This window comes from Campylobacter sp. 107, from assembly GCF_002383835.1.
Lineage (GTDB): Bacteria > Campylobacterota > Campylobacteria > Campylobacterales > Campylobacteraceae > Campylobacter_D > Campylobacter_D jejuni.
Genome location: NZ_NXBA01000016.1, coordinates 1 through 57,671 on the forward strand (window position 1 = coordinate 1; position 57,671 = coordinate 57,671).

General features: G+C 30.5%; 56 protein-coding genes, 1 tRNA gene and 1 pseudogene (1 of these 58 running past the window's edge). 22 read left to right on the top strand and 36 right to left on the bottom strand.

Annotated elements, in window-relative coordinates; genetic code table 11:
• The 14 genes and pseudogenes from BGS40_RS00910 to cetC form a co-directional block, all read right to left on the bottom strand.
• Positions 1 to 636 (bottom strand): annotated as a pseudogene (locus tag BGS40_RS00910) (hypothetical protein); the annotation flags it as partial.
• A gap of 56 nt (positions 637 to 692) precedes the next feature.
• Positions 693 to 1,460: a flagellar biosynthetic protein FliR gene (gene fliR, locus BGS40_RS00915; RefSeq protein WP_002859266.1), complete on the bottom strand. Its 768-nt coding sequence runs from the start codon at positions 1,458 to 1,460 to the stop codon at positions 693 to 695.
• Complete coding sequence (locus tag BGS40_RS00920) at positions 1,447 to 2,082, bottom strand: ABC transporter ATP-binding protein (RefSeq protein WP_002867385.1); 636 nt, start codon at positions 2,080 to 2,082, stop codon at positions 1,447 to 1,449. The genes fliR and BGS40_RS00920 overlap by 14 nt, the downstream gene beginning before the upstream one ends.
• 12 nt (positions 2,083 to 2,094) lie before the next feature.
• Entirely contained in the window at positions 2,095 to 3,168 is a 1,074-nt protein-coding gene (gene tsf / locus BGS40_RS00925; protein ID WP_002859268.1) for a translation elongation factor Ts, read from the bottom strand.
• Positions 3,168 to 3,959 carry a 30S ribosomal protein S2 gene (rpsB, locus tag BGS40_RS00930; protein ID WP_052803566.1) on the bottom strand — a complete coding sequence of 264 codons (792 nt, stop codon included), beginning with the start codon at positions 3,957 to 3,959 and terminating at the stop codon, positions 3,168 to 3,170. Before rpsB ends, tsf begins: the two co-directional genes overlap by 1 nt.
• A gap of 115 nt (positions 3,960 to 4,074) precedes the next feature.
• Positions 4,075 to 5,238 carry an SAM-dependent methyltransferase gene (locus BGS40_RS00935; protein WP_002852655.1) on the bottom strand — a complete coding sequence of 388 codons (1,164 nt, stop codon included), beginning with the start codon at positions 5,236 to 5,238 and terminating at the stop codon, positions 4,075 to 4,077.
• 127 nt (positions 5,239 to 5,365) lie between these two features.
• Positions 5,366 to 6,490, bottom strand: coding sequence for a cytochrome c1 (locus BGS40_RS00940; protein ID WP_052803567.1), 1,125 nt, complete (start codon positions 6,488 to 6,490; stop codon positions 5,366 to 5,368).
• Positions 6,487 to 7,737 (bottom strand): cytochrome b, encoded by a 1,251-nt coding sequence (locus BGS40_RS00945; protein WP_096738237.1) that lies wholly within the window; start codon positions 7,735 to 7,737, stop codon positions 6,487 to 6,489. Before BGS40_RS00945 ends, BGS40_RS00940 begins: the two co-directional genes overlap by 4 nt.
• 1 nt (position 7,738) lies before the next feature.
• Positions 7,739 to 8,242 carry a ubiquinol-cytochrome c reductase iron-sulfur subunit gene (gene petA, locus BGS40_RS00950; protein WP_096738238.1) on the bottom strand — a complete coding sequence of 168 codons (504 nt, stop codon included), beginning with the start codon at positions 8,240 to 8,242 and terminating at the stop codon, positions 7,739 to 7,741.
• A 90-nt stretch (positions 8,243 to 8,332) separates the two neighbouring features.
• A complete protein-coding gene (locus BGS40_RS00955) occupies positions 8,333 to 9,619 on the bottom strand; it encodes an arsenic transporter (RefSeq protein WP_052781696.1) in 1,287 nt (428 codons plus the stop codon).
• Positions 9,620 to 11,479: a tRNA uridine-5-carboxymethylaminomethyl(34) synthesis enzyme MnmG gene (gene mnmG, locus BGS40_RS00960; protein ID WP_096738239.1), complete on the bottom strand. Its 1,860-nt coding sequence runs from the start codon at positions 11,477 to 11,479 to the stop codon at positions 9,620 to 9,622.
• An 86-nt stretch (positions 11,480 to 11,565) separates the two neighbouring features.
• Complete coding sequence (gene cetB, locus BGS40_RS00965; protein ID WP_096738240.1) at positions 11,566 to 12,063, bottom strand: bipartate energy taxis response protein CetB; 498 nt, start codon at positions 12,061 to 12,063, stop codon at positions 11,566 to 11,568.
• A 17-nt stretch (positions 12,064 to 12,080) separates the two neighbouring features.
• A complete protein-coding gene (gene cetA / locus BGS40_RS00970; protein WP_070300015.1) occupies positions 12,081 to 13,460 on the bottom strand; it encodes a bipartate energy taxis response protein CetA in 1,380 nt (459 codons plus the stop codon).
• 120 nt (positions 13,461 to 13,580) lie between these two features.
• Positions 13,581 to 14,075 (bottom strand): energy taxis response protein CetC, encoded by a 495-nt coding sequence (gene cetC, locus BGS40_RS00975; RefSeq protein WP_096738241.1) that lies wholly within the window; start codon positions 14,073 to 14,075, stop codon positions 13,581 to 13,583.
• A 273-nt stretch (positions 14,076 to 14,348) separates the two neighbouring features.
• Here cetC and BGS40_RS00980 point away from each other — a divergent pair, with 273 nt between their 5' ends.
• Positions 14,349 to 15,725 (top strand): cation:dicarboxylate symporter family transporter, encoded by a 1,377-nt coding sequence (locus BGS40_RS00980; RefSeq protein ID WP_002852850.1) that lies wholly within the window; start codon positions 14,349 to 14,351, stop codon positions 15,723 to 15,725.
• On the opposite strand, the gene BGS40_RS00985 is transcribed toward BGS40_RS00980, so the two are convergent.
• Positions 15,722 to 16,528: an inverse autotransporter beta domain-containing protein gene (locus BGS40_RS00985; RefSeq protein WP_002887816.1), complete on the bottom strand. Its 807-nt coding sequence runs from the start codon at positions 16,526 to 16,528 to the stop codon at positions 15,722 to 15,724. The two genes, BGS40_RS00980 and BGS40_RS00985, sit on opposite strands and share 4 nt — an antisense overlap.
• A 141-nt stretch (positions 16,529 to 16,669) precedes the next feature.
• On the opposite strand from BGS40_RS00985, the gene BGS40_RS00990 reads away from it, so the two are divergent.
• The gene (locus BGS40_RS00990; protein ID WP_002867379.1) at positions 16,670 to 18,196 is read left to right on the top strand and encodes an inorganic phosphate transporter; all 1,527 of its coding nucleotides are present in this window, start codon (positions 16,670 to 16,672) and stop codon (positions 18,194 to 18,196) included.
• Between the two features lie 7 nt (positions 18,197 to 18,203).
• Here BGS40_RS00990 and BGS40_RS00995 read toward each other — a convergent pair whose 3' ends face one another.
• The 3 genes from BGS40_RS00995 to gatB are packed head-to-tail and all read right to left on the bottom strand — an operon-like array spanning position 18,204 to position 21,703.
• Positions 18,204 to 19,382 (bottom strand): metal-dependent hydrolase, encoded by a 1,179-nt coding sequence (locus BGS40_RS00995; protein WP_087704747.1) that lies wholly within the window; start codon positions 19,380 to 19,382, stop codon positions 18,204 to 18,206.
• Between the two features lie 9 nt (positions 19,383 to 19,391).
• Positions 19,392 to 20,288 carry an NAD(P)H-dependent glycerol-3-phosphate dehydrogenase gene (locus tag BGS40_RS01000; RefSeq protein WP_079745795.1) on the bottom strand — a complete coding sequence of 299 codons (897 nt, stop codon included), beginning with the start codon at positions 20,286 to 20,288 and terminating at the stop codon, positions 19,392 to 19,394.
• On the bottom strand, positions 20,285 to 21,703 hold the full coding sequence (gene gatB, locus BGS40_RS01005; RefSeq protein ID WP_087691887.1) for an Asp-tRNA(Asn)/Glu-tRNA(Gln) amidotransferase subunit GatB: 1,419 nt from the start codon (positions 21,701 to 21,703) through the stop codon (positions 20,285 to 20,287). The genes BGS40_RS01000 and gatB overlap by 4 nt, the downstream gene beginning before the upstream one ends.
• Positions 21,704 to 21,817: 114 nt before the next feature.
• On the opposite strand from gatB, the gene luxS reads away from it, so the two are divergent.
• From luxS to metF, 5 genes are all read left to right on the top strand, one after another.
• Positions 21,818 to 22,312, top strand: coding sequence for an S-ribosylhomocysteine lyase (gene luxS / locus BGS40_RS01010; RefSeq protein ID WP_002857890.1), 495 nt, complete (start codon positions 21,818 to 21,820; stop codon positions 22,310 to 22,312).
• 310 nt (positions 22,313 to 22,622) lie between these two features.
• A complete protein-coding gene (locus tag BGS40_RS01015) occupies positions 22,623 to 23,615 on the top strand; it encodes an isopenicillin N synthase family dioxygenase (protein WP_002868574.1) in 993 nt (330 codons plus the stop codon).
• A gap of 10 nt (positions 23,616 to 23,625) precedes the next feature.
• Positions 23,626 to 24,396 (top strand): MetQ/NlpA family ABC transporter substrate-binding protein, encoded by a 771-nt coding sequence (locus BGS40_RS01020; RefSeq protein WP_052793737.1) that lies wholly within the window; start codon positions 23,626 to 23,628, stop codon positions 24,394 to 24,396.
• An 11-nt stretch (positions 24,397 to 24,407) separates the two neighbouring features.
• Complete coding sequence (gene metE / locus BGS40_RS01025; RefSeq protein WP_096738242.1) at positions 24,408 to 26,672, top strand: 5-methyltetrahydropteroyltriglutamate--homocysteine S-methyltransferase; 2,265 nt, start codon at positions 24,408 to 24,410, stop codon at positions 26,670 to 26,672.
• A 9-nt stretch (positions 26,673 to 26,681) separates the two neighbouring features.
• Positions 26,682 to 27,530, top strand: a complete 849-nt coding sequence (gene metF, locus BGS40_RS01030; RefSeq protein ID WP_052793735.1) for a methylenetetrahydrofolate reductase [NAD(P)H] — start codon at positions 26,682 to 26,684, stop codon at positions 27,528 to 27,530.
• A gap of 21 nt (positions 27,531 to 27,551) precedes the next feature.
• Here the strand turns inward: metF and BGS40_RS01035 are convergent, their stop codons facing one another.
• From BGS40_RS01035 to BGS40_RS01055, 5 genes are all read right to left on the bottom strand, one after another.
• Positions 27,552 to 27,743, bottom strand: coding sequence for a membrane protein (locus tag BGS40_RS01035; RefSeq protein WP_002914249.1), 192 nt, complete (start codon positions 27,741 to 27,743; stop codon positions 27,552 to 27,554).
• Positions 27,740 to 28,420, bottom strand: a complete 681-nt coding sequence (locus BGS40_RS01040; RefSeq protein WP_002852750.1) for a F0F1 ATP synthase subunit A — start codon at positions 28,418 to 28,420, stop codon at positions 27,740 to 27,742. Before BGS40_RS01040 ends, BGS40_RS01035 begins: the two co-directional genes overlap by 4 nt.
• Positions 28,421 to 28,488: 68 nt before the next feature.
• Positions 28,489 to 29,829 (bottom strand): DNA repair protein RadA, encoded by a 1,341-nt coding sequence (gene radA, locus BGS40_RS01045; RefSeq protein WP_096738243.1) that lies wholly within the window; start codon positions 29,827 to 29,829, stop codon positions 28,489 to 28,491.
• On the bottom strand, positions 29,829 to 30,695 hold the full coding sequence (gene ftsY / locus BGS40_RS01050) for a signal recognition particle-docking protein FtsY (RefSeq protein WP_002852840.1): 867 nt from the start codon (positions 30,693 to 30,695) through the stop codon (positions 29,829 to 29,831). The genes radA and ftsY overlap by 1 nt, the downstream gene beginning before the upstream one ends.
• Positions 30,695 to 31,252 (bottom strand): TlpA family protein disulfide reductase, encoded by a 558-nt coding sequence (locus tag BGS40_RS01055; protein ID WP_087704744.1) that lies wholly within the window; start codon positions 31,250 to 31,252, stop codon positions 30,695 to 30,697. The genes ftsY and BGS40_RS01055 overlap by 1 nt, the downstream gene beginning before the upstream one ends.
• An 82-nt stretch (positions 31,253 to 31,334) precedes the next feature.
• On the opposite strand from BGS40_RS01055, the gene BGS40_RS01060 reads away from it, so the two are divergent.
• From BGS40_RS01060 to BGS40_RS01075, 4 genes are read left to right on the top strand one after another with little or no spacing between them, the layout of a single operon-like run.
• The gene (locus tag BGS40_RS01060) at positions 31,335 to 31,961 is read left to right on the top strand and encodes a 5-formyltetrahydrofolate cyclo-ligase (protein ID WP_002860439.1); all 627 of its coding nucleotides are present in this window, start codon (positions 31,335 to 31,337) and stop codon (positions 31,959 to 31,961) included.
• Positions 31,882 to 33,435: a ribonuclease Y gene (gene rny, locus BGS40_RS01065; RefSeq protein WP_002853829.1), complete on the top strand. Its 1,554-nt coding sequence runs from the start codon at positions 31,882 to 31,884 to the stop codon at positions 33,433 to 33,435. Before BGS40_RS01060 ends, rny begins: the two co-directional genes overlap by 80 nt.
• An 8-nt stretch (positions 33,436 to 33,443) precedes the next feature.
• Entirely contained in the window at positions 33,444 to 34,001 is a 558-nt protein-coding gene (locus tag BGS40_RS01070) for a DedA family protein (protein ID WP_052781688.1), read from the top strand.
• Complete coding sequence (locus BGS40_RS01075; RefSeq protein ID WP_002873165.1) at positions 34,001 to 35,260, top strand: ComEC/Rec2 family competence protein; 1,260 nt, start codon at positions 34,001 to 34,003, stop codon at positions 35,258 to 35,260. Before BGS40_RS01070 ends, BGS40_RS01075 begins: the two co-directional genes overlap by 1 nt.
• Here BGS40_RS01075 and BGS40_RS01080 read toward each other — a convergent pair.
• From BGS40_RS01080 to BGS40_RS01090, 3 genes are read right to left on the bottom strand one after another with little or no spacing between them, the layout of a single operon-like run.
• Positions 35,204 to 36,010, bottom strand: coding sequence for a YihY/virulence factor BrkB family protein (locus tag BGS40_RS01080; protein ID WP_057095918.1), 807 nt, complete (start codon positions 36,008 to 36,010; stop codon positions 35,204 to 35,206). The genes BGS40_RS01075 and BGS40_RS01080 overlap by 57 nt on opposite strands.
• 3 nt (positions 36,011 to 36,013) lie before the next feature.
• Positions 36,014 to 37,396, bottom strand: coding sequence for an FAD-linked oxidase C-terminal domain-containing protein (locus BGS40_RS01085; RefSeq protein ID WP_096738244.1), 1,383 nt, complete (start codon positions 37,394 to 37,396; stop codon positions 36,014 to 36,016).
• Between the two features lie 2 nt (positions 37,397 to 37,398).
• On the bottom strand, positions 37,399 to 38,124 hold the full coding sequence (locus BGS40_RS01090; RefSeq protein WP_052781687.1) for a plasminogen-binding N-terminal domain-containing protein: 726 nt from the start codon (positions 38,122 to 38,124) through the stop codon (positions 37,399 to 37,401).
• A gap of 121 nt (positions 38,125 to 38,245) precedes the next feature.
• Between BGS40_RS01090 and BGS40_RS01095 the strand changes: the two genes are divergently transcribed.
• A complete protein-coding gene (locus BGS40_RS01095) occupies positions 38,246 to 39,406 on the top strand; it encodes a M23 family metallopeptidase (protein ID WP_002852845.1) in 1,161 nt (386 codons plus the stop codon).
• Here the strand turns inward: BGS40_RS01095 and BGS40_RS01100 are convergent.
• Genes BGS40_RS01100 through BGS40_RS01115 form a run of 4 tightly spaced genes read right to left on the bottom strand, consistent with a single transcriptional unit; the run spans position 39,403 to position 43,412 of the window.
• Positions 39,403 to 39,606, bottom strand: coding sequence for a hypothetical protein (locus BGS40_RS01100; RefSeq protein ID WP_087704741.1), 204 nt, complete (start codon positions 39,604 to 39,606; stop codon positions 39,403 to 39,405). The two genes, BGS40_RS01095 and BGS40_RS01100, sit on opposite strands and share 4 nt — an antisense overlap.
• Position 39,607: 1 nt before the next feature.
• Positions 39,608 to 40,288, bottom strand: coding sequence for a polyphenol oxidase family protein (locus BGS40_RS01105; protein ID WP_087704740.1), 681 nt, complete (start codon positions 40,286 to 40,288; stop codon positions 39,608 to 39,610).
• Positions 40,252 to 40,863, bottom strand: coding sequence for a riboflavin synthase (locus tag BGS40_RS01110; RefSeq protein WP_087704739.1), 612 nt, complete (start codon positions 40,861 to 40,863; stop codon positions 40,252 to 40,254). The genes BGS40_RS01105 and BGS40_RS01110 overlap by 37 nt, the downstream gene beginning before the upstream one ends.
• An 8-nt stretch (positions 40,864 to 40,871) precedes the next feature.
• Positions 40,872 to 43,412 carry a hypothetical protein gene (locus BGS40_RS01115; RefSeq protein ID WP_038401506.1) on the bottom strand — a complete coding sequence of 847 codons (2,541 nt, stop codon included), beginning with the start codon at positions 43,410 to 43,412 and terminating at the stop codon, positions 40,872 to 40,874.
• 161 nt (positions 43,413 to 43,573) lie between these two features.
• Between BGS40_RS01115 and groES the strand changes: the two genes are divergently transcribed.
• Both groES and groL read left to right on the top strand, forming a co-directional pair.
• Positions 43,574 to 43,834 carry a co-chaperone GroES gene (gene groES, locus BGS40_RS01120; protein WP_002825273.1) on the top strand — a complete coding sequence of 87 codons (261 nt, stop codon included), beginning with the start codon at positions 43,574 to 43,576 and terminating at the stop codon, positions 43,832 to 43,834.
• A gap of 20 nt (positions 43,835 to 43,854) precedes the next feature.
• The gene (groL, locus tag BGS40_RS01125; protein WP_002859291.1) at positions 43,855 to 45,492 is read left to right on the top strand and encodes a chaperonin GroEL; all 1,638 of its coding nucleotides are present in this window, start codon (positions 43,855 to 43,857) and stop codon (positions 45,490 to 45,492) included.
• A 43-nt stretch (positions 45,493 to 45,535) separates the two neighbouring features.
• On the opposite strand, the gene dccS is transcribed toward groL, so the two are convergent.
• Positions 45,536 to 46,726, bottom strand: a complete 1,191-nt coding sequence (dccS, locus tag BGS40_RS01130) for a two-component system sensor histidine kinase DccS (RefSeq protein WP_096738245.1) — start codon at positions 46,724 to 46,726, stop codon at positions 45,536 to 45,538.
• Entirely contained in the window at positions 46,719 to 47,384 is a 666-nt protein-coding gene (dccR, locus tag BGS40_RS01135; protein ID WP_052781683.1) for a two-component system response regulator DccR, read from the bottom strand. Before dccR ends, dccS begins: the two co-directional genes overlap by 8 nt.
• 148 nt (positions 47,385 to 47,532) lie before the next feature.
• Here dccR and BGS40_RS01140 point away from each other — a divergent pair, with 148 nt between their 5' ends.
• Positions 47,533 to 48,132, top strand: a complete 600-nt coding sequence (locus BGS40_RS01140; RefSeq protein WP_002898488.1) for a bacteriohemerythrin — start codon at positions 47,533 to 47,535, stop codon at positions 48,130 to 48,132.
• A 10-nt stretch (positions 48,133 to 48,142) separates the two neighbouring features.
• Positions 48,143 to 48,391: a ribbon-helix-helix domain-containing protein gene (locus tag BGS40_RS01145; protein WP_002898486.1), complete on the top strand. Its 249-nt coding sequence runs from the start codon at positions 48,143 to 48,145 to the stop codon at positions 48,389 to 48,391.
• An 88-nt stretch (positions 48,392 to 48,479) separates the two neighbouring features.
• Here the strand turns inward: BGS40_RS01145 and BGS40_RS01150 are convergent.
• The 4 genes from BGS40_RS01150 to htrA form a co-directional block, all read right to left on the bottom strand.
• A tRNA-Asn gene (locus BGS40_RS01150) sits at positions 48,480 to 48,554 on the bottom strand.
• 92 nt (positions 48,555 to 48,646) lie between these two features.
• Complete coding sequence (locus tag BGS40_RS01155) at positions 48,647 to 49,894, bottom strand: ArsS family sensor histidine kinase (protein ID WP_002853241.1); 1,248 nt, start codon at positions 49,892 to 49,894, stop codon at positions 48,647 to 48,649.
• Entirely contained in the window at positions 49,891 to 50,565 is a 675-nt protein-coding gene (locus tag BGS40_RS01160) for a response regulator transcription factor (RefSeq protein ID WP_002853196.1), read from the bottom strand. Before BGS40_RS01160 ends, BGS40_RS01155 begins: the two co-directional genes overlap by 4 nt.
• 75 nt (positions 50,566 to 50,640) lie before the next feature.
• Complete coding sequence (gene htrA, locus BGS40_RS01165) at positions 50,641 to 52,059, bottom strand: serine protease HtrA (protein ID WP_052797637.1); 1,419 nt, start codon at positions 52,057 to 52,059, stop codon at positions 50,641 to 50,643.
• Positions 52,060 to 52,258: 199 nt separating this feature from the next.
• On the opposite strand from htrA, the gene BGS40_RS01170 reads away from it, so the two are divergent.
• The 6 genes in view from BGS40_RS01170 to glyS are tightly spaced (at most 55 nt apart) and all read left to right on the top strand, a layout consistent with a single transcriptional unit that may run on beyond the window.
• A complete protein-coding gene (locus tag BGS40_RS01170) occupies positions 52,259 to 53,152 on the top strand; it encodes a DnaJ C-terminal domain-containing protein (RefSeq protein ID WP_087704736.1) in 894 nt (297 codons plus the stop codon).
• Positions 53,153 to 53,167: 15 nt separating this feature from the next.
• Entirely contained in the window at positions 53,168 to 53,542 is a 375-nt protein-coding gene (locus BGS40_RS01175; RefSeq protein WP_044780097.1) for a heat shock protein transcriptional repressor HspR, read from the top strand.
• A gap of 6 nt (positions 53,543 to 53,548) precedes the next feature.
• On the top strand, positions 53,549 to 55,174 hold the full coding sequence (locus BGS40_RS01180) for a cation:proton antiporter (protein WP_087704735.1): 1,626 nt from the start codon (positions 53,549 to 53,551) through the stop codon (positions 55,172 to 55,174).
• Positions 55,175 to 55,183: 9 nt separating this feature from the next.
• Positions 55,184 to 55,516, top strand: coding sequence for a hypothetical protein (locus tag BGS40_RS01185; RefSeq protein ID WP_002867367.1), 333 nt, complete (start codon positions 55,184 to 55,186; stop codon positions 55,514 to 55,516).
• On the top strand, positions 55,513 to 56,133 hold the full coding sequence (locus BGS40_RS01190; protein ID WP_052793725.1) for an HAD family hydrolase: 621 nt from the start codon (positions 55,513 to 55,515) through the stop codon (positions 56,131 to 56,133). Before BGS40_RS01185 ends, BGS40_RS01190 begins: the two co-directional genes overlap by 4 nt.
• 55 nt (positions 56,134 to 56,188) lie before the next feature.
• Positions 56,189 to 57,671 carry the 5' portion of a glycine--tRNA ligase subunit beta gene (gene glyS / locus BGS40_RS01195; protein WP_087704734.1) on the top strand. The gene runs 512 nt beyond the window's last position, so only the first 1,483 of its 1,995 coding nucleotides appear in the window; the start codon lies at positions 56,189 to 56,191; the stop codon falls past the right edge of the window.

Below are 57,671 nucleotides of genomic sequence, written 5' to 3' on the forward strand. Positions count from 1 at the left end.
ATCCAAAGCTGTATGTTCTTGGCTTAAGTCTTCTTTTTCGCTTTCACCATCTTCTAAAGTTAAATCTAAATCAGTTTGAGTGTCTTCTTGAGTCTGTTCTTTAATTGTTTCTTGTTCTAAATTGTCATGTTCTAAATTTTGAGTTTCTAAAGTTTTGTTTGAATTATCATCTTGAGCATCATCATCAAAACTCAAATCTTCCATTCCCTCTGAATTTATATCTAAAGAATTTTCATCAGGCAAATCATCTAAATTTAAATTATCTAAATCCAAGCTTATATCAGCATAAGGATTTTCATCATTGCTTAACATTGGCAAATCAATAGATGTATGCTTGTTCGCATCTTTATTATTAAGTAAATTTAAAAAATCTGTAGGTAAAAAAGGTTTTTGTAAAATTTGCGCATCTATATCTTCTACATTTTGATTTCGCGGGGCTAAAAAAATCAATCTATCGCATTTTTCTTTAAGAATTTTTAAAGGTGCTGGAGTATCACTATCTACAACAATCACATCATAATTACCCAAATTTTCACTATAAGCATTAAGTTCTTCAAAATCATAAGACATTTTTTTAGCACTAAGGCTTACAAGTCTTGAAACTACAGGGTTTTCATTTAAAAGTAAAATTTTCATCACTTTAATCCTTAAAAAATAATCGCTATTTTACGATAATTTCATTTATCCTTTCCTTAGGAGAAAAAAAGAGTTTGCATATGAGTAAAAAGTTCTAAAATTAAATTTTTAAAATATTGCATCATAACTAGTAAAATAGCAATCAAAACTACAAAACCTAGAGCTATCTTTATAGGATAGCCAATAACTAAAAGATTAAATTGTGGCATTGTTTTCATCAAAAGTCCAAAAATAACATCGGCTAAAAGTGAAATTCCAAGTATAGGAAAGCTCATAGTAAAACCTATGATGAAAATATTAAACATACCCATATTTAAATAATGCATTAAATTTTCATGCGGATAAAATCCACCTAAACTAATATAACCCAAAGAATGACTTAAAAACAAAAGCATTAAATGATGGCCATCAAAAGCAAGAAAAAACATCAAAGCAAGCAAATTTAAAATTTGTGCCGTAATAGGCATACTCGTTCCAGAACTTGGATCTAATATACTTGCCATAGTAAATCCCATAGTAAAAGCAATCTGCTCACCTGCCATCATAATAATAGCAAAAATAATTTGAAGCATTAATCCTGCTATCATTCCAAAAATCACTTCACTAATAAGCTGTAAAACAAAAAAACTATCTAAATGCAAAGATTCTAATCTAGCCAAAGGATATAAATACATAGTCAAAAATAAAACTATAGTACTTTTTATTACCATAGGAATAGAATTATGTGAAAAAAAAGGAAAAAAAACTATAAGACCACTCATTCTAGCAAGAAGCAACATAAAAGTTACAACATTTTTATCGCCTAAATAATTAACAAATTCCATTGACGTTTATAGTATAAATTTTATCACAAAAACTTGCGAGCTTACTATCGTGAGTTACAAAAAATAAAGCCGCATCATTTTCTTTAACATAAGAAATTAAAAGTTCGATAACATTTTTAGCATTATCAAAATCCAAATTTCCAGTTGCTTCATCAGCAAAAATAATCTTTGGTTTTTTACAAAGCACACGTGCGATACTCACACGCTGTTGTTGTCCGCCGCTAAGCTTTCCTATTTTTTGATGCAAAAGTGTATCAATACCTAACCTTTTTAAAATTTTCTCATCTAAATCTTGACCCGATAAAACACTAGCAAGTTCGATATTTTCTAAAGCTGAAAAACCTTTAAAAAGATAATGTGTCTGAAAAATAATACCAAAATCATAACGGCGAATTTTTAATCTTTCGTTTTCATCCATCTGATAAAGATTAGAACCTTTAAAAAAAACTTCACCTTTTTTTGGAATTAATAAAGAAGAAAGTATATGCAAAAGAGTAGATTTACCACAACCGCTACTCCCTTGAATAGCAATACAATCTTTAGTATTTAAAGTAAGATTTAAACCCTCAAAAAGCGGATAATCAAAACTATGGCTTAAATTTTCCGCTCTTAAGAGTTCCATGTTTAACCGTTTTTAAAGTTGTGCAGCAACTTCAGCCGCAAAATCTTCAGTTTTCTTTTCTAAACCTTCACCAACTTCAAAGCAAATAAATTCTACAATTTTAATTTTTCCACCAAATTCTTTTTCTTTTTCGGCAATTACTTGTTCTACAGTTTTTTTGTCATCCAGTACATAAAACTGACCCATTAAAGTAAGTTTGCTATCGAGTTGAGAATTATCAGCTATAAAGCTATTCATTTTACCTGGAATGATATTATCCCAAATTTTTTCAGGTTTACCTTGAGCTTTAAGTTCTTCTTTGATTTTTTCTTCAGCTTCTTTTAAAATTGCATCGCTTAATTGTTTGCGACTTGCAAATTGAGGAATTTTATGTTCAGGTTTATTTGGATCTTTCAGTCTGCGTCTTTCTTCATTTTCTTTTTCAAGTTCAGCAACCAAAGCTTTGTATTCATTTTCAACAAAAGTCATATCCAAATCTTCATAACTTAAATAACTTGGTCTCATTGCTGCAATATGCATACAAATTTGTCTTAACAAATCTCTTGATTTTGAAGCCACTTCAGTGCTATCACAAGCTGCAGCGATCACAACGCCCACACGGCCATTTGTATGGATATAACCATTTACAACGCCGTTAGCACCTGCTTTTAAAGTTGCAAATCTTCTTACAACTAGGTTTTCTCCTATAGTTGCAATTTGACTTTTTAAATATTCTTCAAATTTTACACCATTAATCGTACTTGAGTGAAGTTCTTCTACACTTTGCAAGCTATTGCTTTGAATATGAGCTGTAGTGTCTTTTGTTAAAGCAATAAACTGATCATTTTTTGCCACAAAATCTGTTTCGGAATTAATCTCACTTACAGTTGCACTTGTAAAATCATCACTTACTTTTACACTTACTAAACCTTCTGCAGCAAGTCTATCTGCTTTTTTAGCAGCCTTACCTAAACCTTTTTCTCTTAAAAGTTGTACTGCTTTATCAAAATCTCCATTAGTTTCACTCAAAGCATTTTTACAATCCATCATCCCCGCGCCTGTACTTTCGCGGAGTTCTTTTACCATTGCAGCAGTAATTTCAGCCATTATTCTTGCTCCTCACCGAAGTCTTCTTCGCTCATCGCTTCATCTAAAACTTCTTTTTTCTCTTCATCGGTAATTTCTTTTTCTTCATTTGCCAAAACTTCACCATCTTGTTCTCTTAAAGCTTTTCCTTCATTAATCGCTTCAGCCATTTCTTGGCAGAAAAGTTGCACTGAACGAATTGCATCATCATTTCCTGGAATAGGATAAGTTACCAAATCAGGATCACAGTTTGTATCTAGTGGAGCTACAACAGGAATTCTTAATCTATTTGCTTCTTGAACAGCTATTTTTTCTTTTACTGTGTCAATAACAAAGATCATATCAGGTTGAGTTTTCATATAACGAATTCCACCTAAATAAGCTAATAATTTTTCTTTTTTCCTTATAAGCATTAAAGCCTCTTTTTTAGTTAAAAGCTTAATACTTCCATCTTCTTCCATTTTTTCAATTACTTCTAATTTTCTAATTGATTGGCGAATAGTACCAAAATTTGTCATCATACCGCCAAGCCATCTATGATTTACATAAGGCATACCGCATTTTTCAGCGTATTCTTTAATCGCTCCACCTGCTTGTTTTTTTGTTCCAACAAAAAGTATAGTTTTTCCTTCAGCGGCAGCATCACGAACGATATTATAGGTATATCTAAAATATCTTAAAGTTTTTTGCAAATCAATTACATAAATACCTTTTCTCTCGCCAAAAATGAATTTTTTCATCTTTGGATTCCAGCGTCTTGTTTGGTGTCCAAAATGCACACCGCATTCTAATAAATCTCTCATACTAACCATGAGTTTCTCCTTATAAATTTAGCTTTATTCCTCCACATCCCTTAATTTACACAAGCTAAAAAGGATTGATGTGTGTGAAATGAAGCTAATATTCTATCAAATTTAAGTTTAGTTTTTACTTATATATGTAGTCCTTGGTAAGGCTTAGATTATTATTGATTTCTTTTGTGATTAAAAATTGGAACAAATCCACGCTTCCAACACGAAAAGCAGAGGCACAAGAACGAAGGTATAAATCCCACATTCTTATAAATTCTTCATCATATTTTTCCCTTACCTTGTCCAATACTTTGTTAAAATTTTCATCCCATAAATCTAAAGTTTTTGCATAGTGCATTCTTAAACTTTCTGCTAAAAGAAGATGAAAATCCCACTCACTCATAGCACTTACAACCTCTCTTAAAGAAGGTAAATATCCTCCTGGAAAAATATATTTATCTATCCAAGCATTTGTTTTTCCTTCAAACATGGCTAAAATAGAATGTAAAAGCATAGAACCTCCAGGTTTTAGCACTTGTTTTACTTTCATGAAATAAAGTCCTAAATTCTCTTTGCCTACATGTTCAAACATACCCACAGAAACAACTTTATCAAAATAATTTTCAAATTCTAAATCTTGATAATTTTGAAGTCTTATTTCTATTTTATCTTCAAGACCAAGTTCTTTTACTCTTTCCTTAGCTTTTTTACACTGCTCCTCTGAAATAGTAATTCCAACAACCTTAACTCCATACTTTTGAGCCGCCATAATAGAAAGCCAACCCCAGCCACAACCTATATCTAAAAGCTTTTCTCCTTCTTTTAAATCAAGTTTTTTAAGAGTATGTTCTATTTTGTTAATTTGAGCTTCATAAAGAGTATTATTAGGCTCTTTAAAATAAGCGCAAGAATAGCTCATAGTATCATCAAGCCAAAGCTTATAAAAATCATTACCTATATCATAATGACTTTTGATATTTTTACTTTCCTGTTTTTGGGCTATTTTACTCAAGATATCCTCTGTATTTTTTAAAAAACGCTTATTTGAAAAATAATACAAAACTTTAGCTATTTCATCATAATCACCTTCTATTTCTAGTTTAGACTCCATATAATGTTTTGCAAAAACTAAACTCGTATCACTAAATAATTTTAAAAAAGGTATTTTTTCTTTGAAAATTAAAGAAAATTTAGCAGGCTGATTACCCACATGAAATTCTTCTTGATCCCAAAATACAATTCTAAAATTTCCATAATTCCATTTTGAAAGAATAAATTTAATCATTTGTTTTTCAAGCATGACATACTCCAACTAATAAAAATTATTATTTGATAGTATCTCTTAATTAAGTTTAAAATTTGATAAAATTGAAGAAAAGATAGAATTTTTGCCACAGATATAAAATAGTGGCAAAAATTTTATAATACTAATGTAATTTAGACCAAACAGAACGCTTCCAACCTATAGCAAAAATACTTAAAATTACAAAGAATATCATTACATAAATTCCTGTAGTTTTTCTTTCTTCTTTTTTGCTATCACCCACTTGATCAATATAAGATACAACCTTAGCCTGTGCAGCTTCTGTTAAACCTACTCTTGGCATAGCGGTTCCTGGAAGAAGTTTTTGAGTATTATTAATAAAATCATGTAAATATTGCTCACCACGAGATCTTATCATCATAGAAAGATCAGGCGGAACAGAACCTAAATAAGTTTTTAAATCATTTTGATTTGATAGAGTAAAAAAGCTATCGTATTTCATATCATGACAACGTCCGCAAGCCTCAATAAAAGTTGCTTTATCTTTAGCAAATTTTATATCTTTTTCCATTAAAGCCACTCTTTGAGCACTATTTTCCATTTTAGCATATTTTGCCTCAACATCTTTCTTAATAGTAGCATCTTCATTAGCTTCAAATTTAACACTCACATCTTTAAGATAAGCAATTACATTGGCTATATTTGCATTTGTAGCTTCTTCACTTTCTCCTGAAGTATCTTTATTGTAAGCTGTCATAATAAAAGCATCACCAAATTTATGATCTACTTTTAAAGCAAGCGCAGGATGCATAATCAAAGCTGCTAAAAATTTTTCATCAAAAATAGCACCAGCTGCACTAAGATCAGGTGGTATTACTCCCATAGAAGAATCAGTAATATTAGCTGCTATTCCATCTTCTTTTACACCATGACATGCAAAACAGTTATTTTCAAAAAATTCTTTACCTTTTTTTGCATCACCCTTAGCAAAATCGATCTTTGCAACATCTGCCCAAAGTGTTTCAACCTTGCTTAATTCTTCTTTTGCTTTTTCAAGTTCTCTGTTTGCACTCTCTATTCTTTTAGCATCTCCTGAAGCTTGTGCATCTTTTAGAGCTAATTCTTTAGCTTCAACTATACCTTTTGCAAAAGTAGTATCTTCAACAGCAAAATCAAAATTTGCAGGAGCAACATGAGGTTTCATCACTGAATGAGCATAAGGCTCTACCCCCCAATATACAAGTGCAGTAAAAACCACTACAACTAAAAATATTTTTATTTCTCTCATTGTTTAGCTCCTTTTCTCTCCATAATAGTAATAACCGGTAAAACTACAATAAGTAAAAGTAAAAATACTATAGAAGCATAAAATCCTACCCAAGCATTTACACCTGTTGGAGGTAATTTTCCATAAACTGTTAAAACAATTAAATCGATAAGCAATATCCAAAACCAAATGAAAAATAAAGGTCTTTCATGAGCTGGTTTTACAACATCACTTCTATCAAGCCAAGGAAGCAAGAAGAAAATCACTTGAGCAATACCAAATGCAGCCAAACCTATATCAAAAGCTTTAACACCTGCAATATCAAAGAAAAATCCTCTTAAAACTTCATAACTCCATAAGAAATACCACTCAGGATAAATATGAGCTGGTGTTTTAAGTGCATTAGCTGGATCAAAATTAATTGGATCCATTGCAAATTCAAATTTAAAACAGACCAAATAAAAGAAGAAAATCATAAAAAAGCTTATATACATAAAATCTTTTGATAAAAATCCTGGCCAAAAAGGAATCACTTTAGAACCCTTTGTGTCACCTGCAATGTATTTTTCAGCCTCTAAATCAAAGTCAAGTTCTTCAGAAATTTCATTATTAACATGAGGAATTCTTAAAGAATAGAAGTGAAATGCTATAATAGCAATGATAACTATAGGAAGCAAGCACACATGAAGCATAAAAAATCTTGTTAAAGTTGGATCAGAAACCGCATAATCTCCACGAATCCAAATCACAAGCTCAGGGCCAATAAATGGTATCCCTCCAAAAAGATTAGTGATTACTTGAGCTGCCCAATAACTCATTTGTCCCCAAGGAAGCATATACCCACTAAAAGCTTCAGCAGAAAATACAACAAACAAAAGCATACCGCTAACCCAAATCATCTCACGACCTTTCTTATAAGAACCGTAATAAATTCCTGTTAGCATATGTATGTATATAATCAAAAATACAACAGAAGCGGCAACACCATGCATGTGACGCCAAAGCCATCCATAATCCACCTCTTGCATAATAGTCTTATTCACACTATCAAAAGCAAGTGCAGTATCTGGTTTATAATACATCACAAGTAAAAGTCCTGTAACAAAAAGCACTGCAAAAAGAGTGGTTAAAATAACCCCCATTGCCCAAAGAAAGTTAATTTGCTTTGGTATCCAATACTTTACCATTAAAACATCAAGCAGTTTATGTACCGCAAGTCTTTGATCAAGCCAATCTACAAGACCATTAGCTTTTCTAATTTGTGCCATCTTAAGCCTCCGCTATCATTTTTCTATATTCAGGACCCTCTTCACCTAAAACAAGCTTGGTTCCATCAATTTTAAAAGGAGGAATTTCAAGAGGCTTTGGAGGAGGTCCAAAGACATTTTTTCCACTTGTGTCAAATTCTCCACCATGACAGGCGCATTTAAACAATTGCTCACTTGGTTGGTAAGCAGGTATACAACCCAAATGCGTACAAAGTCCTATAACCACAGTATAAGCTGCGTTATCTACCACAACATCACGTTTTTCATCTTTTGGCATACTCGCATCTTTTTTTAATATAAAAATAGGCTTTTTACGCCATTCTATAGTTCTAAGCTCTCCATCTTGCATTCCTGATAAATCTACTGTAGTAAAACCTGCAGCTTTAACACTTGGAAGCGGATCCCAAGTTTTTTTCATCGCAACAAGTGAGAAAACACCGCCTACAGCAGCTACGCTTCCAAATGCAAAGCCCATAAAGCTTCGTCTACTCTCAGATGTAGCCATAACTTGCTCCTTTCGATTTTATTTTTTAACCAAGTTAAAAGTTTATCGAAATTAAAATAAATTTTTTCTTTGTTTAACAAGTTTTGATATTTAGACAATAAGAGCAAAAAGAGAAAAAACAAGCACAGGTAAAGTTATCAAAAAGCCAAATTTACAATATTGCCAAAAAGAAATATTAATGCCTTTTCTAGCCAAAACTCCAAGCCAAAGCAAAGTTGCTAAAGAACCTATTGGCGTAAGTTTTGGACCTATATTTACACCTAAAAGATGTGCATAAATCATCAAAGAATCAAAAGAAAAATTCTCAAAATATTCTTTTAATGCCAAATCTCCGATTAAAACCATAGGCAAATTATTAAACACAGAAGATCCAAAAGCTGAAATCAAAGCCACACCAAAAATTCCACTCTTATCTTGCATCAAAAAAGCATAGCTTTTAACCAAAATTTCACTCACACCTATTTTATGTAAAGCAAAAACCACCATATAAAGCCCAAAACTAAAAAGCAAAACTCCATAAGGTGCTTCAAAAAGAATTTTAATACTTTTTTTACCTTGAATTTTTAAAACAATAAGCCAAAAAATTCCCGCCCAAAGCAAAGCAAAAAAACTTATTTTAATATTAAAAATTTCACCTATAAAAAAACTAATAACAAAAAGAAATAAAAATACTATGCAAAGAAAAAACAATTTCAATGAAATTTGCTCTTTTTTGATTAATTTAAATTCAAGCCTTTTAGGTAAAACTCTCACATAAAGCACAAAAACCGTAACTATAGTAGAAAGCAAAACAAAAAAATTTGGCAAAAACATATTTTTAGCAAATTCTAAAAATTCTATCTTAAAATAATTTGCTGTGATGATATTGGTTAAATTTGAAATAACCAAAGCGTTTGAACTTGCATCACATAAAAAAGAAAGACTAAGTAAAAAAGAACTTAAAATAAAAGCATGATTTTTACAATCTTTAAGAGTTGAAAATAAAGCTATAATAATAGGTGTAATGATTAAAATCGCTCCATCGTTAGCAAAAAATGCAGAAAGAAAAAATACAAAAATCAACAAAAATAACATCAATTTTTTTGTACTGATATAAATTTTTTCTTGATTTTTCTCTCTAGAAAAATGCAAAATTTTACTCGCAATAAAATCAAAAAATCCCAAAGCTTCCAAGCTAAAAGAAAGGATAATCAACCCAACTAAAGTTAAAGAACTATCCCAAACCAAAGAAAAAACAAAACAAACATCTTTAAAATCTACCAATTGAAAAATAAAAACAAAAAAAGCCCCCAAGCTAGAAAATACCCAAATAGGTAAATTCCATGGACGCCAAAAAAGTAAAACTAAAGTAGATAAAAAAATAAAAAAAGCAAGCATTTAAGCTTTTTTCTTTTGCATTTTGATATAAATTTGCAAAATATCCAACGCTGCAGGAGTGATTCCACTGATTTGACTTGCAGCAAAAATGGTTGGAGGTTTATGATGATTAAGCTTTTCTACAACCTCATTACTCAAACCACTTACACTTTTAAAATCAAAATTTTCAGGAATTTTAAGCTCACTAAGATTTTTCATTTTTTCTACTTGAGCTTTTTGCATACTAATGTAATGATAATACTTTGCCTCATTTAAAATCTCTCTTAAGGAGTAATGATCCATAGTTTCAAATATAGGGTCAAGTTTTTTTAATTTTTCCATATCAAAACTTGCCCTTGCAACAATTTTTTGAAGATTGACTATAGAAGAAATTTTATCTTCTCCCAAACTCTCTAAAAAAGCATTATTTTGGTTGTTAGGTGTGAATTCTTTAGAAAGTAAAAATTCGAGTCCTTTTTGAAGATTGTTTGCGATATTTTGTATATAAGTAAAATCTTGCTCGCTTAAAAGCCCTAAATCATAGCCATATTTTCCAAGTCTAAGTATAGCATTTTCTTCCCTTAAAAGCAGTCTAAATTCCGCTCTTGAAGTAAACATTCTATAAGGTTCTTTTGTACCTTTTATTACTAAATCATCGATTAAAACTCCTATATAAGCTTCATCACGCCTTAAAATCAAAGGCTCTTTCATATCTATGCTTAAACTTGCATTGATTCCTGCCATAAAGCCTTGTGCTGCAGCCTCTTCATAACCTGTAGTTCCATTAATCTGTCCTGCACAATAAAGATTTTTAATCTTTTTAAGTTCTAAAGTATGCTTAAGTTCAGTTGGCTCTATATAATCATATTCTATAGCATAACCAAAACGGGTTATTTTAGCATTTTCAAAACCTTTTACAGAACGCAACATTTGAGTTTGTACTTCATAAGGTAAAGAAGTAGAAAAACCGTTAATATAATACTCCGTCGCATCGATAGTTTGAGGCTCTATAAAAAGATGATGACTTTCTTTGTCGCTAAAACGATTGATTTTATCTTCTATAGAAGGACAATATCTTGGCCCTACACCTTCAATCTGTCCTGTAAAAAGTGGAGCACGATAAAAATTATTCTTAATAATCTCATGTGTAGTTGTATTAGTGCGTGCGATATAACAAGGAAGTTGAGCAGGATTGAAATTTCTTGAACGAAAACTAAAAGCTTTAGGATTTACATCACCATCTTGAATTTCAAGCATGCTAAAATCAATGCTTTTTGCATCCACTCTTGGACAAGTTCCTGTTTTTAAACGCCCCATTTTCAAACCCAAAGTTTGTAGATAATTTCCTAAATTTACCGAAGCAAGCTCCCCTACCCTTCCTGCTTGAAGTTTATTTTCACCTACATGAATGAGTCCATTTAAAAAAGTTCCTGTTGTTAGGATCACTTTTTTGGCAAAATATGTATTTTCTAAATTTGTTTTTACGCCTTTAACTTCATCATTTTCTACGATTAAAACACTCGCTTGTTCTTGAGAAATTTCTAAATTTGGAAGTTTTAAAAGTTTATTACGCGCAATGATACGGTATTTATCCATATCAATTTGTGCCCTACTTCCTTGAACGGCTACACCCTTACTCTCATTTAAAATGCGAAATTGTATCCCTGCTTCATCGGTGATTTCGCCCATAAAACCACCCATGGCATCAAGTTCTTTTACCAAATGCCCTTTAGCAAGCCCTCCTATAGCTGGATTACAACTTGCCGCTCCTATTTGCTCAATCAATGTAGTTAAAAGTAAAGTTTTTTTACCCATTCTAGCAGCAGCAGCACTTGCTTCAACACCCGCATGTCCGCCACCTATAACAATGACATCAAACATATTTTGCCTTAAAAATGTGAATTATTAAAAGAAAGATTATATAATACTTAGACTTAAAACAAACTCGTTTTAAGTCTAACAAAAAATTATCTAGCTTCTTGAAGAGAGAAAATTAACTCATTATAAGTTTTATCTGCATCTTTGCAGAAATTTTTAAGCATCTCAACACCCTTATTTAAACCTTGTTGTTGTTCTACTCTTAAAAGATCACTATAAAAGCTTTCTATCGTAGAAATAGCGCTTTTATTTGGCATACGACGAACGGAATAATAGCCTATGATATTATTATTAATATCTATTGATGGAGTTACATTTGCAAAAACCCAATAATAATTATTATCTTTGGTTTTGTTTTTTACGTAAGCAAAAATTTCCTTACCCTCTCTCATATAATCCCATAAATATTTAAAAACAGTTTTTGGCATCTCTTCATGTCTTACTATGTTATGAGGTTTATTTAAAACTTCACCCATGGTATAACCTGCATATTTTAAAAAATCATCATTTGCATAAACTATTCTACCTTTTAAATCTGTTTTAGAAGTAATTAAACTATCTTCTTGCAAAAAAATTTCTCTTGACATTTTCCCACCCTCTTAATTTATATTTTTAATTTTGCTAAGATTTCAGCACTTCTTTGCTCTAGTGATTTAATATCATTTACAATCGCATCATAAGCTTTTTGATCGATATAATCTTGACTTGATTCTTCTATTGCTTTTTTAGCATTATCTTTTATAAATTCTTTAGCTAAATTTAACTCAGCTTCAGAGCTAAGCTCATTAATAACACCCTGAGCTCTCTCATCTTGGCAAAGATTAGAAATTGGATCTACACTTTCAAGATTAAAATTTTGAGCCCCATTTAAATTTAAATATATATTTGATTTATAAAGAATATGATCGATTTTAACTACAGACAAAATCAATCTCTTTGCAAAGGATCCAAAATTAATACCAAGAGCACTACTATTTTCTTCTAGACGTTTAAAAGCTTGAGAAAATTTATTAATTCTTTCTTCAGATTCACTAACAATGTTAAAAACTTGCTCACTGCCACTTTGGATATTTACAAAATCTTGTTGCATAGTCTGAATTGCAATAGAAATTTCGCTTGTAGATCTTTGAGTTCTTTCTGCTAACTTTCTAACTTCATCAGCCACAACCGCAAAGCCTCTACCATGTTCTCCTGCACGTGCAGCTTCAATAGCAGCATTTAAAGCTAGAAGATTGGTTTGATCAGCTATATCACGTATTACTTCAACCACTGAAGTGATATTTTGAGAATTAGCCACAAAAGTTTGCACTGTTTCCTTGCTTGAATTTACAACATCCATTAAAGAACCCATAGCACTTTGCAAAGAATCCACTTCTGAGCCATTTTCTGTAGCTGTATGAGTAATGGCATCAACTGTATCATATACATTTTTCATCATACTAATATCTTGATTTAATGAGCTAGAAATTTGAGACATATCTTTATTTTGATTTCCAAGGCTTAAATCCATTAAAGTTCTTGATAAAGCATTTTTAAAAGTAGATCTTGCTGTCACTTCTATGTTTGCTAAAGCTTTATTTATAAATTCGATATTATGAGCAAAAATTCCTTTTAAACCTTCAGGCAAAGCCTTGCGATAAAATTCACCTTTTTGAGAACAAGAAATAGACGTATTAATTTCCCTTAAGTAAGCTTCTAGCCCATCAATAGTATTGTTAAGATTATCTGCTATTTCGGCTAATTTTTTGCTTTTTGTTTTTACATAGATGATTCTATTGTCGAAATTACCCTCTTTTAACTCTCTACAAAGAACCAAAAGTTTATCTATCATTATTTGCTCATCTTTGTGTTGTCTAAACAAATAAATCATTAAAACAGCGATTAAAATAAAAATTATCACTCCAACATAAATATGAAAAAAAATAGCACCTAAAATACCAATAATGCTTAGAAAAATAGTTAATAATAATCCATTTTTCACCATAAATTTACCCCTTTTATTGAAAATTTTTTGAAATCATAAATCAAAACAATACTTTAACGATGCACTGATTTAATTTTTAGTAGAAGATTATATAATAATAAAGATTAAATATATCTTATTTTAATTATTTTCTTGTAAGTTAAAAATAAGCTCATTGTAAGTCATTTTATAAGAACTTACAATATCCATTAAAGCTGAAACTCCAGCATTAATACCTGATTTTTTCTCTTTTTCAAGTAAAATTTTATAAACTTCTTCAATTATAGAAAGAGATTTTCTATTGGGTGCACGACGAACAGAATAATAATTGATGATATTTCCATTAGCATCAAATGAAGCACTTATATTTGCAAAAACCCAGTAAAAATTACCATCTTTGGCTTTATTTTTCACAAATGCAAAAATTTCATCTCCTTTTTGAATATAATCCCAAAGACATTTAAATACAGTGCGTGGCATATCTTCATGTCTCACTATATTATGAGATTTATACAAAAGTTCACCAACTTTATAACCTGCGTATTTTAAAAAGTCATTATTGGCATAAATGATATTCCCTTTAAGATCTGTTTTAGAAGTAATTAAAGCATTTTCAGATAAAACTATTTCTTTCATAATTTAAAATATCCCAACAAAACAAATGAATCAAAATATAAAATTATTACTAATAATAAATAACAAAAAGCAAACTGAATTGCAAAATTATAAAATTTTCAAAACATATTTTAAAATTCATAAATATGCAAATAATGAGAAATTTTGTAACATATATATATAAAATTGTCATATCATATAAAAGAAAGTATTTCTAGATTTGTTTTTTTGTTAAAATTTACGATACACATTGTTAAAATTATATTTTACAAAGATCAAAAGGAGTGAATAAACTTGGAAACTTTAAGTCAAACTTTAGCTGAAAGAAAACCGCCTTTATATAAACGTATTATCAAAAGTCTTGGATTTTGGGTGATTATAGGCATTATTACAGGTATTGTACTTGGCTATACAGATAAAGAATTAGCCATTGCTAGCAAACCAGGAGTTGATTATTTTATAGGTGCTTTAAAGGTTCTTATAGGCCCTATTATTTTTGTTACTTTAGTTTTGGGCATCATTAGTCTTGAAAGTTTAAAAAAAGTAGGTAGCATTGGTGCTAAAGCGGTTATTTACTTTGAAGTTGTAAGTACTTTAGCACTTGCTATAGGTATTTTTATGGCAAATGTTATGCAACCAGGCCATGGAATGAATCTTGATCCAAGTCAACTTGATACAAAAAGCGTTCAAAAATACATTTCTCAAACCACAGAAGTAAGTGCGAGCTCTGAGATTATGCATATTTTAAAAGATGCTATGCCTACTGATATTATCACGCCTTTTACAGAAGGAAAAACCATACAAGTTTTGGTTATTGCTATAATTACTGCTTTGATTATTTCTTTAATGAGAATAGAAGACAAACAGGCAATTCAAAGAGTTTTTGAAGTGGTACAAAATTTTGTTTTTAAAATTCTACAAATCATTATGTATTTTAGTCCTATTGCCGCCTTTTCAGCAATGGCTGTACTCATAGCTCAATACGGAATTGGCTCTTTGATCAACTTAGCATATTTACTTTTAGTAATGCTGATTTCATGTCTTGTTTTTATATTTGGAATCTTAGGTCTGATTTGTTATTTTGCAAAAGTAAATATCTTCAAATTTATGAGATTTATCTCAAGAGAAGTATTGATCGTTTTTGCAACCAGTTCAAGCGAGTCTGCGCTTGCTCCTTTAATGAGAAAACTAGAAAAAGCAGGACTTTCTAAAGCAACAGTCGGACTTGTTTTACCAACGGGATATAGTTTTAATCTTGATTGTACAAATATTTATCTAGCTATGAGCTTAATCTTTCTAGCACAAGCTTTCAATGTAAATTTAAGTTTAGCACACGAAATCAGTATTTTAATAGTATTAATGATAGCTTCAAAAGGTGCAGTAGGTGTAACTGGATCAGGTTTTATAGTGCTTGGAAGTACGCTTGCGGCTCTAGGAAATATGGAAATTTCAGAAGCAAATGCAACCTTAGCACAAGTTCTACCAGTAGCTGCTATAGGTGTTCTTTTAGGTGTTGATAAATTTATGTCTGAAATGAGAGCGGTTGGAAATCTTTGCGGAAATTCAGTAGCAGCTTTAATCGTTGCTATCTGGGATAAACAAATTGATTGGGAAAAATTCCGCTACGCTATGGACAATCCGGAAAAATTTCATAATGCTGGAATGAACTAATGAGTTCTTTGGAGGAAATCATATCGATTAACCTCCTCTAAAGTATTATCTTTTTTTCTAAATTGTTTTAAAAAACTTTCATTGAAATTAAAACTAAATCCAACTTGAACAACAGTATCATCAACAGTCTCTCTTGCACTATAATCACGACGCAATAAATTTAAACTAAATACACTATAAGGAGAGTAAGATACTTGATAATTAGTTTTATCATTATCCTTACTTATATCAAAAGCAAAAGCGGTATAAGTTGGAATTACAAAACTCATTCCAAGCTGTAAATTTTTTTCTGCTTCATTGGGTATATAATAATTACTATAAGCCTTTATAAATTTACTATAACCAAACTCTGTACCAAAGCTTTTAGTATCTTTTTGTTCTTTTTGTTTATCAATAAAACCATTAACTCCAAATAAAAAATCATCTTTTTCATAACGATTGATTAAACCCCCTGAGTAATTATAATTATCTTGAGCCACAAAAAGTTCTTTTTGAAAAAGCAAAGAATTATTCTCCCCCTCATAAAGAGAACTTAAATTTTTAACCTGCGCGTTTTCGTTTTGAAAATCTAAATTCCCATCTGTTTTATCTATACCATTATTATTTTCTAAAGTTTTTGAAAGTAAGCTATCAAAAGTGCTTTTAAAATCCACATTCTCTTCTTGAATTTTTGGAGCTTCTTTGGTATTTTTATAATCAAAGTGCTCCCAAGAATTTTGATTATTATTTTTTGCTAAAGCCTCTGTAAGTTCATCGGCATTGAGTAAAGAAAACAATGCTATTATATAAAAAATACCCCTCATTATTCTTATATTCCTTATTATTTCTTGTTTGAGTATTTATTATAAAAAAATAATATAAATAAAAATTCCACAAAGACTAAAAAATAAAATTAGCAAATTTAAAGTAAATAAGTGTATAATTAAAATAAAAAAGGGTTATTAATGCAAAAAGACAACCTCATAGCTTTTGTTATTTTTATTATCAGTACTATCGCATTTGTTATTTGGGGATTTGGTTATATTTCGCAACATCAATTGATTCTTTTTATTCTTGCTTCTATATTTGGCATTTTTATGGCATTTAATATAGGTGGAAATGATGTAGCCAATTCTTTTGGAACAAGCGTTGGTGCAAAAACAGTAACCATTAAACAAGCTTTAATTATAGCAGCTGTTTTTGAGCTAAGCGGGGCAATCTTCGCAGGCGCAGAAGTTACTAAGACCATACGCAGTGGTATTGTTATTTTTCCAAATTCTTTAGATCCTATGCTTTTTGTTATCATTATGCTTGCTGCACTTTTAAGCTCTGGGGTTTGGATTTTTATTGCAACCAAGAAAGGCTTACCTGTATCAACCACACACAGTATAGTTGGTGGGATTGTAGGTGCTAGCATTATGATGGGGCTTTTAAAATTTGATGGAATCCAAACACTCTCTATGGTTAAATGGAGTGAAATTTTAAGAATAGCTATTTCTTGGGTAGCTTCGCCTCTTTTAGGGGGTATTGTAGCTTATATTATTTATTCATATATTGATAAGAAAATTTTAAAACCATCAGAAAAACTAAATGATGATTTGAAAAATATCAAAAAAGAAAGAAAAAAATTCAAAGAAGAATATTTTTTAAATTTAAAAACAAAATCCCAAGAAGAACAAATCAAAGAACTTTCCGCTATAGCTTTGGATGAAGAAGAACAGGAAAATAATTTCTATAGAAATAAAATGAAGGAATTTAAAGAACAAGAAAAAGATATAGATATTTACTCTATTTTAAAAACTCATATGCCAATCATTGCTTGTATTGCTGCTGCTATCATTTCGGCAATGTTTTTATTTAAAGGTTTAAATAATGTTAGCACTTTGGATATTTTACAAAACTTTTGGATTATTGGAATTATAGGAACTATAAGTTATGTTGTAACATTTGCTATAGTCAAAATCGTTAAAAAAACAGAACTTAATAAAACCACTGATAGAATTTTCTCATGGTTTCAAATATTTACAGCCTCTAGTTTTGCATTTTCACACGGAGCCAATGATATAGCCAATGCTATAGGTCCTTTTGCAGCGATTTTAGATGTCTTAAAAAACGGCACAATTAACGCGACTTCTCCTGTACCTTTTGCTGCTTTAGCTATGTTTGGAGTTGCTCTAGTTGTAGGACTTTGGTTTTTAGGTAAAGAAGTGATTACTACAGTGGGTTCAAAACTTGCAACCATACGCCCTACTACTGGATTTTCTGCAGAACTTGGTGCAAGTATAGTTATACTCTTAGCTACACAATTTGGAATTCCTGTTAGCTCCACCCATATACTCATAGGTGCTATCTTGGGTATAGGAGTGTATAATAAAAACGCAAATTGGATTATGATGAAGCCTATAGGATTGGCTTGGATTATCACTTTACCAGCTGCTGGTATTATGGCAGCACTTGTATTTTTAGGATTTAAACTATCTTTAGGAATTTAAGTAAAGCTTATTTTTCTAAAATATTTTTTCCTTTAATTATATGCATTTTAATCTTTCCAAAAAGTTTATCCTCAGAATAAAGAGAACTTTTTGGAGCAACAATTTCTTCATTCTCATCAAAAAGAACTAGATTAGCTTCTTTTCCGACTTCTATAACTCCACTATTTAAACCTAAAAATTCACTAGGATTTTTACTTGTAAATTGACAAAGCTCTTGCCAATTTAAAAATCCTTCTTTGATTAAAAAAGTATAACAAAGACTTATAAATTCGCATATGCTATGAATTCCAAAAGCCGCTTCATCAAAAGCTAAATCTTTTAAAGAAATTGATTTTGCACTATGTAAGGAAGTTAAAAAGCTAATTTTTCCTTCTTTTAAAGCCACTCTTAAAGCCAAAACATCTTCTTTGCTTCTTAAAGGTGGCATAAGTTTCGCAGCCGTATTAAAATCTTCACAAGCACTATCATCTTTGATAAGATGATGAATGCTTACAAGTTTTAAATCCTTTTCATCTAATAATACTAAAGAATCTTTCAAACTTAAAAGATCAAAAATGACCTTATTTTCATAAAATTTAGCCAATTCTTTCATTTTAGCTATCTGGCTAGTTTCAGCGATTTTACTCATGCCTATAAGCCCTAGCTCAAAACTCATTTCACAATCATTCATCACTCCATTATCATCAAAATCCTTATCATAACAACGCACAAAAATTGGAGAGTCTTTCATAAAAGCATATTGTGAACTTACTTTTAAAGTATTTGCATCTAAAGAGCTGTCAAGCTCTAAAGCACAAGCACCTTTATTTAAAAGAGTGGCTAAATTTTTAAGCTTACCATTTGCATCCTTAACCCGCACGCTTGAAAAAATTTGCATCTTTCTTTGAGCTAAATTTTGTAAAAATAAAGCAAAATTTTCTTCATCAAAATCCATACAATCACGCAAAACTATACTAGAAATTCCTCCTTTTAGACACTCATTTTCTAAAAGTTCTAAATTAGCTAAAGAAAATTTATCGTTTTTTAAACTCACACACAAATCTACAAAAGATGGAAGTAAAGTCATACCTTTAGCATCTAAAATTTCTTCACCTTGTAAATTAGAACCAATATTGGTAATTTTTCCTTCTTTAATCTCTATATCTTGTAAAGAATCTCCATAAATTTTTGCATTTTTAATTATCATGATTTTTCCTTAATCATTTTGCTTTAATAAATTCTGCGTTGCTTCTTGCACGCTTTTACCCTTAAAAATTGCCACTACTTCATTTACAATAGGTGTATAAATTCCTTTCATTTTTGCTAATTTTTCTATAGCATAAGCAGTTTTTACACCTTCTGCTACTTCATTAAGTTCAGCTAAAATACTATCTAATTTTTGATTTTGCGCCAGTTTTAAACCTACTCTATAATTTCTTGATAAAACACTCGTTGCAGTTAAAAACAAATCCCCTGCCCCACTTAACCCTAAAAAAGTTTCTTCTTTAGCACCAAAAAATTTACCAAAACGATGCATTTCTATAAGCCCTCTTGAAATCAGTGCCGCTCTTGCATTATTGCCAAGTTTTAACCCATCACTAATCCCACTTGCAATTGCTAAAACATTCTTATAAGCACCACAAATTTCAGCACCACGAACATCATTATCAATATAAGTTTTAATAAAATCAGGGAAAAAACTTGCAAATTTTTTACAAAGCTCTTGATTTATCCCGCTAATCATCAAAGCAGTAGGAAGTTTTTGCATCACTTCAGCAGCAAAAGAAGGACCGCTTAAAACACAAAAATTTTCTTTTGGTGTAAAATCTAAAAAAATTTCATCTAAAAATTGACAACTTTGATCTTCTATACCTTTTGAAGCAATTAAAATTTTTTGCCCCTTGTTGATGAAATTTTCTTTAAGCCAAGCACGCATCCCTTGAGAACTTAAAGCAAAAACAAGATATTCACATTCTAAAGCTTCTTTTATGTTAACAAAATCTTCTAAATCACGCCGATGCAAAGAACTAATAAAACAATTGTGATTTTCTTTTAAGGCTAGATGTAAAGCACTGCCCCATTTTCCCGCACCAATAACCGCTATACGCATCAACCAAGCTTTGTTTTTAAAATTTCATTTACTTTTACAGGATTAAAAGCTCCTTTGCCTTCTTTCATGGTTTGACCTACAAAGAATCCAAAAAGCTTCTCTTTACCACTTTTATACTCTGCAACCTTATCGGCATTTGCATTTAAAATTTGTTCAATCACCGCTTCTATGGCTGAGTCATCACTTACTTGTTTAAGTCCTAGCTTTTCTATAGCTTCATCAATTTCCACGCTAGTATTTTCAAATACAAAAGCCAAAACATCTTTAGCCGCTTTTGCACTGATAGTGCCATCTTCTATGCGTTTAATTAAAACTCCAAGCTTTTGAGCATCTACAGGAGAATTTTCTATAGTCAATTCTCCTTTTAAAAGTCCCATAAGTTCAGTATTTAACCAATTTACGCAAAGTTTAGGATTTAAATTTTGAGAAATAAGACTTTCAAAAAAACGACTCATTTCTAAAGAACTGATTAAAACCTCTGCATCACTTTCTTTTATACCAAGCTTGTCTATAAAGCGTGCTTTCTTCTCATCAGGAAGCTCAGGGATTTTAATATCCAAAAACTCATCTTTTAATAAAACAGGCAATAAATCAGGATCAGGAAAATAGCGATATTCTGCCGCTTCTTCTTTGCCACGCATACTTCTTGTAACTAAATTTGTCGTATCAAAAAGTCTAGTTTCTTGAACTACTTCTTGTTCGTAAGTTCCATCTTCCCAAGCCTCACTTTGTCTTTTTACCTCATATTCTATAGCTTTTTGGATAAAACGAAAAGAATTAAGATTTTTAATCTCTACTCTAGTATAAAGTTTTGTATCACCCTTAGGCCTTATACTAACATTTGCATCGCATCTAAAACTTCCTTCTTGCATATTTGCATCTGAAATGTCTAAAAAGCGTATAATAGAATGAAGTTTTTTAAGATAAGCTACTGCCTCATCACTACTTCTAAGCTCAGGCTCACTGACAATCTCAAGCAAAGGAGTTCCTGCACGATTTAAATCTACTTTAGAAAAATTACTTTCATGGATATTTTTACCTGCATCTTCTTCCAAGTGCGCTCTTGTAATACCTATGCGTTTATTTTCACCATTTACATTGATAAAAAGCTCACCCTTTTCTACTATAGGGATATCAAATTGTGAAATTTGATAAGCCTTAGGTAAATCTGGATAAAAATAATTCTTACGATTAAAAACACTTTTTTTATTAATTGTTGCATTGACAGCTTTTCCAAAAGCTATAGCTTTTTTTACAGCCTCTTCATTTAAAACAGGCAAAGCTCCTGGTAAGGCCAAACAAGTGGGACAAACATTAGTATTTGGAGCTTCTCCAAAAGAAGTTGCACATGAGCAAAAGATTTTTGTTTTTGTATTTAACTGAGTATGAACTTCAAGACCTATAACTACTTCAAACATAAAATTTCCTTGAATTTTTAAATGTTTTATTTTATCTTTTTTTCTTTTAGAAAGGCTTTAAATATTAACTTTAAATGCTATAATCCTTAGGCAATTTATATTTAAGGAGTTAAAATGCCATTATTAGACAGCTTTAAAGTTGACCATACTAAAATGCCAGCTCCTGCTGTGCGTTTAGCTAAAGTTATGAAAACACCTAAGGGTGATGATATTAGTGTATTTGATTTGCGTTTTTGCATACCAAATAAAGACATTATGAGCGAAAAAGGTACTCATACCTTAGAACATTTATTCGCAGGATTTATGAGAGATCATTTAAATTCAAATTCAGTTGAAATTATTGATATTTCACCTATGGGTTGTCGCACGGGTTTTTATATGAGTTTAATTGGAACACCTGATGAGAAAAGTATTGCAAAAGCTTGGGAAGCAGCCATGAAAGATGTTTTAAGCGTAAGCGATCAAAGCAAAATTCCTGAACTTAATATCTATCAATGCGGAACTTGCGCAATGCATTCTTTAGATGAAGCCAAACAAATTGCCCAAAAAGTTTTAAATCTAGGTATTAGCATAATAAATAACAAAGAATTAAAACTCGAGAATGCTTAAAAAGAATCTTTATTTTTTAAATGATTAAGCTTTAATTAATATATTTTTATATATGATTTTGAAATTTTATTATTTTAAAAGGAGAAAAAATGAAACTGATGTGCAAGATGTGTAGTATCTAGTGCGTCCTTTGGCTTAACATTATGTTTCCAAAGGTCCAAAAAGTGGATAAGGAGATATAATGTGTAAGAAAGTCAAAAAAGTTTATTTTTTCAAAATACTCATTTAAAATCTTAACTTACAAAAATTTCTCTAATAAAATTTAATTCAAAATATCTTCTTATCCTTAATTTTAATTTAAGGAGCAAAAATGAATTTACCTATACTTGATTTACAAGCTTATGAAAAAGATAAAAGCACTTTTCTTAAAAATTTAAGAGAAATTGCTTCTAAAATAGGTTTTTTTTATCTTATCAATACCAGTATAGATAAAAATTTAAACGAGAAATTATTCAAACTTGGCAAAGAATTTTTTAATCTTTCTAGAAGTTCGAAAGAGCTTATTTCTATGGTACATTCTCCTCAATTTAGAGGTTATACTAGCGAAGGTTTTGAATACACAGCAGGAACTAAGGATTATAGAGAACAACTGGATATAGGTACAGAAAGAGATGCTTTAAACTGGAATTTAAACTCACCCTTATGGCAAAGACTAGAAGGTCCTAATCTTTGGCCTAGTGAAATTCCAGAACTTAAAAAAACTTTCTTAACTTGGCACAAACAAACCAAAAAAGCTTGTTTAAAGCTTTTAAAAGCCTTTGCTCAAGCTCTTGATCTACCTAGCAATGCTTTTGATAAACTTTATGGAGAAAATTCTTACGAACATTGTAAAATCATACATTATCCAAAAAGCTCAAAAAATATCACTCAAGGCGTAGGTTCACATAAAGATGGTGGGCTTATCACTTTTGTTTTTCAAGAAAAACAAAGTGGACTTGAAGCTTTTATAGATGGTAAATGGCTTAGTATACCCCCACTTGAAAATAGCGTTGTAGTTAATATAGGAGAATTTTTAGAACTAGCTACCAATGGCTATTTAAAAGCTACTATTCACCGCGTGAATTTAAGCCCAAAAGAACGCTTTAGCATAGCTTATTTTCTTGGAGTGCAACTTGATAAGGATATACCTATTTTTAAGTTAAATCCAGAGCTTGCCAAAGAAAGCAAAGGTGTGGATACTGATCCTAAAAATCCACTTTTAAGAAATGTTGCAAGTAATTATTTTAAAAGAATGATACGCTCTCATCCTGATGTAGCAAGTATTTATCATAGTGACTTGATAGAAAAATTTAGTTTTGCATAAAGGGGAAAAAATGACTTTATTCACTAAAGCTTTTTGCGTCGCTACTCTTTTTACCGGTTTTGCATGGGCAAATGAAGAACTTAAAGTTGGCTCTTCTATAACACCTCATGCAGATATTTTAAGATTTATAAAATCAGCACTTCAAAAACAAGGTTATGATTTAAAAATTTATGAATTTAATGATGGGGTAATCCCTAATGTAATGGTTGAAAATGGTGAGTTAGATGCTAATTATTTTCAACATGAACCTTATTTAAAAGAATTCAATCAAAGGCAAGGCACCCATCTTGTAAAAGTTGCCAGTATCCATATAGAACCTATGGCAGTGTATTCAAAAAAATATAAAGAATTTAACCCAGAGGAAGGACAAAGCATTTCTATACCCAATAATCCTACAAATGAAAGCCGTGCTTTACGCATTGTAGCAAGCAAAGGACTTATAGAAGTTAAGGATAATGAGCTCATCACTCCTTTAGATATCACTAAAAATCCTAAGAAGCTTAAATTCGTAGAGTTAAAAGACGCTCAACTTACAAGGAGTTTAGATGATGTAGATTATTCTCTTATTAATAGCAATTTTGCTATTTTGGCAGGTTTAAACCCTGTAAAAGATGGGCTTTATACAGAAAGTAAATATAGTGAATATGGCAATATCATCGCCGTTAAAGAAGGTAATGAAAACCTTCCTAAAATCAAAGCCCTAGTCAAAGCCTTGCAAAGCGATGAAGTTAAAAAATTTATAGAAGACAAATATCAGGGTGCTTTAATCCCTACATTTTAAGGAGAATAAATATGAAAAATTCAATCATTTCTTATCCAAGAATAGGTGTAAATAGAGAATTAAAATTTGCTATTGAAAAATACTTTAAAAACCAAAGTTCAAAAGAGGAGCTTTTAAAAAGTGCTAAGGATTTAAGGATTAGACACTGGCAAGAAATTCAAAAAGCTGGTATTGATTTTATCCCTAGTAATGATTTTTCACTTTATGATAATGTCTTAGATACGGCTGTGCTTTTTAACATTGTTCATACAAAGTATAAAAATTTAAATTTAGATGCTTTAGATGAATACTTTGCTCAAAGTCGAGGTTATCAAGGAGAAAATGGAGATGTTACAGCCTTAGCAATGAAAAAATGGTTCAATACAAATTATCATTATTTGGTGCCTGAGTGCGATAATGCTGATATTATAGCTTTAACAGGAGATAAAATTTTTAAAGAATACCTTGAAGCTAAAGAACTTGGCATAGAAAGTAAGCCCGTTTTAATAGGCATTTTCACACTTTTTAAGCTCATTGCCTTTAAAGATGAAAAAACTCAAAAACTCGCCAAAGAAAAGCTTTTAAACGCTTACATAGAGCTTTTTGATAAACTAAATGAACTTAAAGTGACATGGCTTGAACTTGATGAGCCTTATTTGGTTTATGATTTAAGCAAGGAAGATATCGCTTTGTTTGAAGAATTTTACCAAGAACTTTTAAATCACAAAAAAGATCTTAAAATTTTACTTCAAAGCTATTTTGGAGACTTAAGAGATATTTATCCTAAACTTTTAGAAAGCAAATTTGATGCTTTGGGTCTTGATTTTATCGAAGGTAAACAAAGCTTAGCCTTAGTTCAAAAATACGGCTTTGCTAAAGATAAAATCCTTTTTGCAGGTCTTATTAATGGCAAAAATATCTATACTAATGATTATGCTAAAAGCCTAAAGCTTATTAAAGAGCTTCAAAAATATACACAAAATATCATCTTAAACACTTCTTGCTCACTTTTACATGTGCCTTATAGCACTGAATTTGAAAGCAAATTAGATTCAAGCTATCTTAAACTTTTTTCCTTTGCTAAAGAAAAACTTCAAGAACTTAAAGATTTAAAAGAAATTCTAAATTCTAGCGAAGAAAATCCGCTCTTTAGAGCCAATCAAGAGCTTTTTAAAAATATCCCAGAGCGTTTAGATGAAAAAGTCAAAGCAAGGCTTAAGGCTTTAAAAAAAGAAGATTTTACCAGAACGCCTAGTTTTAAAGAACGCGCCTTAATCCAAAAAGAATTTTTAAAACTCCCTCTTTTACCAACCACAACCATAGGTTCGTTTCCTCAAAGTGCTGATGTAAGATCTAATCGCCTTGCCTTTAAGCAAGAAAAAATTTCAGCTCAAAACTACACTGAATTTAACCAACAAAAAATCAAAGAATGCATACAAATTCAAGAAGAAATAGGACTTGATGTTTTAGTGCATGGAGAATTTGAAAGAAATGATATGGTGGAGTATTTTGGAGAGAATTTAAAGGGCTTTTTATTTACTCAAAATGGCTGGGTTCAAAGCTATGGCACAAGGTGTGTTAAGCCTCCTGTAATTTGGGGTGATGTATCACGCACAAAGCCTATTACCTTAGCTTGGTCTAAATTTGCACAAAGTTTAAGTCAAAAAATCGTAAAAGGCATGCTAACTGGGCCTGTAACCATACTTAATTGGTCCTTTCCAAGAGAAGACATCAGTCTAAAAGAAAGTACTGAGCAAATTGCCTTAGCTATAAGAGATGAAGTGTTAGATCTTGAAAATGCAGGTATAAAAATCATACAAATTGATGAAGCGGCTTTACGTGAAAAACTGCCTTTAAGAAAAAGCGATTGGCATAGCGAGTATTTAGATTGGGCTATTCCTGCTTTTAATCTTGTGCATAGCGGGGTAAAAGCTGAAACTCAAATTCACACTCATATGTGCTATAGCGAATTTAGCGACATCTTAAAAGAAATTGACGCTATGGATGCTGATGTGATTTCTTTTGAAGCTTCAAGATCAAACTTAAGTCTTTTAGATACTCTAAAAGCTGTTCATTTTAAAACTGAAGTAGGGCCAGGAGTTTATGATATACATAGCCCTAGAGTTCCAAGCGTAGAAGAACTAAGTTTAACTATAGAAAAAATTTTAAACAAATTACCTAAAGAACAAATTTGGATCAATCCAGACTGCGGGCTTAAAACAAGAGCCTATGAAGAAGTCATAGCCTCTCTTAAAAATTTAGTTACGGCTACGCAAAAAATACGAAAACAATTATAAGGAGTTTTTATGTGCAATTTTTCTTTTGAAGTTTTTCCACCAAGAAAGGATGAAAATATCAAAAATCTTCATGCTATCTTAGATGATTTAGGGCAATTAAGCCCTAATTTTATCAGCGTAACCTTTGGCGCAGCAGGCTCTATTAACTCACAAAACACTTTAGAAATTGCGAGCTTAATCCAGGAAGAATATCAAATTCCTAGCATAGTACATTTACCTTGCATCCATTCTAGTAAAGAAAAAATCACTCAGATACTTCAAAAATGCAAAGAAAAAAATCTTAATCAAATTCTTGCCCTAAGAGGCGATATATGTGAAAATTTAGAAAAAAGCAAAGATTTTTCTTATGCTAGTGATTTAATTTCTTTTATAAAAAAACAAGAATACTTTGAAATTTATGCCGCATGCTATCCTGAAAAACATAATGAATCTAAAAATTTCATCGAGGATATACACCATCTTAAAACTAAGGTAAATGCAGGAACAGATAAGCTCATTACTCAACTTTTTTACGATAATGAAGATTTTTATACTTTTAAACAAAATTGTGCTTTAGCAGGTATTGACATACCTATTTACGCAGGTATTATGCCTATTACTAACAAAAGACAGGTTTTAAAAATTTCTCAACTTTGCGGAGCTAAAATCCCTCCTAAATTTGTTAAAATTTTAGAAAAATATGAAAATAATACTTTGGCTTTAGAAGATGCAGGTATCGCGTATGCTTGCGATCAAATTGTCGATTTAATCACAAGTGGTGTAGATGGAATTCATCTTTATACTATGAATAAATCCAAAGCGGCTATTAAAATTTATGAAGCTGTAAAGCATTTGATTAAAGAAGAGCTTCATGCTTAGAAAATAAACTATTTTTTGCTTTTATCTTAACTTATCTTCATTTTTTAGCTTATGGTTTTCTATAAGTAAAACAAAAATTAAAGATAAAAGCAAACCTGGTATAATACCCAAGCAAAGATAGAAAAAAGAATTATATTTAAAAAAGAAGAAAAGTGCACCAAAAAGCATTAAAGCTAAAGATGCACCTTTAAAAAATTCTAAAATATAGATCAATGACCTTCCTCAACAACAGTTGCACCTGCTAAATATACATAAGTTAAAATCATAAAAATAAAAGCTTGTAAAAATGCCATAAAAGTTAAAAGCACATAAGCAGGAAGCGGAGCTATATAAGGAACTAAAGCTAAAATTACCATCAAAAATAAATCGTCACCTTTAATATTTCCAAACAAACGGAAGGACAAAGAAACCACACGAGAAAGATGAGAGACTATCTCTATAGGAAACATCAAAGGAGCTAAAAGTTTAATAGGTCCCATGAAATGAGCAAAATACTTTACAAAACCTTGTGCCCTAATACCCTCAAAATGATAATATACAAAAACTATAATAGCTAAGGACAAAGTCAAATTTAAACTTGCAGTTGGAGAATGAAAACCAGGTATTATGCCTATAATATTACTAAAAAACACTATAATCCCCAAAGTTGCAACCAAAGGAAGATATTTTCTTGCACCTTTTTCACTTCCCATGGTATCTCTACCCATAGATAAAACTCCCTCTAAAAAAGCCTCACCTAAATTTTGCATACCGCGGGGAACAAGTTGCATAGAACGAGTAGCCATCATAGCCACTATAACAGCAATTAAAGCTACCAAACCTATGTGAAAAAAATAAGAAAAAGTATGACTTGCATCAAGCAAAGAGCTAAATAAAAATAAATCTTTCATGGTTTCCTCGAAAATTTTATTCTAAATTCGGAATTTTAGCAAAATCTTACTTATATTTTAATGAAAATTTACATCCATTCTAAAACTTGTGAAAGTTCTTTAGCAACAAAACACTTAAGCCCTATATCTTCCAAAGGCTTAGAAGGAACAATAGCATTTTTAAATTTTTGCATTTTAGCTTCTTTTAAACGCGTATCAAGGCTAAAAACCTCTCTAATTTCTCCATTTAAACTAAGTTCTCCTATAAAAATACTATCTTTACTCAAAGGGCGATTTTTAAAACTTGAAATAATAGCTGCAACCACAGCTAAATCCGCAGCAGTTTCACTTACTTTTACTCCGCCGCTAATATTTACAAATACATCATAATGCCCTAAAGGAATTTCAAGTTTTCTTTCAAGCAAAGCCAAAAGCATATCTAAGCGATTTTTTTCATACCCTGTAGCGCTACGTTTTGGATAAGAACTTTCACACACTAAAGCTTGAACTTCTAAAACCAAAGCACGAGATCCTTCCATCACAACACCTAAAGCACTTCCTGAAATAGCCTTTCCACGAGTAAAAAAACGATTTGCCAAATCTTTTGCACTGATCAAACCCTTAGTAGTCATCTCAAAAATACCTACTTCATTCGTTCCACCAAAACGATTTTTAAAGCCTCTTAAAAGTCTAATTTCTTTAGTGGCATCTCCTTCAAAATAAAGCACCACATCCACCATATGTTCAAGAACCCTAGGTCCTGCTATAGCACCTTCTTTAGTAATGTGCCCTATGATAAAAGTACTGATATTATAAGCCTTGCTAACACGCATAAGTTCGAAAGTAATCTCACGCACCTGAGTGATGCTTCCTGCTGCTGAAGTGACTTTATTTGAATATAGAGTTTGTATAGAATCAATGATAAGAATACTATAATCCTTTTTGTGTAATTCTTCTAAAATATTTTCAAGGCAAAGTTCAGTAAGTAAAAATAAATTCGGAGTATTAGCCTCAAGGCGATCAGCTCTTAATTTAATCTGAGCTTTACTTTCTTCGCCACTGACATAAAGCACTTTTTTACCCTGTTTAGCTAAATTTGAAGCAATTTTTAACAAAAGCGTAGATTTTCCCACACCTGGACTTCCGCCTATAAGCACTAAAGAACCTTCAACAAGCCCTCCGCCTAAAACCAAATCAAGCTCATTATCATCTGTGCTGTATCTTGTAAAATATTCTAATTCCACATCTTCAATACAAACAGCTTCACTTGTTTTCATACTAACTTGCGCAAGCTCTTTTAAAACTTTAATTTGCTCAGCTTTTAATTCTACAAAACTATCCCAAGCTCCACAATCAGGACATTTTCCAAGCCATTTGCTTTGTTGATTTCCACAAGCTTGACATTCAAAAAGTGCTTTATTTTTTGCCATTATTCAAAAATAGGATCTAATAAAGTATCTAAATAAGCACTTGCATTAAATTCTTGCAAATCCGTCATTTGCTCACCCACGCCTACATAAAAAATAGGAAGCTCAAGCTCTCTTGCTATACTAAAAAGTGCACCCCCTTTAGCTGTCCCATCAAGCTTTGTGATAATCACACCATCAAGTTTTACAAGCTCATTAAAAGCTTTAGCTTGTAAAATTCCAGCATTTCCCTGTGTTCCATCTAAAACTAAAATTTTTCTATGGGGTGCACCTTCTAAAGCTTTGTTTGAAATTCTCACAATTTTTTCAAGCTCATGGGCTAAATTTTTTTGATTTTGCAAACGCCCTGCTGTATCGATAATAACTCTATCAAAATCCTTTGCTTTTGCTTTAGAGATGGTATCAAAAGCAACCGCTGAAGGATCATGCCCTTGTGCAGTTAAAACTATATCTACATCCACTTTTTGCGCCCAAAGTTTTAATTGTTCAATCGCACCTGCTCTAAAAGTATCACACGCTCCTAAAATCACTTTTTGATTTTGGTTTTTATATAAATAAGCAAGTTTGGCAATACTTGTTGTTTTTCCTGCTCCATTTACTCCTAAAATAAGCTCTACAAAAGGTTTTTCTTGATTAGTTTCTTTTTTTTCATAAAGAAAATAAGAACCCATAACACGCTTTAAATCTTCTTTTTTTACTTCATTTTGAGGTGGTAAATAATAAATTATCTCTTCAACTATTTCATAACTTACATCTGCTTCAAGCAAAATTTCTTCAAGCAAATCTTTGGTTATCTTTTTATTCTCTCCTTTAATCCCAACAATATTTTCAAGAGTTTTTGCAAGTCCTTTTTTAAAAAAATTAAACATTAAAGTATAGCCTTTTGTATATCGATTTCTAGCATTTCTTCAGGAATAAGCCCTAAATACTGATTAATCAATTTAGAATGCTTGTTGTAAAGAAACATGGTAGGAATTCCATTTACCCCACCTAAAGCTTTAGCTAAAAGATAGTTATTTTCACCATTAGCGACTTTATAAGATATTTTATACTGTTCTATAAATTTTTGAATCTCATCGTTAGATTTATCTTCTAACAAAACCCCAACTATATTAAAATCATTATTATACTTTTCTTGTAATTTATTAAGATGAGGGATTTCAGCAATGCAAGGGGTACACCAAGTGGTAAAAAATACAAACAAAGTTGCCTTATCTTCATCGTTGAAATTTAAAACGACATTTTCTTTTTTAACTGAAATTGATCCTCCATCAATCAAATTAAGTTTAAAATTCATATCATCACTTTGATTTATACTTGCCTCGGTGCTTAAATTTACATCATTTTGCTGTTTTTCTTTATCATTGCTACAAGCAACAAACAAACAAGATATTGCCACTAGTAAAAGTATTTTTTTAATCTTCATTATTTATCAATCCTTTATTCTTCTTTATAAAAATGCTAAAATTATAACATACATAAGATAATATTTTTTTAAAGGCATATTAATGGAAAAAACAGATTTTAGAGCATTGCAAAAAATACGCCTTTTCAAACATTCAAAACTAAATTTCAAACAAGATTATAAAATATTTAAAGAATGTCTTAAAATAATAAAACTATTTAAAGCTAAAAATATTTTAATTTTTATTCCTTTGCATTATGAACCAAACTTAATAAAATTTCGCCATATTCTTAATAAAAATTACAAACTTTTTGTTCCATTTATGCAAGATAAAAGTTTAAAAATTGTAAAATTAAGATTGCCTTTTATTAAAAAAAGGTTTGGGGTTTTAGAGCCTATAGATTCTTTTTTTAAAGCAAAAATTGATTTAGCTATTGTGCCTGTAATTGGCGTCGATAAAAATTTAAAAAGAATAGGACATGGGCAAGGTTTTTATGATAGATTTTTTGAAAATTTAAATTACAAACCTCATATAATATTTGTCCAAAGTATAGATGCTTTAAGTCAAAATAATCTAACACAAAAGCATGATATTTCAGGAAAATTATACATAAACCCTTATAAAAAATATTACAAGAAAGAAAGAAAAAATGATAGAATCACTTATCGCACTTATAGCCGCTATAGTCGGACTCGGTATAGGATATTTAGTTGCAAAAAAAATCAATGATGCCAAATATGAAATTTTCGTAGAACAAGCCAAAGCTAAAGCCAAAGCTATAGAATACGAAGCGGAGCTTATTTTAAAAGATGCAAAAAATTCAATTCTTAATGCAGAATTAGAAGTTAAAAAAAAATACGAAGAAAAAACTCACAAAATTCAAAAAGATTTTAATCAAAAATTTGATGATCTTTCTAAAAAAGAACAAAAACTTCAGCAAGAAGAAGAAAAACTAAAAGAAGATAAAGAATACCTTTGCAAGTCACAAAAACACATTCAAGACTTACAATCTGATGTTGATAAATTAAAAAATAAATATCAAGAAAAACTTGACGATGTTTTAAAAATTTTAGAACATTCGACAGGACTTACACAAAATGAAGCCAAAGAAATCATTCTTAAAAAAGTAGAAGAAAATTCTCGCGAGCAAATTGCACATATAGTAAGAAAATATGAAGAAGAAGCAAAAAATGAAGCTAAAAGAAAAGCTAATTTCATCATTGCTCAAGCTACTTCTCGTTTTGCAGGTGAATTTGCAGCTGAAAGACTTATCAATGTTATTAACATTAAAAACGATGAACTTAAAGGACGTATCATTGGTAAAGAAGGGCGCAATGTTAAAACCTTGGAAATGGTTTTAGGTGTTGATATTATCATCGATGATACACCAGGTGCTATTATAGTAAGTTGTTTTAATCTTTATCGCCGTGCTATTGCTACAAAAGTTATAGAACTTTTAGTTGAAGATGGCAGAATTCAACCCGCGCGCATAGAAGAAATTCACGAAAAAGTGTGTAAAGAATTTGATAGTGCCATTCTAGAAGAAGGCGAAACCATAGTTATGGATCTAGGTTTAAATAAAATACACCCTGAAATTGTAAAACTCATAGGAAAACTCAAATACCGAGCAAGCTATGGACAAAACGCTTTAGCACATTCTTTGGAAGTGGCTCATCTTGCAGGAATCATTGCTGCTGAGTGTGGTGGAGATGAGAATTTAGCACGTCGTGCGGGAATTTTACATGATATAGGAAAAGCATTAACCCATGATTTTGAAGGATCTCATGTGGATTTAGGTGCAGAACTTTGCAAACGCTACAAAGAGCATCCTGTAGTAATCAATGCTATTTACGCACATCATGGACACGAAGAAGCTACAAGCATAGAATCAGCAGCTGTTTGTGCAGCAGATACTTTAAGTGCTGCACGACCTGGAGCTAGAAGAGAAGTGTTAGAAGCTTTCTTAAAAAGAGTCAGTGAGCTAGAAGATATCGCTAAAAGTAAAGAAGGAATTAAAAATGCCTATGCAATCAATGCCGGAAGAGAAATTCGCGTCATAGCCAATGCTCAGCTTGTTAATGATGATGAAAGTGTACTTTTAGCTAAGGAAATAGCAGCTGAAATTCAAGAAAAAATGCAATATCCTGGTGAAATTAAAGTCAATGTTATACGTGAACTTAGAGCTGTAGAATACGCTAAATAAGGTTTATTATGCAAGATATGATTGATACTTTAATAAAATATGGTTATATTGTTTTATTCTTTTACTCTTTAGGGGGTGGGATGGTTGGAATTTTAGCTGCAGGAGTTTTAAGTTCTCAAGGAAAAATGGATCTTAGTTTTTGCATTGCTCTTGCTTTTATTGCTAATACCATAGGTTCAACTTTGCTTTTTATACTTGGAAAATATTATAAAAAAGACATTATGCCTTATTTTAAAAAACACCGACGCAAAATAGCCCTTGCTATGATAAAAACAAAACAACATGGAATTATTTTACTTGTAACTCAAAAATTTATTTATGGTTTAAAAACTTTCATTCCCATAGCTGCAGGTATGGCAAAATATAATTTTATTAAATTTTTTATTATCAATACTCTAGCTAGTTTGGCATGGGCTATTGTTCTAGGTTTTGCTGCTTATACTTTTGGGTATATTATTGAAGCAATTTTTGATAAACTGAGTTTATATCCTTATGTTGCTCCTTTATTTTTATTATTTTTAGCCGGAATAATTTGGCTTTATTTAAGTAAATTTTCTAAAAAATAATGTCTCTATGGAATTCTTTTTCTTACTCTTTTAAAGAATTTCATTATTTATTTTTCTCTGTTGTTGTTATTTTTATTTTTAATATCCTTTTAGAATATAATAATTTTTTAAACTTTAAAAACCAAAAACATTACCTTATAGACAACGCTCTATTAACGCACCAATATATAAAATATAATAAAAAAAATAAAAAATACTGGGTTTTAAAGTTACAAACTGAAAACTTCACTTTTTATACTACAAGTTTTAAGGATTTAAATTTAAGCAAGAATCAATTTTTAAGCCTTAGAATTATCACCCATAATATTAACTTTAAAGACTATCTGAGCAAAAGTTTTTACGCACCTTCTTATGATTTTGAAAAATTAAAAGAAAAAGAATACAATCCCATTATATCTTACTTCTTAAATCAACATACAAATGAAAAGATTAAAGAATTTTATGGTGCTTTATTTTTTGCACTGCCCATATCTTTAGAGCTTAGAAACGATGTAAATTACTACGGCATAGCACACCTTATAGCAATTAGCGGTTATCACATAGGCTTACTTTTTAGTTTAATTTTCTTTATTTTAGCTCCAATTTATAGTTTTTTCCAAAAAAGATATTTTCCTTATAGAAATTTACGTTTAGATTTAAGTATTTTAATTTTTGCACTACTTTTAGCTTATGCTTGTTTAATAGGATTTGTCCCTTCTTTTGTGCGCTCCTTGATTATGGCTTTTTGGGTTTTTTATCTATTGTGTAAAAATATAAAAATCATTAATTTCGTTACGCTTTTTTGTAGTATTTTATTGTGCATTTCTCTTTACCCTAGACTTTTATTTAGTATTGGATTTTTATTTTCTATTTTAGGTGTTTTTTATATTTTTTTATATATGCATCATTTTGCAAATAAATTTAATAATCTTATAAATATTATTTTGCTTAATATTTGGACTTTTTTTGCTATGGTTTTACCTGTGCTTTATTTTTTTCCACTTATAAGCTACCAACAAATTTTAGGTATTATTTTGAGTGGAATTTTTGTAATATTTTATCCTTTAGTATTATTTTTGCATCTTATAAACTATGGAGATTTGCTCAATTTTATCTTAGATGAATTTTTTAAATTTAAAATTTATGGAACTAATATCCATATCCCATTTTGGATTTTTATAAGTTATCTTATTGCTTCTTTAATCTCTGTGCGATTTAAATATCTAGCTTTTCTTTGTATTTTTGCGAATTTTATTCCCTTCATTATGATTGTGATTTAGAAAATAATAGAGTTTAAGCCCAAAAAGATAAATAATCCAAGAAATATAAATCCAAATAAAAAAGAATAAAATAGTAGAAAAAGATCCATAAACGCTAGCGTATGTTTTATTATATACCACGTAATATACAAATAAATTTTTTCCTATATACCAAATAGCACCCGCTCCAAAAGATACTAAAGCTAAACTTTTAAGAGTTCCCTTATAAACAGAACTTGAATAAGATATAAAAAATAAACCCCAAATAATTACAAAGGGTAAAATTTCAAAAAAATTAAACCCTATTTTATAATCATCTAAAGTTTGTTGGATAAAACCTGAAATATAAAAACTAAGCCCAAGCCCCAAAGGAACAAGAGTTAAAAGAGTCCAATAAGAACTAATACTTTGCCAAAGTCCTTTAGGTTCATTTTTAGTAATGCGATTGATTACAAAATCATAGCCTGAAAAAAAAGCTAAAGAAGTAAATGCCATAGCAATAAGACCTACAATACCCAAATTTACACTATTTTTTAAAAAAGTATCGATGTAGGTAGCAACAACATCTTGTTGCGTTGGTATTAAAAAAGCAAAAATTACTTGCTTTGCTTTTTCATAATAAGCTTTAAAGCTGGAAATTTGCGTAAAAACAGAAAAACATACAAATAAAATAGGTATTAAAGATAATACAGTATAAAAACTAAGCGCTGCTGCATAATTTAAAATTTCCTTATCACGCAAATTTAGTAAAATAGTAAAAAAATTTTTCACCTTCTAAAGTCCCATTTTAAAAGGATTTAGTATATTATTTGGATCAAAAGCTTTTTTAATATTTCTCATTAAATTCATTTCGGCTTCAGAAAAAGCTAAATTCATAAAAGGTGCCTTAGAGAGTCCGATACCATGCTCTCCGCTTAAAGTTCCTCCAAGTTTCACTGTTAATTTAAAAATCTCTTCCACAGCTTCATAGCCTTTTTTCACCTGCTCTTTATCATTTTTATCAGGAACCATAACATTAGTATGCACATTTCCATCCCCTGTATGTCCAAAACAAGGAATTTTAAAACCATATTTTTTAGAAATCTCATCTATACCTTCAAGCAAAGTAGGTAGTTTAGAACGCGGAACTGTAATATCTTCATTAAGTTTTAAAGTTCCATACATGGCAATGCTTTGAGAACAATTTCTTCTAGCAAACCAAATATCTGCGGTTTCTTGTTCATCTTTTGCTATTTTAAATTCGCTAGCGCCAGCTTCTAAAAAATAATATTCTAAATTTCTTAAATCCTCATCAATAGCCTCTTTAACATTACCATCCACATCAGCAATCAAAATAGCTCCAGCTTCTATAGGCAAACCTTTATTAAATTTGCTCTCAACCGCTCTAATGCTAAGATTGTCTAAAAATTCCATAGATACAGGACTTACACCGCTAGCAAGACTTTTGTAAACCGCATTCATAGCACTTTTTACACTTGGAAAAATAGCAAAAGCAGTTTTTTTGAATTTAGGCAAAGGTATTAATTTTAAAGTAAGCTCACTTAAAACTGCCAAAGAACCTTCACTAGCGATTAAAATTCCTGCCAAATTATAACCTGCTACATCTTTAATAGTGCGTTTCCCTGCACGAATGATTTCTCCGCTAGGCAAAACAGCCCTTAAAGCCATCACATAATCTTTTGTGATGCCATATTTTGCAGCTCTCATTCCCCCAGCATTTTCGCTTACATTACCCCCTAAGCTTGCATACTCCATGCTAGCAGGGTCAGGTGGGTAAAAAAGTCCATATTTAGCCACTTCTTTTTGTAAATGTATATTAATAACCCCAGGTTGCACAACAGCCACTAAATTTTCAAGATCAATTTCTAAAATTTTATTCATATGCTTTTCAAAAGCAAGCACCACCCCGCCATTAACAGCTAAAGCTCCTCCTGTAAAACCAGATCCTGAGCCTCGCGGTATGACTATGATATTATTTTCATTACAAAATTTTAAAATTTGAGCAATATCTTCTTCATTTCTTGGAAAAAGAACCCCATCGGGTAAATAATGTTTTTTTGTCGCATCATAGCTATAAGCTCTTTTGTGAATTTCATCAAAATAAGCGTTTTCTTCTCCTAAAAATCGTTTAAAATATTGTTCAAATTCTTTTTTCATGTTTATTGCACCTTAGGAAGATTAATCAAAGCATCATAATACCTATAATAATTTCCTATTTCTTGAGAGTTAAAATCAAAAAAATTACTTTTATATCCACCTATACGAGAATAAAAAGGAACCTGAACGCTAGTTGGCTTGCTTATAGGCACTTCATAAAGCTTATTAAAATCTTGACAATCCACAACTTCTGCATGATTTTCCAAAGCCACAACCAAAATGCCGACCGCATTATCATCACAAAATTGCCTAAAATCTGAACGCTTAGGAGAAAGAGTAGCCGTTCTAATTAATTGTGCTCCAAAAATATCAATATGGGTAAAATATATCTGCGGAAATTCTCTAACAAGTTCATTATAAGTTTGTTCATCAGGAGCAATTACCAATCCTCTATCATAAAGAAAATTTAAAACAACCTCATCACCTACTTTAGGTAAAACATTTGGCAAAGGCAAAGCATCTTGCTTAAGAGCTGAAAAAACACTAAATTCTAATTTCACTAAACCATCTTTTTTATCTATGACACTTGCCCTAGCGATGATACTTTGCGAATTTTTAAAGCGCTGTATTACCACACCACTTGAATAAAGCTTTATATCATCACTATCTTTAATATAACCATAAATATCATCAACTTTTACAAGTTCACTTTTTATGGGTTTTAAATCAAATCCAACCGCAAAGAGGCTAAGGTTTAAAGCTAAAAAACATACTATAGTTTTAAACAAATTTGCTCCTTAAATAAAAATTTATAGAATTATAATCCTTTTTTGTTAAGCAATTGTAAGAAAAATAAAGTAAAATATAGCTTTTAAATTTCAAAATTCTTTTAAAAATTAAGGTTATCTCATGAAAAAATTATTACTTTTATTTATTTTTGTTGTTCAAAGTTTTGCAGCTTTAAGTGTTGAAGAGCTAACTTGGGATAATGGAGATACCTTGCTTAAATTCTTACAAAGAAATTCCATACCTATGTCGCTTTATTATGGACTTGATAGAGAAGATCAAGAGCTCGCTTCTGATATAGCCTACAAAATAAAATATCAAGTTTTAAAAGATGAAAACAACAACATAGAACAAGTTTTAATTCCAATTAGTGATGATTTACAAATTCATATCTATAAAGATAAAGATGGACAATACACTCTTGCTTTTACTCCTGTATCTTATCAAAAAGAAGATAGAATTTTACATTTAACCATTAAAAGCTCTGCTTATCAAGATGTCTATGAAGAAAGTGGTAGCAGTACTTTAGCTCGTGCTATGGTTCGTGCTTTTCGAGGAAGTATAAATTTTCGCAATATCCAAAAAGGTGATGAAGTAACCCTATATTATGAACAAAAAAGACGCATGGGTAAACTTTGGGGTGATATAAATATAAAAATGGCAATGGTAGAAATCAATAAAAGCGCTAGAGAAGTCTTTTCTTATAATGATATATTCTATGATCGTGATGGCAAAGAATTAGAATCTTTTTTACTTACAAAACCTGTGAATTACACTAGAATTTCTTCTCCTTTTACAACAGCAAGATATCATCCTATATTAAAACGCTATCGTGCCCATCTTGGTATAGACTATGCTGCACCTACTGGAACTCCTGTGAAAAGTGCTGGCAAAGGAGTAGTAACCTTTATAGGCACAAAAGGTGGTTATGGAAATGTAATTCAAATCAAGCATGACTCAGGTTATATGACTTTATATGCTCATCTTAGTCGTTTTGCAAAAATTAAAAACGGACAAAAGGTAAATCAAGGACAAGTAATTGCATATGTTGGTTCAACAGGTATGAGCACAGGGCCTCATTTGCATTTTGGAGTATATTTAAATAATAAAGCTATAAATCCTGCATCTGTTGTAAAAATCGCCAAATCAGAACTTAGTGGAAAAGCAAAAGAGAATTTTAAACATATCATAGCTGGATACGAACAGGTTGTTAAAGAAGCCCTAGCCTCGAATCAACCTAATCCTCCAAAAGAAGAAGATTTTGAAAACTATATAGAATTTTAATTACTCAACAACGCTTTATCTTTCGCATTGATTAAAGAATTTAGAAGAGTTGCAAGCTCTTCTTTTTCTTTTTCACTAATTTCACAAAAATCTGCATCAATTAATTGTTTCACCAAAACTTCATTTAACAAATCCCCATCGCCAAATTCTCTAGCTTTTTGAATGATTTTTAACACTCTTAAATCTTTTCTTTCATACATTTTAATCCTTTAAATAAACCACACTCACAAAACGCTTAGGCGTTTTATCGCGACGATAAGAAAAAAAACTCTCATCATCAAAACTACAAATTCCACAATCTTTAATATTTTCAATGCCTAAATTTTGAGCTTGAAATTTTACCAAGGCTTTTAAATCAAGTTTATCATCTTGAACAAATTCTTTAAATTCTTTTTTAGCAATTTCTAAAATTTCTCCATCTATTTCATAATTTTTAGCACAAATTCCAGGTAAAATAAAAAGATGAAATTTATTCTTATCTAAATGTGAATTTTGCATAGTAATTTGATCAACGCATTCTTTTAGGATATTTTCAAAGCTTCCTTTTCTACCTGAATGCAAAGCTGCTATAATGCCACTTTCATGATATAAGATCAAAGGCAGACAATCCGCACTTAAGACACAAAGGGCGATATTTTTTTCTTTACTTATAAGTCCATCACAACTGAGATTTTTTAATTTTTTTTCATAAATGATAACTTTATGAGAGTGAATTTGATCCATAAAAACACATTTTTCAATATCTTTAAAACCTAAATGAGAAAATAAATTCTCATTATGAATTTTAGCCCTAAAAACATTATAATCCTTATCAAAAGCACAAAAAATACCGACTTTATCATTTTCTAATAAAGATAAGAAATTCTTTCCACTTCTTCCCATGATAATCCTTTGTTTTTACCTTGTAATTGTGCATAAATATAACGAGCAAGTAAATCACTTTCTATATTTATTTTTCTACCTACTTGATAGTCCTTAAAAAGCGTTTCTTTAAAAGTAATAGGAATAATAGTAAGCCTAATACCATTTTTTAAAATTTCATTGATAGTAAGGCTTACCCCATCAACAGCTATACTTCCTTTTTCTGCCATAAATTTCATAGCTTCTTTAGGTAAAGTTATATGAAAATCCACTCCATTTTCATCTTTTTGAATCTTTTCAAGTGTGCCGATAAAATCAATATGCCCTTGCATAAGATGTCCATCGATTCTATCGCCATATCTTAAAGCAGGTTCTATATGAACTTTATCTTTTAAATTCTCTATAGCTATATGAGTGCGACTTTCGCGAGAAAGTTCCACTTCAAAACCTCCCTCATAAAGTTTTGTCACACTCAAACAAGCTCCATTTACAGCTATACTATCGCCAAGATTTGGACGATGCTTAGCTGTTAAACTTAAAGTATTGTTTTGATAAGATTGAACTTTGGCAATTTCTCTTATGAGTCCATTAAACATTTTTTACCTTAGAAAATCTTATTTAATAATTTATTTACCGCTTTATCCACTTTATTGCCTGTATTTTTAGCACCATCACTCACGCCGCCACCTACTACATTTTTAATAGAATTTAAAACACTTCCTGCATTTAAATTTACTTTAGGATTTTCTGTAGTTCCTGTAATACTTCCTTTAAAATTAGCTCTATCGAGTTTAATATCAAAAGGCAAATTTAAAGCTCCACTTTTAGAATTTAAAGCTCCTGATTGTACTAAAATATAAGAACGATCTGCTTGCATATTAAGATCAAGCTTGATATTTTCTTTTTTAATCAAAGCTTTAGCATTAGCAGTACGATAAACATCATCTGTAATATCTTTTAATGTTAAAATTTTTAAAGCATTGGTAATAAGATTTGGTTTTAATTTACCCTCTTTCATATCCAAATTAACCTCGCCTTCTTCGCTTAAAAGATTGTAATTTGCCTTCATGTCCGCCTTACCTTGATAAATATCCATAAAATCCAAACCCTGAGCTAGACTACTTAAATCCACTCCATTTAAATCAGCAAGTAAAAGGTTATCTTTAAGTGTGCTTTGAAGTTTTCCTTCAAATAAATTTGGACTATTTACAACAAAATTTAAACTCTTATCAAAACCTACCTTTCCATTAAATTCTGCCTTACCTTTAAGTTTTCTATCTAACAAAAAGCCTAGTTTTGAAAAATCATTTATCTTTAAATTAAAATCTGAATTTAAAAGCATCTTACTTATATCAAAACTTCCTTGTAGTTTTGTAAGATCAGCTAAAGATGAATTTAAAACAGAATCAAATTGAGCGATATTGTTTTTAAAATTAATTTTGGTATTTAAATCATAACTTGTATTGTTTGGAAAATTTTTATTTAAAATTTTACTTAAGGTTGCAGCATTTAAAATGCCTTTAGCCTCTAAATTTGCTTTACCATTAAGGTTGTTAAAATCGATATTATCTAAATTAACTTTTGCATTAACAACCCCACTGGCATAATTTGGCATACCTGCTATAACAAAAAGTTTAGATAAATCAAGTTTATCAATGTTCAAATCAAGTTTTTTACCATTTGAATCAGCTTTGATTACGCCATCTGCCAAATTTGCATTTGCATTTAAATTTTGTATTTGAGTACCTATAATATGAGCTTTTGCATTAAGATCTGCCTTACCTTGTAATTTTTGTCCCGCTATAGCACTAAACTGAGACAAATCATCAATAAAAGCATTTAAATCTGTATTTAACTCACTATTTTTTAAATTATAAGTTCCTTGAAGTTTTTTGATATTAAGTAAATTTGAAGCAAGTAAAGCATTGTAAGAAATATTACTATTTTTTGCATTTGCTTTAGCATCAAGACTAAAAATTGTATTTGGAAGTTCTATTTTAGCAATTTTTTTAAGCTCATTGGTGTTAATCTTTGCATTGTTTATTTTTGCCTCAAGATCGAAATTAGAAAAATCCAAATCCGCATTTAAAAGTTTAGCATTTAAATTTCCAGAAACTAAAGCTCCATATCCTGCAAGAGCTAATAATTTTTCCAAACTTGCTTCATTAATATCTGCAAAAATTTTATTATTTTTCAAACTTGCCTTTACCTCTCCACCAAGTCCGATAACTTGAGCATTTAAACTTGATAAGGCATTATTTACAACACTTGTTTCGCCTATCACGCCCAAACTACCATTTAATCTAGTTTTTGTAAGTTTTTCAAGCTTTGCAAGAGAAGGAATATTTAAATTAAAATCAGTACTTAAAATATTCTTACTCATATCATAAAGAGTTTTTTGGGTTTGTAAGTTAAGATAATCATTGTAAATTTTACTTACAGCATAAATCTTATCTTCTTTAACATTGGCTAAAATTTCTGCTTTAGGATTAGAATTTAAAGGCAAGTCTAAAGAAAAATCTTTTTTTATCGCCTCGTAGTTTATATAGCTTGTATCAAGTTTTATGATAATATTTCCATCAGGTTTTAAATTCTGTGCTGAAATTTTTGCCTGAGCATTTAAAAAACCTTTAGCATAACTAGGATAAGATAAAAGATGAAGTATTTCTTCTATCTTAAGATTTTGTGCATCTAAATTTAAAGCGATAGGGCTGTAATTATACATTCTCGCATTTAAAAGTACATTTGAACCTAGTAAGTAACCCCTTCCATCTAAAGCAAAATCACTTGCCTTGCCTTGAATTTTACCGCCAAAAGAAAGGTTTTGATTTAAATTTAAACCTAAATTTTTAGCATAATTTTGCTTTAAAGAAATAAGATAGTCAAGATCAAATCCAAGCTTAAAAGGACTCAAAGCTCCCTTGAGATTGAAATCTGCCATATTTGCAATATTTGCTTGCAGTTCAAGACTTGAAAAACGCAAATTAAAACGCGTGATATTTACATCTAATCCCGCATTTTCTTTGATCTTTTTTTGTGCTATATTTGCCACTATATTATTACCAAAACTTGTAAAAAGCATGGTACAAAGAGCGATTAAAAGCACAACAACAAAAGCTACAATGCCATAAAAAATCTTTTTCATTTTTATCCTTTAGTTTATTTTATAAAATAACTTTAGTCTATAAAACTAAACTTTTATAAATATTTTAATTTAAAGTATTGACAAAATTCATTTTTTATAGTATGATATTATCACTCTAAATTAAAGAGTGCTAAAATCAATATTTTTAAGGATGGACAAAAATGAATTTTCAACCTTTAGGAAAGCGTGTTCTAGTTAAACGCGTAGAAGAAACTAAAACAACAGCCTCAGGCATAATTATACCAGATAATGCTAAAGAAAAGCCTTTAATGGGTGAAGTAGTAGCAGTAAGTAAAGAAATCACTGATATTGCAAATGGTGATAAAATCGTGTTTGCTAAATACGGTGGAACAGAAATTAAACTTGATAATAATGAATATTTAGTTTTAAATTTAGATGATATCTTAGGAATTTTAAAATAATTTATAAAAAAGGATAAAAAATGGCAAAAGAAATTATTTTTTCAGATGAAGCAAGAAATAAACTTTACGAGGGCGTTAAAAAACTTAATGACGCAGTAAAAGTAACTATGGGGCCAAGAGGACGCAATGTTTTAATCCAAAAAAGCTTTGGTGCTCCAAGCATTACTAAAGATGGCGTAAGTGTTGCTAAAGAAGTAGAGCTTAAAGATAGTCTTGAAAATATGGGTGCTTCACTCGTAAGAGAAGTAGCGAGTAAAACAGCTGATCAAGCAGGCGATGGAACAACTACTGCAACGGTTTTAGCTCATGCAATTTTCAAAGAAGGTTTAAGAAATATCACAGCAGGTGCAAATCCTATCGAAGTAAAACGCGGTATGGATAAGGCTTGCGAAGCTATAGTAGCAGAACTTAAAAAACTTTCTCGCGAAGTAAAAGATAAAAAAGAAATTGCACAAGTTGCTACAATTTCAGCCAACTCTGATGAAAAAATCGGCAATTTAATTGCTGATGCTATGGAAAAAGTAGGCAAAGATGGTGTTATCACTGTTGAAGAGGCAAAATCAATCAATGATGAATTAAATGTAGTTGAAGGTATGCAATTTGACAGAGGTTATTTAAGCCCTTATTTTATCACTAATGCAGAAAAAATGACAGTAGAGCTTTCAAGCCCTTATATCCTGCTTTTTGATAAAAAAATTGCAAATTTAAAAGATTTATTACCGGTTTTAGAACAAATTCAAAAAACAGGCAAACCACTTTTAATTATCGCTGAAGATATTGAAGGCGAAGCGCTTGCAACTTTGGTTGTAAATAAACTTCGCGGTGTTCTTAATATTTCAGCAGTAAAAGCTCCAGGTTTTGGCGATAGAAGAAAAGCTATGCTTGAAGATATAGCGATTTTAACAGGCGGAGAAGTGATTTCTGAAGAACTTGGAAGAACTCTTGAAAGTGCGACTATACAAGATCTTGGACAAGCTTCTAGTGTAATCATCGATAAGGACAATACAACCATAGTAAATGGCGCAGGTGAAAAAGCAAATATCGATGCAAGAGTAAACCAAATCAAAGCACAAATTGCTGAAACAACCTCAGATTATGACAGAGAAAAATTACAAGAAAGACTTGCAAAATTAAGCGGTGGTGTTGCAGTTATTAAAGTAGGTGCAGCAACTGAAACTGAAATGAAAGAGAAAAAAGATCGTGTTGATGATGCTTTAAGCGCTACTAAAGCAGCAGTTGAAGAAGGTATAGTAATCGGTGGTGGTGCAGCGCTTATCAAAGCAAAAGCTAAAATCAAACTTGATCTACAAGGTGATGAAGCAATCGGCGCAGCTATCGTTGAAAGAGCTTTAAGAGCACCTTTAAGACAAATTGCTGAAAATGCAGGATTTGATGCAGGTGTAGTTGTAAATAGCGTAGAAAATGCTAAAGATGAAAACACAGGATTTGATGCTGCAAAAGGCGAATATGTTAATATGCTTGAAAGTGGAATTATCGACCCTGTTAAAGTAGAAAGAGTAGCTTTACTCAATGCGGTTTCTGTAGCTAGTATGCTTTTAACCACAGAAGCAACAATTAGCGAAATTAAAGAAGATAAACCTGCTATGCCAGATATGAGCGGTATGGGAGGAATGGGTGGCATGGGCGGAATGATGTAATATCTGCTCTAACCTCTTATCAGCAAGGAAAATTCCTTGCTGATTACCAATTTAATTTAAAAACACTCCCTTGATTTTCTACAGATTCGCAAATAATCTTAATATCATTATCATCACAAACTTTTTTTACCAAAGAAAGCCCTATGCCAAATCCTCCTTGATCAGTATTAAATCTTGCATACCTATCAAAAATATGATTTAAATTGGACTTTGAAATTCCACAACCTGTATCCGCAATACTTAAAAAATTGGCTTTTAAACTTATAGAAATTACTCCACCTTTTTTATTATATTTAATAGCATTGCTTATAAGATTATCAATCAATTTAGAAATTTGACTTTTAGGAGCAAAAATATTTGCTTGATTTAAATCAAGCTTTAGTGTAATTTTCTTTTGCTCAAAAAATACTTTAAAATATTCCAATCTTTCTTCAAGTAGTATTCTTAAATCAAATTTTTGTTTTTCTGTTTCTAAGGTATTAGGGAAATTATAAAAAACAAGATCAGAGTACACTTGAGACAAACTTTTTGCAGCAAGCTTAATCCTTGTAAATTTAGTATTATCTCCTAAATTTTGATGCTCAAGTTGTTCTATACTCATCAAAATAACACTTAATGGGGTATTGAGTTCATGAGTTGAATCTTTAATAAAACGATCTAGTGTGCTGATTTTATCCTCTAAAGGCTTTAGAGCAATTTTTACTAAAATATAAGATATTAAACCCAATATGCAAAAAGCCATAATAGCAAAACTAAAAACTTTCGTTCTAATCCAAAAAAGATCTTTGCCAACATCTTCACCCTGTATTAAAATTTGCAAACCATCGTTAGTATTTACTTCTTCATTGCTAGCATGTCTTAAAAAATAATGATCTGCACTCATAGGAGCAAGGAAAAAAACCTTATTATCACAAATACCTCTACCTTTAAGCTCAATTTTTGCTTTTCTTAAATCAAAATCTATATTACTAAAAACAATCTTTTTAGCATCAAATATAGCAAATTTTAGTGCTGTGCTTTGAGCAATATTTTTTGCGCTTATATCTATAGGGGTAAAACGAGAATTTAAGATGCTTATAACAATATTTCTATGACTTTCTCTCAAAGTGGCACCCTTTAAAACAACTAATTCTTCATATAATTTTTGATACCATAATGCAAAAAAAATAGTTAAAAAAATACCTGTAGTTGTTAGGTAAATTAATAAAATTTGCCTAATGACTTTTTTAGCCATAGCAATATCCCCTGCCTCTTTGATTTATAATTTTTTCTTTTCCTAAAATTTTACGTAAATTTTTCACATAAGCCCTTAAACTTAGCTCACTAGGCTCCTCATCATAATCCCAGAGTTCTTCAAAAATTCTCTCTGTGCTTAAAAAGTTGTTTTTATTTTTAAGCAATAAAGACAAAAGCTTTATTTCTTTACTCGGTAAAGTCAAGGCTTTATTATTATGATAAAGAATTTGTGTAGTAAATTCAAATCTAAATCCACCCCCTAAATCTTCAAAATCTTCATTTTTATGTGAAAAAGCTCTTTTAAGCAAAGCTTTAACCCTAATAGATAACTCGGCAAGTTCAAAAGGTTTTTTTATATAATCATCACAACCTGCTTCAAAGCCTTGTTTTAAATCGTTTGTTGTGTTTAGAGAAGTCATGAAAATCGCTGGGGTTTGCTTTCCGCTTTTTCTTAATTCTTTAAGCAATGAAAATCCATCTCCTAAAGGAACTTTTACATCTAAAATCCAAAGATCAAAATATCTTTCATAAGCCATATCTAAAGCTTCTTGCGCATTATCGCATAAAAATACTTCATATCCCTCATCGTTTAAAAACTCTTCAATGATCTCACTCAAGCTCAAATCATCTTCTAAAAGTAAAATTTTAGCAGCCATAATTTAAATCTTTCTAACTTCAAATCTCTTAAATATATATCATTGTATCAAAATTCTTATCAATTTATTTAATAAAATTTCATTTTTATTTAATTTATTTTTATCTATAATCCTTTTATACAAATAAATTTTTCCTTAAGGGGTTAAAATGCTTCCAAAATGGGATAACAGCTATAGTGTACACAATGCTAAAATTGATGAGCAACATAAAAAGCTTTTTGAACTTGCTGCAAAAGTTGAAGTTGTATCAGATAGATCTGTAAGTAAAAATGAAGTCAAAGAACTTTTGGCTGAATTTTTTAATTATATGAAAGATCACTTTAATGATGAAGAAAAATACATGCAGCTAATAGGCTATCCAAATTTAGAAGAACATCGAAAAATACACAAAGAAATCATCCAAACCATGATTAACTTAATCAAAGATATCAAATCAACCAATGATCTTAAAGAAAAACTTTATATAGTGGCTAAAAAGTGGCTTTTAGAACACATACTATATGAAGACATGAAAGTTGAAGAATGGAGAAGCTCTTCTTTGTCTACAGATGATGGTGGTGATGTTAGCTTTGAAGCAGCAGAAGATGAAGATAATGAGCATCCACAATTTTATCTTTATACCTGTAATTGTCCTGGTAAAATTCACGATGTTCCTTATATCATTCATCAAAAAATAGAATCACAAGGTCATAAATTTACTTGTAAAACTTGTAAACAAGCTATAAAATTTTACAAAAAACATTCTTAAGGAGGATAAAATGAAACGCAATGTAAAAACTTATTCTTTTAGAATACCTTTAGAGCTTAAGGAGCGTTTGGATAATTTAAGTAAAAATCTTTCTAAACCAAAATCAGCCATAGTAAAAGAAGCTATAGAGGTTTATCTTAATGAAGTTGAAGATTTTTCTTTTGCTGTTAACGCCCTAGAAGAACTTAAAGATGGGGATTATCAAAAGGCGAGTAAAAAAATAGATAAAATTATCAAAAATCTTAAACAAACAAAATAAAAACTTTATCACAATTTTTTGTGATAAAGACTTATTATTTTTTTATATTAAAATACATTTATGAATATTAAAAATGGAGTTAAAAAAGTGGCTCCGGATGTAGGATTCGAACCTACGACCAATCGGTTAACAGCCGACTACTCTACCGCTGAGCTAATCCGGAATATTTAAAAGTAAAATGTGATTATAGTGAAATTAAAAAACTTTGTCAAGGGTTTTTTCACAAAAATGCATTTTTTATGTAAAAAAATTAATTTACTCCTTAACAATAACACTTTTTAAATTTCTAAAATAAAACAAATTTACCCCATCTTCATATAAATAATCAAGCTTCATTCCATGTGTTTCTAAAATAGTATTTACAATATAAAGCCCTAATCCAAAACTTGATTTTTGTTTTGATCCTTGAGTAAAAGCTTGAGTATAGTATTCTAAAGTATTGTTAAGCTCAGGACCACGATTTTTAAAACAAATATAATCATCTATAATATCAATTTGCACAAACCCATCTTCAGAATGTTTAATACCATTATCTATCATATTTTTAATCGCCGTAGTAAAAAGTTTAAAATCCACATTTACAAAAAAACTTTCTTCCATAAAAATACGTATATTGCTATCATCTCGCATTGCAATTTCTTTGGCTTCATCTAAAACATCTAAAATATTGTATTTTTTTCTATTTATAAAAGCAGCCCCTGAAGTAATTTGCTCAATAGCAGCAAATTCATTAATTAAAATTTCAAGTCTAGTAAAAACCCCATTTAAGCGCTCTTTATATTTATTATCTTCTATCATTTCTAAAGTTAAGAGCCCTTTAGTAATAGGAGTTTTGAGTTCATGCATAATATTTCTTAAAAAAAACTGACGAGATTGGTTTAACTTTCGAATTTGAACAATAGCTTGATAAAAAGCTTCACTTACTTGTGAAATTTCATCCACTCCAGTGCTTACATCTTCTATATCACCAAGCTTTCCTTGGGCAAATTTATCAATTTGTTTTTTAAGTCTTTTAAGTGGTTTTAATTTTTTAAATATATAAATATAAAGCAATACAAGAATACAAATCACAGCTACAGCTATAGCTTTGATAATAAAATACCTATAGGTTTGATAATCTTGATCCTTATAAAGATAAACCTTTCCATCATAAATAATATTTAAATACACCTGTCTATTATAAGAAATAATCTCGATTAAGCCATTATTAACCTCAACCCTAGCTAAAACATCACCTCTAAAAAGAATTTTACGGATCTGCTTTGCTTCTGTTATCTCATCCATTTTATTATAATTTTTTGTCTGCTCTTCAAATTCTTTTTCACTGATAACTCCTGCAAAATTTAAGAGCCTTGCATTAGCTATCAAAGAATATTTTGTGTTTAATTCTCTAGTATAATTTTGCTGATCATATTCTATAAGCCACAAAAAGCCAAGTATAACACTAACCCCAGCAAAAATAAAAATAAAAGTTATAGTATAAAAAATCGAAGATTTATTCATTGAGTAAGCTTATAACCTATTCCACGTATAGAGTGAATATATTTTGGAGTTTTTGGATCATCTCCCATCTTTTGACGAATTCTACTGATAATAACATCTATACTTTTATTACTAGAATCCTCACTAATAGAAGAACAATTATAAACAAGCTCTTCACGACTTACCACTCCACCCTCTTTTTTAATCAAATAGCTTAAAATATCAAATTCAGCATTAGTTAAAGTAAGCTCTTGTCCTTTCATGGTAATAATATGCTTATATTGATCATAAACAAGATCTTTTACACTTTTTGCTATGGCGCTTTTTGTATTTGAAATACGTCTTAAATGACTTTTAATACGTGCTTGTAATTCTTTTGGATTATAAGGTTTTGGTAGGTAATCATCTGCTCCAAGCTCTAAAGCATTAACCTTATCTGTAATATCATGTCTTGCGCTTGAAACAATAATAGGCGTATCATACTTTTTACGAATCTCTTCACACACTTCAAGCCCATCAAGCCCTGGCAAAGAAAGGTCTAAAATGATAAGCTGATATTCTTTTAATGCAAGCTTAGAAAGACCTATATAAGGTTCATGAGCTATATCAACTTTCATATCAAATTTTTCCAAATATTCAGCTGTAATTTCTGCTAATTCTAAATCATCTTCTATCATAAGAATATTTGTCATAGTTTTCCTTTATTTTAAACTTAATTTTAATTTTAAACTAAAATTTATAACGAAAGGAAAATCCTTCCGTTATTTTTATTTAAGCACAAGCAAAGTCGCAAAACCATTGCGATATACCCAAACTTTGGTAAATTCTTTTTTATTAACTTGTTTTAAAGCTTGTTCTAAATCTTTTAAATTTTTAATTTCACTTTGTCCAACACCTATGATAATATCACCCTCTTGGAAACCAGAATTTTTTCCTTTGCTCTTTTCTTTAACACTATCAACCAAAACACCATTAACATCTTTTGGAATTTGCAAACGATCCTTAAGTCTTGGATCTAAATTTCTCAAACTCAAACCATCAATTAAATCGCTTTGTACGCCTTTAGGATTTTCTTTTTCACCTTTAAGAATAAAACTTACTTGCTTATTTTCTCCATCTCTTTCGTAACTTAATGAAATTTTTTGACCAATCTCTAAAGTTCCTATATAATTTTTAAGATCAATAGGACTTTTTATAACCTTATCATTAACTTTAGTAACTAAATCTCCACGCTTAAGCCCTGCTTCATCAGCACTTGAACCTTTTTGAACATCAGTGATTAAAGCTCCTTCTTGATTTTTGTAAGCTTTTTTAGTATCACCTTGCAAAGCTAAAATAGTCACACCTAAAAATCCTCTATCAATCTTGCCTTTTTCAATAAGTTTTTTAGCTATATCTTTAACCATATTTGAAGGTATGGCAAAACCTATGCCGTTATTTCCACCACCACGAGAAAGAATAGCTGAATTAATACCTACTAAATATCCGCGACTATCCACCAAAGCTCCACCTGAATTTCCTGGATTGATAGAAGCATCTGTTTGTATAAAATTTTCATATTGATTTAAACCTATATTGTCTTTGTTTAAAGCAGATATTATCCCACTTGTAACACTAAAACCAACTCCAAAAGGATTTCCAAGTGCAAAAACAACATCTCCTTCCATTAAATCATCAGAATTTGTAAAAGTAATAGCTGAAAGATTATTAGCCTCTATTTTTATAACAGCCAAATCTGTTTTTGGATCTTTACCTATAAGTTTTGCTTTATATTCTATGTCGCTTCCTGGTAAATTCACTGTAATCGTATCAGCATCATCTACAACGTGATTATTTGTTACTATATAACCATCTTTTGAAATAATCACCCCTGATCCCAAAGAACTCACCACTTCTTTATCATTTTTTCCTTTTCTTTGAGGAAAATCAAAATCAAAAAATTGTTTAAAATAAGGATCATTAAAAAAATCATCCAAAGGGCTTGGACGATTTGCTCTTGTAATAGTTTTTGAGGTGGAAATATTAACCACTGATTTTTTTGCATCTTTAATAGAATCATGATAAGAAAGCACTGCATTTCCAGCAGCAGGATTCACACGATTAGCCGTTGCAGTCGATTCGTTAAAATTAATACTTGCAGCAAATAAAGCACTTGCTAAACTTAATGATAAAAAAATCTTTTTCATTTCATTTCCTTTTGTTCTTAAAGATAAATTATCTCGTAAAATATTTTACTGTCTTCATAGTATAAAACCGAAAATTTACAAAATTGTAAATAAAACCTTGAGTGATAAAAATTTATAAAACTTGATTGACTTAGGCTAAAGTTTATGTTATAATTTAATCCTCTATATAATCAAGTAAAAATTTTTAAGGAAATATAACATGAATAGTTTATACGAAACTCTTGAAGTTAGCAAAAACGCTAGTGCAGATGAAATAAAAAAAGCTTACCGTCGCCTAGCTAGAAAATATCATCCTGATATCAACAAAGAAAAAGGTGCTGAAGAAAAATTTAAAGAAATTAATGCTGCTTATGAAATTTTAAGTGACGAAAAAAAACGAGCTCAGTATGACCAATACGGCGATTCTATGTTTGGTGGACAAAGTTTTCATGATTTTTCAAGAAATACTGGTGGGGTAAATTTGGACGATATTTTAAAAGATCTCTTTGGAGGAGGCTTTGGTGGACGCTCAAGAGGGGGTTTTAACGGCTTTTCTTCAAAAGGCTTTAGCAGTGGTTTTGGAGGATTTGGAGGTTTTGAAGAAGAAATTTTAGACAGCAATCTAGAGCTTCACATTCCTTTCGAAAAAGCTGTTAAAGGCGGGGAACATAGTTTTAATTTTCAAGGCGAAACCATTAAATTTAAAATTCCACATGGTATAAAAGAAGGCGAGAAACTAAGAATTCGCTCTAAAGGAAAACAAAGCAGAAATGGAGCTAGAGGAGATTTAATCATTATTGTAAAAATAGAAGAAAGTCCTATTTACACAAGAGAAGATGATGATTTATATCAAAAAGTTGATATTTCTTTAAAAACTGCACTTTTTGGTGGAAAAATAAATATAAAAACACTCAAAGAAGGCAAGGAAGAAGCGACAATTAACATAACGCCTAATTCAAAAAATAACCAAAAAATTCGTTTAAAAGGTTATGGGGTGCAAAATAGAAAAAGTAATATTTATGGGGATATGTATTTGATTTTAAATGTTGTTTTGCCAAATTTAGATACTCTTGATGAAAAATTTATAGAACTCTTAAAAGAAAAATTACCTTAAAGAAAGGAATAAAACATGGAACACCATTATGATGAACCTGTATATTTAATCAGTGTTGTGGCTAAAGTTTTAAGCATACATCCACAAACCTTAAGGCAATACGAAAGAGAAGGATTGATAGAGCCAAGTAGAACCGATGGCAAAATAAGACTTTATTCTCAAAGGGATATTGACCGTATTAAACTTATATTACGTTTAACAAGAGACATGGGAATCAATCTTGCTGGAGTAGATGTTATCTTAAAATTGAAAAACCAACTTCACGAATTTGAAAATTTAATTGATGAACTACGCTTAGAATTAAGCAAACAACAAGATAAAGAAGCGACTAGTAAAGCCGTTGTCAAGCATAAAAATAGCTTTGATTTGATTTTTTATGAGAAAAAATAAAAAATAATGGATAATTTTTTAGAAATTTTTTTAATCACCGTTGCCATAGCTATAGTTTTAAATGTCATATTTAAAAAATTTGAAATTCCAACTATCATTGGATATATAGCTGCTGGAGAAATCATTTCTGAAATTTATCATTTAAGTGGCAAAGGCGAAATCACCCATATAGCCGAATTTGGTATAGTATTTTTAATGTTTACCATAGGGCTTGAATTTTCTTTTAAGCATTTAATGGCAATGAAACAAGAAGTTTTTTTAAACGGCTCTTTGCAGATGCTTACTTGTGGCTTTGTTTTTATGTTACTTGCTATAGGAATTTTAGGACTTGGAGATAAAAGCGCTACTATAGTAGGCTTTGCACTAGCGCTTTCTTCAACCGCAGTGGTGCTTAAAATTTTAAATGATAATGGCGATATCAATGAGCAATATGGTAGAAAAGCATTGGGAATTTTGCTTTTTCAGGATATAGCCGTTATTCCTTTGCTTTTGCTTGTAGATATTTTTTCATCCAACAATCAAAACATAGAAAAACTCCTTTTTACCACTTTAATTTCAGCACTTATTTTAATCACTTTATTATTTTTCATAGGTAAATATCTAGTGGATAGAATTTTTAGACTCATTATCCACACTTCTTCTCAGGAAATTTTTATTAGTACTGTTTTATTTATGGTTATTGGAGCAAGTTTTTTAGCAAATTATTTTGGATTTTCTTATTCTTTGGGTGCTTTTATAGCAGGTGCTTTGATAGCAGAAACAAAATATAAACACAAAATAGAAGCGGACTTAATCCCATTTAGAGATTTGCTTTTAGGGCTTTTTTTCATAACTGTAGGCATGCAAATTCAACTTGATGTAGTGGCACAAAATTGGTTTTTAATCATAGTTTTAACCCTTCTTGTAATGGCTTTAAAATTTGGCATAGTTTTTGGCTTTTTATTTCTTTACACCAAAAAAAGAGTAGCGCTTAAAACAGCTTTTGCCATAGCGCAAATTGGCGAATTCGCCCTAGCAATTTTTTCTCTTTTACAAGCAAAAAATATGCTTGATATTAAAACTTCACAAATTTTAATTGTTGTTTCTATTTTAACCATGATTATCACGCCTTTTATTTTAAACAATATAAGAAAAATTACCAATGTTGTAGAAGATATAGCACTTAATACCAACGCTGTGCAAAATATTGACAATAATATCAAGCTTAAAAATCATCTTGTTGTTTTTGGCTACGGACGCTTAGGACAAGAAGTCGTACAAAAAATCAAAAACACAGGCGTACCTTATCTTGTTTTAGAAAGTGATTTAAATTTAGTAGAACTTGGAGTTAGTCGAGGTGAAAATGTCGTTTTTGCCAATGCTGCTCAAGAAGAAACCTTAAAAATTGCCAATATAGAAGAATGTGCCGTAGCTATTATCACAGTTACAAATGAAGCTAAACTTGAAATTTTATGTCAAGTGCTAGCTAATTATCCAAAACCTATAGACACCATCATTCATGTAAATGGAACTTTAAAAAAGATGCTTTTTTCTAGCATAGATGAAAATATACGCATCATTCGCTCTGAAAAAGTAATCGCTAGAAATTTAGTTCAAGAAGCGCTAGAATGCCGCATTCACAAAAATACCTAAGGAAGAATTTTGACAAAAAATGAAGAAAAAGCCTTACGCGTAAAATACCTAAGAAATCTTGAAAAATTTTTCAATGGCGCTATATCTGCACTTAAAAAAGAAGATTTTGATAAAACTAAATTTGAAGAAAGAATGTTAAAAAATGCTAAATTTTTTGAAAAAAATCCCGCGGTAAATCTTAACTCAACCTATGCAAAAAATCTTGAATTTTTTGTCAATGCTTGTTTAGATTTTTCCAAAGAAAAAAACGAGCTTTTAAATCTTGCCAATGCTTTAGATAAGCAAAAAAAACAAGGTGAGAAAAAAGAAAAACATAAAAATTATTTAAAGGATTATGAATGATTAATGTATTTTTTGATATGGATGGAACTTTAATCGATAGTGCAAATGCCATTTCTTGTGCAGTCAATGAAATAAGACAGGATTTAAATCTAGCCCCACTTTCAAGAGAAATCATTATGCAAACCATCAATACTCCCAATATTGACTGGGCAAAAGAACTTTACAATATAGAAAATTTCCATCATTCTAGTTTTAAAGAAGGCTATGAAAAATATTTTGTCAAGCACTATGAACAAAGCGTGGTGCTTTTTGAAGGAGTAAAAGAACTTTTAGAATTTTTAAAAAGCAAAAATTGTTTTTTAGCTATTGCTACTAACGCCCCACAAAGCTCACTTTCAAACATACTTAAAAAACACGATATCATTCCTTATTTTGATAAAATTTTAGGCGTAAACTTGGGCATAGAACCCAAACCTCATCCTATGATGCTAGAGCTTTTAAAAAGCGAGGCTCCATATAAAACAAGCGTTTTTATAGGAGATAGTCAAAAAGATAAAGAATGTGCTAAAAATGCTAATTTGCCTTATTTTCATGCCAAATGGTATCAAAAAAATTTAAAAGAAAATGAATTTAGCAACGCTAGTGAACTTAAAGGCTTTTTGCAAAAGTATTTATAAGTTTTTTAATGAAATTTTAGTTAAAATTAGAAATAAATTTTAAAAAGAGTAAATTATGAGTGAATTATTAATAGAAATTGGTACAGAAGAATTACCTGCTATTCCTTTGCTAAAAGAATTAGCTAATATAGAAAAAAAATGGAACAATGTTTTAGAAGAATACCGCTTGGTAAGTGATTTTAAATTTTATTATACTCCGCGTCGTTTAGTTTTTTTTCATGAAAATTTTGCAGACAAACAAGAAGATAGCTTTGCTGAATTTATAGGAGCACCTAAAAATGTTGCTTATAAAGATGGAGTTTTAACTCCTGCGGGACAAAGCTTCCTACAAAAAGCAAGGATCAGTGAAAATGAACTCTCTTTTAAAGAAATCAAAGGCAAGGAAGTTTTGTACCATCAAAAAGCTATTAAAGGTTTGCAAAGTCAAGAAATTTTAGGAGAAATGGTAGAAAAATTTCTAAAAAGTCTTAGTTTTGGCAAAAGTATGCGCTGGGGTGCAAATTCTTTTGAATTCATCCGTGCGATCCGTTCTATAGCTTGCATTTTAAATGATGAACTTGTTAATTTTCAAAGCTATGGAGTAAAAAGTACTAAAAAAACTTTCATTCACAGAAGCGTAAGTTATGATTTGCAAGATTTTAACAATGCAAAAGAATATTTTGAACTACTAGAAAAAAACTATATCATCCTTGATCCAATCAAAAGAAAGGAAAAAATACTTGAGCAATTTAAACTCATAGAAAGTCAAAAAAATATACAAATTGGAGAAGATGAAGAGCTTTTAGCTGAAGTAGTTGCTATCACAGAATATCCTAATGCACTTTTAGGAAGTTTTGAAGAAGAATTTTTAGAAATTCCTAGCGAAGTAATCATCACTTCAATGAGAGAAAATCAACGTTATTTTGCAGTTTTTAACGATAAAGGTTTAAGTAATCATTTTATAGTAGTAAGTAATGCAGTATGTAAGGATTATTCAAAAATCATACATGGAAATGAAAGAGTTTTGCGTGCAAGACTTAGCGATGCAATGTTTTTTTATCAAAATGATTTACAAAATGGCTTAAAACCTGAAAAACTTGCCAAAATGACCTATCTTGAAGGTTTAGGCACAATGCAAGATAAAAGTTTAAGAGAGATTAAAATTGCTGAAATTTTATGTCAAATGCTCCATAATGATAAAATCGAAAATATCAGCACAGCACTAAAATACGCCAAAGCAGACTTAGCCACACAAATGGTTTATGAATTTACTGATTTGCAAGGCATTATGGGAAGTTATTATGCGCAAAAAATGGGCTTAGATTATCAAATTTGCTTAGCCATCAAAGAACAATATCTTCCTAATTCCGAACAAGCTCCACTTCCAAGTACAGAATTTTCAAGCATAGTAGCCCTTGCAAACAAGCTTGATACCCTTATAGGACTTTTTAGCATAGGAAAAATTCCAAGCGGAACAAAGGATCCTTATGCCTTAAGAAGAGCTGCCAATGGGATCATTAAAATTGCTTTAAATTTAAATAAAGAATTTGATATCCAAA

What these genes read in the sequence shown, in the direction of transcription:
- fliR (WP_002859266.1), bottom strand. Translation starts at nt 1,460, where the DNA reads ATGGAATTTGTTAATTATTTAGGCGATAAAAATGTTGTAACTTTTATG.
- BGS40_RS00920 (WP_002867385.1), bottom strand. Translation starts at nt 2,082, where the DNA reads ATGGAACTCTTAAGAGCGGAAAATTTAAGCCATAGTTTTGATTATCCG.
- tsf (WP_002859268.1), bottom strand. Translation starts at nt 3,168, where the DNA reads ATGGCTGAAATTACTGCTGCAATGGTAAAAGAACTCCGCGAAAGTACA.
- rpsB (WP_052803566.1), bottom strand. Translation starts at nt 3,959, where the DNA reads ATGGTTAGTATGAGAGATTTATTAGAATGCGGTGTGCATTTTGGACAC.
- BGS40_RS00935 (WP_002852655.1), bottom strand. Translation starts at nt 5,238, where the DNA reads ATGCTTGAAAAACAAATGATTAAATTTATTCTTTCAAAATGGAATTAT.
- BGS40_RS00940 (WP_052803567.1), bottom strand. Translation starts at nt 6,490, where the DNA reads ATGAGAGAAATAAAAATATTTTTAGTTGTAGTGGTTTTTACTGCACTT.
- BGS40_RS00945 (WP_096738237.1), bottom strand. Translation starts at nt 7,737, where the DNA reads ATGGCACAAATTAGAAAAGCTAATGGTCTTGTAGATTGGCTTGATCAA.
- petA (WP_096738238.1), bottom strand. Translation starts at nt 8,242, where the DNA reads ATGGCTACATCTGAGAGTAGACGAAGCTTTATGGGCTTTGCATTTGGA.
- BGS40_RS00955 (WP_052781696.1), bottom strand. Translation starts at nt 9,619, where the DNA reads ATGCTTGCTTTTTTTATTTTTTTATCTACTTTAGTTTTACTTTTTTGG.
- mnmG (WP_096738239.1), bottom strand. Translation starts at nt 11,479, where the DNA reads ATGTTTGATGTCATTGTTATAGGTGGCGGACATGCGGGTGTTGAAGCA.
- cetB (WP_096738240.1), bottom strand. Translation starts at nt 12,063, where the DNA reads ATGTCAAGAGAAATTTTTTTGCAAGAAGATAGTTTAATTACTTCTAAA.
- cetA (WP_070300015.1), bottom strand. Translation starts at nt 13,460, where the DNA reads ATGGTGAAAAATGGATTATTATTAACTATTTTTCTAAGCATTATTGGT.
- cetC (WP_096738241.1), bottom strand. Translation starts at nt 14,075, where the DNA reads ATGAAAGAAATAGTTTTATCTGAAAATGCTTTAATTACTTCTAAAACA.
- BGS40_RS00985 (WP_002887816.1), bottom strand. Translation starts at nt 16,528, where the DNA reads ATGAGGGGTATTTTTTATATAATAGCATTGTTTTCTTTACTCAATGCC.
- BGS40_RS00990 (WP_002867379.1), top strand. Translation starts at nt 16,670, where the DNA reads ATGCAAAAAGACAACCTCATAGCTTTTGTTATTTTTATTATCAGTACT.
- BGS40_RS00995 (WP_087704747.1), bottom strand. Translation starts at nt 19,382, where the DNA reads ATGATAATTAAAAATGCAAAAATTTATGGAGATTCTTTACAAGATATA.
- gatB (WP_087691887.1), bottom strand. Translation starts at nt 21,703, where the DNA reads ATGTTTGAAGTAGTTATAGGTCTTGAAGTTCATACTCAGTTAAATACA.
- luxS (WP_002857890.1), top strand. Translation starts at nt 21,818, where the DNA reads ATGCCATTATTAGACAGCTTTAAAGTTGACCATACTAAAATGCCAGCT.
- BGS40_RS01015 (WP_002868574.1), top strand. Translation starts at nt 22,623, where the DNA reads ATGAATTTACCTATACTTGATTTACAAGCTTATGAAAAAGATAAAAGC.
- BGS40_RS01020 (WP_052793737.1), top strand. Translation starts at nt 23,626, where the DNA reads ATGACTTTATTCACTAAAGCTTTTTGCGTCGCTACTCTTTTTACCGGT.
- metE (WP_096738242.1), top strand. Translation starts at nt 24,408, where the DNA reads ATGAAAAATTCAATCATTTCTTATCCAAGAATAGGTGTAAATAGAGAA.
- metF (WP_052793735.1), top strand. Translation starts at nt 26,682, where the DNA reads ATGTGCAATTTTTCTTTTGAAGTTTTTCCACCAAGAAAGGATGAAAAT.
- BGS40_RS01040 (WP_002852750.1), bottom strand. Translation starts at nt 28,420, where the DNA reads ATGAAAGATTTATTTTTATTTAGCTCTTTGCTTGATGCAAGTCATACT.
- radA (WP_096738243.1), bottom strand. Translation starts at nt 29,829, where the DNA reads ATGGCAAAAAATAAAGCACTTTTTGAATGTCAAGCTTGTGGAAATCAA.
- ftsY (WP_002852840.1), bottom strand. Translation starts at nt 30,695, where the DNA reads ATGTTTAATTTTTTTAAAAAAGGACTTGCAAAAACTCTTGAAAATATT.
- BGS40_RS01055 (WP_087704744.1), bottom strand. Translation starts at nt 31,252, where the DNA reads ATGAAGATTAAAAAAATACTTTTACTAGTGGCAATATCTTGTTTGTTT.
- BGS40_RS01060 (WP_002860439.1), top strand. Translation starts at nt 31,335, where the DNA reads ATGGAAAAAACAGATTTTAGAGCATTGCAAAAAATACGCCTTTTCAAA.
- rny (WP_002853829.1), top strand. Translation starts at nt 31,882, where the DNA reads ATGATAGAATCACTTATCGCACTTATAGCCGCTATAGTCGGACTCGGT.
- BGS40_RS01070 (WP_052781688.1), top strand. Translation starts at nt 33,444, where the DNA reads ATGCAAGATATGATTGATACTTTAATAAAATATGGTTATATTGTTTTA.
- BGS40_RS01075 (WP_002873165.1), top strand. Translation starts at nt 34,001, where the DNA reads ATGTCTCTATGGAATTCTTTTTCTTACTCTTTTAAAGAATTTCATTAT.
- BGS40_RS01085 (WP_096738244.1), bottom strand. Translation starts at nt 37,396, where the DNA reads ATGAAAAAAGAATTTGAACAATATTTTAAACGATTTTTAGGAGAAGAA.
- BGS40_RS01095 (WP_002852845.1), top strand. Translation starts at nt 38,246, where the DNA reads ATGAAAAAATTATTACTTTTATTTATTTTTGTTGTTCAAAGTTTTGCA.
- BGS40_RS01100 (WP_087704741.1), bottom strand. Translation starts at nt 39,606, where the DNA reads ATGTATGAAAGAAAAGATTTAAGAGTGTTAAAAATCATTCAAAAAGCT.
- BGS40_RS01105 (WP_087704740.1), bottom strand. Translation starts at nt 40,288, where the DNA reads ATGGGAAGAAGTGGAAAGAATTTCTTATCTTTATTAGAAAATGATAAA.
- BGS40_RS01110 (WP_087704739.1), bottom strand. Translation starts at nt 40,863, where the DNA reads ATGTTTAATGGACTCATAAGAGAAATTGCCAAAGTTCAATCTTATCAA.
- BGS40_RS01115 (WP_038401506.1), bottom strand. Translation starts at nt 43,412, where the DNA reads ATGAAAAAGATTTTTTATGGCATTGTAGCTTTTGTTGTTGTGCTTTTA.
- groES (WP_002825273.1), top strand. Translation starts at nt 43,574, where the DNA reads ATGAATTTTCAACCTTTAGGAAAGCGTGTTCTAGTTAAACGCGTAGAA.
- groL (WP_002859291.1), top strand. Translation starts at nt 43,855, where the DNA reads ATGGCAAAAGAAATTATTTTTTCAGATGAAGCAAGAAATAAACTTTAC.
- dccS (WP_096738245.1), bottom strand. Translation starts at nt 46,726, where the DNA reads ATGGCTAAAAAAGTCATTAGGCAAATTTTATTAATTTACCTAACAACT.
- dccR (WP_052781683.1), bottom strand. Translation starts at nt 47,384, where the DNA reads ATGGCTGCTAAAATTTTACTTTTAGAAGATGATTTGAGCTTGAGTGAG.
- BGS40_RS01140 (WP_002898488.1), top strand. Translation starts at nt 47,533, where the DNA reads ATGCTTCCAAAATGGGATAACAGCTATAGTGTACACAATGCTAAAATT.
- BGS40_RS01145 (WP_002898486.1), top strand. Translation starts at nt 48,143, where the DNA reads ATGAAACGCAATGTAAAAACTTATTCTTTTAGAATACCTTTAGAGCTT.
- BGS40_RS01155 (WP_002853241.1), bottom strand. Translation starts at nt 49,894, where the DNA reads ATGAATAAATCTTCGATTTTTTATACTATAACTTTTATTTTTATTTTT.
- BGS40_RS01160 (WP_002853196.1), bottom strand. Translation starts at nt 50,565, where the DNA reads ATGACAAATATTCTTATGATAGAAGATGATTTAGAATTAGCAGAAATT.
- htrA (WP_052797637.1), bottom strand. Translation starts at nt 52,059, where the DNA reads ATGAAAAAGATTTTTTTATCATTAAGTTTAGCAAGTGCTTTATTTGCT.
- BGS40_RS01170 (WP_087704736.1), top strand. Translation starts at nt 52,259, where the DNA reads ATGAATAGTTTATACGAAACTCTTGAAGTTAGCAAAAACGCTAGTGCA.
- BGS40_RS01175 (WP_044780097.1), top strand. Translation starts at nt 53,168, where the DNA reads ATGGAACACCATTATGATGAACCTGTATATTTAATCAGTGTTGTGGCT.
- BGS40_RS01180 (WP_087704735.1), top strand. Translation starts at nt 53,549, where the DNA reads ATGGATAATTTTTTAGAAATTTTTTTAATCACCGTTGCCATAGCTATA.
- BGS40_RS01190 (WP_052793725.1), top strand. Translation starts at nt 55,513, where the DNA reads ATGATTAATGTATTTTTTGATATGGATGGAACTTTAATCGATAGTGCA.